Source organism: Buttiauxella sp. S19-1 (assembly GCF_022134725.1).
Lineage (GTDB): Bacteria > Pseudomonadota > Gammaproteobacteria > Enterobacterales > Enterobacteriaceae > Buttiauxella > Buttiauxella ferragutiae.
Genome location: NZ_JAHWLU010000016.1, coordinates 1 through 57,671 on the forward strand (window position 1 = coordinate 1; position 57,671 = coordinate 57,671).

General features: G+C 50.5%; 56 protein-coding genes, 1 other RNA gene and 1 pseudogene (1 of these 58 running past the window's edge). 38 read left to right on the forward strand and 20 right to left on the reverse strand.

Annotation, left to right across the window (positions count from 1 at the left end):
* Nucleotides 1-100 precede the first annotated feature (100 nt).
* Complete coding sequence (ppsA, locus tag MES37_RS05975) at nt 101-2,473, forward strand: phosphoenolpyruvate synthase (RefSeq protein WP_064547492.1); 2,373 nt, start codon at nt 101-103, stop codon at nt 2,471-2,473.
* Nucleotides 2,474-2,624: 151 nt separating this feature from the next.
* Here ppsA and MES37_RS05980 read toward each other — a convergent pair whose 3' ends face one another.
* On the reverse strand, nt 2,625-4,022 hold the full coding sequence (locus MES37_RS05980; RefSeq protein WP_064547491.1) for a glycoside-pentoside-hexuronide (GPH):cation symporter: 1,398 nt from the start codon (nt 4,020-4,022) through the stop codon (nt 2,625-2,627).
* A gap of 312 nt (nt 4,023-4,334) precedes the next feature.
* Here MES37_RS05980 and MES37_RS05985 point away from each other — a divergent pair, with 312 nt between their 5' ends.
* Nucleotides 4,335-6,719 (forward strand): glycoside hydrolase family 3 N-terminal domain-containing protein, encoded by a 2,385-nt coding sequence (locus MES37_RS05985; RefSeq protein WP_064547490.1) that lies wholly within the window; start codon nt 4,335-4,337, stop codon nt 6,717-6,719.
* Between the two features lie 86 nt (nt 6,720-6,805).
* Nucleotides 6,806-8,683 (forward strand): bifunctional glutathionylspermidine amidase/synthase, encoded by a 1,878-nt coding sequence (gene gss / locus MES37_RS05990; protein ID WP_064547489.1) that lies wholly within the window; start codon nt 6,806-6,808, stop codon nt 8,681-8,683.
* Between the two features lie 3 nt (nt 8,684-8,686).
* Here gss and rprA read toward each other — a convergent pair.
* Nucleotides 8,687-8,793: antisense sRNA RprA (gene rprA, locus MES37_RS05995), an RNA gene on the reverse strand.
* Between the two features lie 197 nt (nt 8,794-8,990).
* A complete protein-coding gene (gene ydiK, locus MES37_RS06000; protein ID WP_064547487.1) occupies nt 8,991-10,091 on the reverse strand; it encodes an AI-2E family transporter YdiK in 1,101 nt (366 codons plus the stop codon).
* A gap of 287 nt (nt 10,092-10,378) precedes the next feature.
* On the opposite strand from ydiK, the gene ydiJ reads away from it, so the two are divergent.
* The 19 genes from ydiJ (at nt 10,379) to eutR (ending at nt 28,772) form a co-directional block, all read left to right on the forward strand.
* Entirely contained in the window at nt 10,379-13,435 is a 3,057-nt protein-coding gene (gene ydiJ, locus MES37_RS06005) for a D-2-hydroxyglutarate dehydrogenase YdiJ (protein WP_232886850.1), read from the forward strand.
* Nucleotides 13,432-13,842, forward strand: coding sequence for a 1,4-dihydroxy-2-naphthoyl-CoA hydrolase (menI, locus tag MES37_RS06010; protein ID WP_064547483.1), 411 nt, complete (start codon nt 13,432-13,434; stop codon nt 13,840-13,842). The genes ydiJ and menI overlap by 4 nt, the downstream gene beginning before the upstream one ends.
* A 183-nt stretch (nt 13,843-14,025) precedes the next feature.
* Nucleotides 14,026-14,361 (forward strand): ethanolamine utilization microcompartment protein EutS, encoded by a 336-nt coding sequence (eutS, locus tag MES37_RS06015; protein ID WP_064547481.1) that lies wholly within the window; start codon nt 14,026-14,028, stop codon nt 14,359-14,361.
* Between the two features lie 4 nt (nt 14,362-14,365).
* Nucleotides 14,366-14,827, forward strand: coding sequence for a EutP/PduV family microcompartment system protein (eutP, locus tag MES37_RS06020; RefSeq protein WP_237930575.1), 462 nt, complete (start codon nt 14,366-14,368; stop codon nt 14,825-14,827).
* A complete protein-coding gene (eutQ, locus tag MES37_RS06025) occupies nt 14,824-15,513 on the forward strand; it encodes an ethanolamine utilization acetate kinase EutQ (RefSeq protein WP_064547476.1) in 690 nt (229 codons plus the stop codon). Before eutP ends, eutQ begins: the two co-directional genes overlap by 4 nt.
* Nucleotides 15,514-15,525: 12 nt before the next feature.
* Entirely contained in the window at nt 15,526-16,335 is an 810-nt protein-coding gene (eutT, locus tag MES37_RS06030; protein ID WP_121815515.1) for an ethanolamine utilization cob(I)yrinic acid a,c-diamide adenosyltransferase EutT, read from the forward strand.
* Nucleotides 16,325-17,335: a phosphate acetyltransferase gene (pta, locus tag MES37_RS06035; protein ID WP_232886848.1), complete on the forward strand. Its 1,011-nt coding sequence runs from the start codon at nt 16,325-16,327 to the stop codon at nt 17,333-17,335. Before eutT ends, pta begins: the two co-directional genes overlap by 11 nt.
* 101 nt (nt 17,336-17,436) lie before the next feature.
* On the forward strand, nt 17,437-17,730 hold the full coding sequence (eutM, locus tag MES37_RS06040) for an ethanolamine utilization microcompartment protein EutM (protein ID WP_034455942.1): 294 nt from the start codon (nt 17,437-17,439) through the stop codon (nt 17,728-17,730).
* Between the two features lie 105 nt (nt 17,731-17,835).
* Complete coding sequence (gene eutN / locus MES37_RS06045; RefSeq protein WP_064547470.1) at nt 17,836-18,123, forward strand: ethanolamine utilization microcompartment protein EutN; 288 nt, start codon at nt 17,836-17,838, stop codon at nt 18,121-18,123.
* 15 nt (nt 18,124-18,138) lie between these two features.
* Nucleotides 18,139-19,548, forward strand: a complete 1,410-nt coding sequence (locus tag MES37_RS06050; RefSeq protein WP_064547468.1) for an aldehyde dehydrogenase family protein — start codon at nt 18,139-18,141, stop codon at nt 19,546-19,548.
* Nucleotides 19,549-19,558: 10 nt separating this feature from the next.
* Complete coding sequence (gene eutJ, locus MES37_RS06055) at nt 19,559-20,398, forward strand: ethanolamine utilization protein EutJ (RefSeq protein WP_121815517.1); 840 nt, start codon at nt 19,559-19,561, stop codon at nt 20,396-20,398.
* A complete protein-coding gene (locus MES37_RS06060) occupies nt 20,388-21,575 on the forward strand; it encodes an iron-containing alcohol dehydrogenase (RefSeq protein ID WP_064547464.1) in 1,188 nt (395 codons plus the stop codon). The genes eutJ and MES37_RS06060 overlap by 11 nt, the downstream gene beginning before the upstream one ends.
* A gap of 46 nt (nt 21,576-21,621) precedes the next feature.
* Complete coding sequence (eutH, locus tag MES37_RS06065; RefSeq protein WP_237930577.1) at nt 21,622-22,866, forward strand: ethanolamine utilization protein EutH; 1,245 nt, start codon at nt 21,622-21,624, stop codon at nt 22,864-22,866.
* Complete coding sequence (gene eutA / locus MES37_RS06070) at nt 22,863-24,260, forward strand: ethanolamine ammonia-lyase reactivating factor EutA (protein ID WP_237930579.1); 1,398 nt, start codon at nt 22,863-22,865, stop codon at nt 24,258-24,260. The genes eutH and eutA overlap by 4 nt, the downstream gene beginning before the upstream one ends.
* A gap of 12 nt (nt 24,261-24,272) precedes the next feature.
* Entirely contained in the window at nt 24,273-25,634 is a 1,362-nt protein-coding gene (locus tag MES37_RS06075) for an ethanolamine ammonia-lyase subunit EutB (protein ID WP_064547459.1), read from the forward strand.
* Nucleotides 25,635-25,653: 19 nt separating this feature from the next.
* A complete protein-coding gene (gene eutC, locus MES37_RS06080; RefSeq protein ID WP_237930597.1) occupies nt 25,654-26,547 on the forward strand; it encodes an ethanolamine ammonia-lyase subunit EutC in 894 nt (297 codons plus the stop codon).
* Nucleotides 26,548-26,560: 13 nt separating this feature from the next.
* The gene (gene eutL, locus MES37_RS06085; RefSeq protein WP_064547455.1) at nt 26,561-27,220 is read left to right on the forward strand and encodes an ethanolamine utilization microcompartment protein EutL; all 660 of its coding nucleotides are present in this window, start codon (nt 26,561-26,563) and stop codon (nt 27,218-27,220) included.
* Nucleotides 27,221-27,227: 7 nt separating this feature from the next.
* Nucleotides 27,228-27,701, forward strand: coding sequence for an ethanolamine utilization microcompartment protein EutK (eutK, locus tag MES37_RS06090; protein ID WP_237930630.1), 474 nt, complete (start codon nt 27,228-27,230; stop codon nt 27,699-27,701).
* 18 nt (nt 27,702-27,719) lie between these two features.
* A complete protein-coding gene (gene eutR, locus MES37_RS06095; protein WP_064547451.1) occupies nt 27,720-28,772 on the forward strand; it encodes an HTH-type transcriptional regulator EutR in 1,053 nt (350 codons plus the stop codon).
* A 130-nt stretch (nt 28,773-28,902) separates the two neighbouring features.
* On the opposite strand, the gene MES37_RS06100 is transcribed toward eutR, so the two are convergent.
* The 3 genes from MES37_RS06100 to MES37_RS06110 all read right to left on the reverse strand — a co-directional run bounded on the left by MES37_RS06100 (nt 28,903) and on the right by MES37_RS06110 (nt 30,262).
* Nucleotides 28,903-29,337, reverse strand: coding sequence for a hypothetical protein (locus tag MES37_RS06100; RefSeq protein WP_237930599.1), 435 nt, complete (start codon nt 29,335-29,337; stop codon nt 28,903-28,905).
* 263 nt (nt 29,338-29,600) lie between these two features.
* Entirely contained in the window at nt 29,601-29,897 is a 297-nt protein-coding gene (gene nadS, locus MES37_RS06105; RefSeq protein WP_133523092.1) for a NadS family protein, read from the reverse strand.
* Entirely contained in the window at nt 29,867-30,262 is a 396-nt protein-coding gene (locus MES37_RS06110; RefSeq protein ID WP_133523091.1) for a type II toxin-antitoxin system RelE/ParE family toxin, read from the reverse strand. Before MES37_RS06110 ends, nadS begins: the two co-directional genes overlap by 31 nt.
* Nucleotides 30,263-30,514: 252 nt before the next feature.
* On the opposite strand from MES37_RS06110, the gene nudI reads away from it, so the two are divergent.
* From nudI to MES37_RS06135, 5 genes are all read left to right on the forward strand, one after another.
* Nucleotides 30,515-30,940, forward strand: a complete 426-nt coding sequence (gene nudI, locus MES37_RS06115) for a nucleoside triphosphatase NudI (RefSeq protein ID WP_237930602.1) — start codon at nt 30,515-30,517, stop codon at nt 30,938-30,940.
* Nucleotides 30,941-30,975: 35 nt separating this feature from the next.
* Nucleotides 30,976-32,295, forward strand: coding sequence for a sensor histidine kinase (locus MES37_RS06120; protein ID WP_237930603.1), 1,320 nt, complete (start codon nt 30,976-30,978; stop codon nt 32,293-32,295).
* Nucleotides 32,295-32,909 carry a response regulator transcription factor gene (locus MES37_RS06125; RefSeq protein ID WP_237930605.1) on the forward strand — a complete coding sequence of 205 codons (615 nt, stop codon included), beginning with the start codon at nt 32,295-32,297 and terminating at the stop codon, nt 32,907-32,909. Before MES37_RS06120 ends, MES37_RS06125 begins: the two co-directional genes overlap by 1 nt.
* Nucleotides 32,910-33,010: 101 nt before the next feature.
* On the forward strand, nt 33,011-33,514 hold the full coding sequence (locus MES37_RS06130) for a GlcG/HbpS family heme-binding protein (protein ID WP_133523089.1): 504 nt from the start codon (nt 33,011-33,013) through the stop codon (nt 33,512-33,514).
* Between the two features lie 217 nt (nt 33,515-33,731).
* Nucleotides 33,732-33,893: a hypothetical protein gene (locus MES37_RS06135; protein WP_166642090.1), complete on the forward strand. Its 162-nt coding sequence runs from the start codon at nt 33,732-33,734 to the stop codon at nt 33,891-33,893.
* 71 nt (nt 33,894-33,964) lie between these two features.
* Here MES37_RS06135 and MES37_RS06140 read toward each other — a convergent pair whose 3' ends face one another.
* Both MES37_RS06140 and MES37_RS06145 read right to left on the reverse strand, forming a co-directional pair.
* Nucleotides 33,965-34,279, reverse strand: a complete 315-nt coding sequence (locus MES37_RS06140) for a hypothetical protein (protein ID WP_051873658.1) — start codon at nt 34,277-34,279, stop codon at nt 33,965-33,967.
* A gap of 296 nt (nt 34,280-34,575) precedes the next feature.
* A pseudogene (locus tag MES37_RS06145) lies at nt 34,576-34,775 on the reverse strand (hypothetical protein); the annotation flags it as partial.
* 258 nt (nt 34,776-35,033) lie between these two features.
* Between MES37_RS06145 and MES37_RS06150 the strand changes: the two are divergent.
* From MES37_RS06150 to ldtE, 8 genes are all read left to right on the forward strand, one after another.
* Nucleotides 35,034-35,816 carry an aminoglycoside phosphotransferase family protein gene (locus MES37_RS06150; protein ID WP_237930631.1) on the forward strand — a complete coding sequence of 261 codons (783 nt, stop codon included), beginning with the start codon at nt 35,034-35,036 and terminating at the stop codon, nt 35,814-35,816.
* Between the two features lie 413 nt (nt 35,817-36,229).
* Nucleotides 36,230-36,598: a Fe-S cluster assembly scaffold SufA gene (gene sufA / locus MES37_RS06155; RefSeq protein WP_064547438.1), complete on the forward strand. Its 369-nt coding sequence runs from the start codon at nt 36,230-36,232 to the stop codon at nt 36,596-36,598.
* 8 nt (nt 36,599-36,606) lie between these two features.
* A complete protein-coding gene (gene sufB, locus MES37_RS06160; protein WP_237930606.1) occupies nt 36,607-38,091 on the forward strand; it encodes a Fe-S cluster assembly protein SufB in 1,485 nt (494 codons plus the stop codon).
* A gap of 16 nt (nt 38,092-38,107) precedes the next feature.
* Nucleotides 38,108-38,854: a Fe-S cluster assembly ATPase SufC gene (sufC, locus tag MES37_RS06165; protein WP_237930609.1), complete on the forward strand. Its 747-nt coding sequence runs from the start codon at nt 38,108-38,110 to the stop codon at nt 38,852-38,854.
* Nucleotides 38,829-40,109 carry a Fe-S cluster assembly protein SufD gene (gene sufD / locus MES37_RS06170; protein WP_237930611.1) on the forward strand — a complete coding sequence of 427 codons (1,281 nt, stop codon included), beginning with the start codon at nt 38,829-38,831 and terminating at the stop codon, nt 40,107-40,109. Before sufC ends, sufD begins: the two co-directional genes overlap by 26 nt.
* Nucleotides 40,106-41,326: a cysteine desulfurase SufS gene (gene sufS / locus MES37_RS06175; RefSeq protein WP_237930613.1), complete on the forward strand. Its 1,221-nt coding sequence runs from the start codon at nt 40,106-40,108 to the stop codon at nt 41,324-41,326. Before sufD ends, sufS begins: the two co-directional genes overlap by 4 nt.
* A gap of 13 nt (nt 41,327-41,339) precedes the next feature.
* A complete protein-coding gene (gene sufE, locus MES37_RS06180) occupies nt 41,340-41,756 on the forward strand; it encodes a cysteine desulfuration protein SufE (RefSeq protein ID WP_121815530.1) in 417 nt (138 codons plus the stop codon).
* Nucleotides 41,757-41,857: 101 nt separating this feature from the next.
* Nucleotides 41,858-42,907, forward strand: a complete 1,050-nt coding sequence (gene ldtE / locus MES37_RS06185; RefSeq protein ID WP_133523082.1) for a L,D-transpeptidase LdtE — start codon at nt 41,858-41,860, stop codon at nt 42,905-42,907.
* Nucleotides 42,908-42,979: 72 nt separating this feature from the next.
* Here the strand turns inward: ldtE and MES37_RS06190 are convergent, their stop codons facing one another.
* The 3 genes from MES37_RS06190 to ynhH form a co-directional block, all read right to left on the reverse strand.
* On the reverse strand, nt 42,980-43,216 hold the full coding sequence (locus tag MES37_RS06190; protein ID WP_034455915.1) for a major outer membrane lipoprotein: 237 nt from the start codon (nt 43,214-43,216) through the stop codon (nt 42,980-42,982).
* Between the two features lie 307 nt (nt 43,217-43,523).
* Nucleotides 43,524-44,936 (reverse strand): pyruvate kinase PykF, encoded by a 1,413-nt coding sequence (gene pykF / locus MES37_RS06195; RefSeq protein WP_064547424.1) that lies wholly within the window; start codon nt 44,934-44,936, stop codon nt 43,524-43,526.
* A complete protein-coding gene (ynhH, locus tag MES37_RS24915; protein ID WP_422387222.1) occupies nt 44,933-45,172 on the reverse strand; it encodes a protein YnhH in 240 nt (79 codons plus the stop codon). The genes pykF and ynhH overlap by 4 nt, the downstream gene beginning before the upstream one ends.
* 511 nt (nt 45,173-45,683) lie before the next feature.
* Here ynhH and MES37_RS06200 point away from each other — a divergent pair.
* Nucleotides 45,684-45,998, forward strand: coding sequence for a hypothetical protein (locus tag MES37_RS06200; protein WP_064547422.1), 315 nt, complete (start codon nt 45,684-45,686; stop codon nt 45,996-45,998).
* 88 nt (nt 45,999-46,086) lie between these two features.
* Here MES37_RS06200 and MES37_RS06205 read toward each other — a convergent pair whose 3' ends face one another.
* From MES37_RS06205 to pth, 5 genes are all read right to left on the reverse strand, one after another.
* Entirely contained in the window at nt 46,087-46,977 is an 891-nt protein-coding gene (locus MES37_RS06205) for a transporter substrate-binding domain-containing protein (RefSeq protein WP_237930614.1), read from the reverse strand.
* Nucleotides 46,978-47,032: 55 nt separating this feature from the next.
* Complete coding sequence (locus tag MES37_RS06210; RefSeq protein WP_237930616.1) at nt 47,033-47,950, reverse strand: amino acid ABC transporter substrate-binding protein; 918 nt, start codon at nt 47,948-47,950, stop codon at nt 47,033-47,035.
* Nucleotides 47,951-47,957: 7 nt separating this feature from the next.
* The gene (locus MES37_RS06215) at nt 47,958-49,481 is read right to left on the reverse strand and encodes a diguanylate cyclase domain-containing protein (protein WP_237930624.1); all 1,524 of its coding nucleotides are present in this window, start codon (nt 49,479-49,481) and stop codon (nt 47,958-47,960) included.
* Nucleotides 49,482-49,910: 429 nt separating this feature from the next.
* A complete protein-coding gene (ychF, locus tag MES37_RS06220) occupies nt 49,911-51,002 on the reverse strand; it encodes a redox-regulated ATPase YchF (protein WP_064547413.1) in 1,092 nt (363 codons plus the stop codon).
* A 137-nt stretch (nt 51,003-51,139) separates the two neighbouring features.
* Nucleotides 51,140-51,724, reverse strand: coding sequence for an aminoacyl-tRNA hydrolase (gene pth / locus MES37_RS06225; RefSeq protein WP_064547411.1), 585 nt, complete (start codon nt 51,722-51,724; stop codon nt 51,140-51,142).
* Between the two features lie 274 nt (nt 51,725-51,998).
* On the opposite strand from pth, the gene ychH reads away from it, so the two are divergent.
* The gene (gene ychH, locus MES37_RS06230) at nt 51,999-52,277 is read left to right on the forward strand and encodes a stress-induced protein YchH (protein ID WP_064547408.1); all 279 of its coding nucleotides are present in this window, start codon (nt 51,999-52,001) and stop codon (nt 52,275-52,277) included.
* A 57-nt stretch (nt 52,278-52,334) separates the two neighbouring features.
* Here the strand turns inward: ychH and dauA are convergent, their stop codons facing one another.
* The 4 genes from dauA to lolB form a co-directional block, all read right to left on the reverse strand.
* Entirely contained in the window at nt 52,335-54,041 is a 1,707-nt protein-coding gene (dauA, locus tag MES37_RS06235; RefSeq protein WP_237930626.1) for a C4-dicarboxylic acid transporter DauA, read from the reverse strand.
* Nucleotides 54,042-54,138: 97 nt separating this feature from the next.
* Complete coding sequence (gene prs / locus MES37_RS06240) at nt 54,139-55,086, reverse strand: ribose-phosphate diphosphokinase (RefSeq protein ID WP_008454180.1); 948 nt, start codon at nt 55,084-55,086, stop codon at nt 54,139-54,141.
* A gap of 122 nt (nt 55,087-55,208) precedes the next feature.
* Nucleotides 55,209-56,078 (reverse strand): 4-(cytidine 5'-diphospho)-2-C-methyl-D-erythritol kinase, encoded by an 870-nt coding sequence (gene ispE, locus MES37_RS06245; RefSeq protein ID WP_237930627.1) that lies wholly within the window; start codon nt 56,076-56,078, stop codon nt 55,209-55,211.
* Nucleotides 56,078-56,701 (reverse strand): lipoprotein insertase outer membrane protein LolB, encoded by a 624-nt coding sequence (gene lolB / locus MES37_RS06250; RefSeq protein WP_064547402.1) that lies wholly within the window; start codon nt 56,699-56,701, stop codon nt 56,078-56,080. The genes ispE and lolB overlap by 1 nt, the downstream gene beginning before the upstream one ends.
* Before the next feature lie 204 nt (nt 56,702-56,905).
* Here lolB and hemA point away from each other — a divergent pair, with 204 nt between their 5' ends.
* Nucleotides 56,906-57,671, forward strand: the 5' portion of a protein-coding gene (hemA, locus tag MES37_RS06255) for a glutamyl-tRNA reductase (protein WP_064547617.1). 491 nt of this gene lie beyond the right edge of the window; only the first 766 of its 1,257 coding nucleotides appear in the window; the start codon lies at nt 56,906-56,908; its stop codon lies beyond the right edge, outside the window.

A 57,671-nucleotide genomic window follows, 5' to 3' on the forward strand; every position in this document is an offset into this window, starting at 1 on the left:
TCGATTCACCGGTTTCATTCCTGTGAGTAATTATGCCAATCTAAAAGGGATGTAATGTGTTTCTGGTACCCATTCATATATCACAAAAAGGATTGTTTCGATGTCCAACTCGTCACCGCTGGTGCTTTGGTACAACCAACTTGGCATGAATGATGTAGACAGGGTCGGGGGCAAAAATGCCTCTCTGGGTGAAATGATTACCAACCTTTCAGGTATGGGTGTTTCCGTGCCGAATGGTTTTGCCACCACGGCCGAGGCGTTTAACTTCTTTCTTGACCAAAGTGGCGTGAACCAGCGTATCTATGAACTGCTGGATAAAACGGATATTGACGATGTCACCGAGCTTGCAAAAGCGGGTGCGCAAATCCGCCAATGGATAATCGACACGCCGTTCCAGCCTGAGCTGGAAAAAGCCATCCACGATGCCTACGAACAACTTTCCTCTGACGATGCTGATGCCTCTTTCGCCGTGCGCTCCTCCGCGACCGCAGAAGATATGCCGGATGCGTCGTTTGCCGGACAACAAGAAACTTTCCTCAACGTGCAAGGGTATGACGCGGTGTTGGTTGCCGTAAAACACGTCTTTGCTTCGCTGTTTAATGACCGTGCGATCTCTTATCGCGTTCATCAGGGCTACGACCACCGTGGCGTGGCGCTTTCTGCTGGCGTGCAGCGCATGGTGCGTTCTGACCTCGCGTCCTCGGGCGTGATGTTCTCCATCGATACCGAATCAGGTTTCGACCAGGTGGTATTTATTACCTCCGCTTATGGCCTTGGCGAAATGGTAGTGCAGGGCGCAGTCAACCCGGACGAATTCTACGTTCACAAACCGACTTTGGCTGCGGGGCGTCCTTCGATTGTGCGCCGCAACATGGGCTCGAAAAAAATCCGTATGATTTACGCACCTAGCCAGGAACATGGCAAACAGGTTCGTATTGAAGATGTTCCGCAAGCGTTGTGCGACCAGTTCTCCATCACGGCGGATGAAGTGCAGGAGCTGGCGAAACAAGCGGTACAAATTGAGAAACACTATGGCCGTCCGATGGATATCGAATGGGCTAAAGATGGGCACACCGGCAAGCTGTTTATTGTGCAGGCACGTCCAGAAACGGTGCGTTCTCAGGGCCAGGTCATGGAGCGTTATCAGTTGCACGCTCAGGGCAAAATTGTCGCTGAAGGGCGCGCCATCGGCCATCGCATCGGCGCGGGTCCGGTCAAAGTGATCCACGATATTAGTGAGATGAACCGTATTCAGCCGGGTGATGTGTTAGTCACCGACATGACCGACCCGGACTGGGAACCGATCATGAAAAAGGCGGCGGCGATTGTCACTAACCGTGGCGGACGTACCTGTCACGCGGCAATCATTGCCCGTGAGCTGGGTATTCCGGCGGTAGTGGGTTGTGGCGACGCGACTGAGCGCATGAGCGAGGGGCAGAACGTCACGGTTTCTTGTGCGGAAGGCGATACCGGCTACGTCTATGCCGAACTGCTGGATTTCAGCGTGAAAAGTTCTACCGTCGACACCATGCCGGATCTGCCGTTGAAAATCATGATGAACGTCGGTAACCCGGATCGTGCCTTTGATTTTGCCTGCTTGCCAAACGAAGGCGTAGGGCTGGCACGTCTGGAGTTCATCATCAACCGTATGATTGGCGTGCATCCGCGTGCATTGCTGGAATTCGACCAGCAAGAGCCTGCATTGCAAAGCGAAATCCGCGAGATGATGAAAGGCTACGACGATCCGGTTGAGTTTTACGTCGGTCGTCTAACTGAAGGGATTGCCACATTGGGCGCGGCATTCTGGCCGAAGCGCGTGATTGTGCGTCTGTCTGATTTCAAATCTAACGAATACGCCAACCTGGTAGGCGGCGAGCGTTATGAGCCGGAAGAAGAAAACCCAATGCTCGGTTTCCGTGGCGCGGGTCGTTATGTATCCGATAGTTTCCGTGAATGCTTCGCGCTGGAATGCGCCGCCATGAAACGCGTGCGTAACGAAATGGGCCTGACGAACGTCGAAGTGATGGTGCCGTTTGTGCGTACCGTCGCGCAGGCTAAAGCCGTGGTGGAAGAACTGGAACGTCAGGGGCTGAAACGCGGTGAGAACGGCTTGAAAATCATCATGATGTGTGAGATCCCATCCAACGCCTTGCTGGCCGATGAGTTCTTGCAATATTTCGATGGTTTCTCGATTGGTTCAAACGACATGACCCAGTTGGCATTGGGGCTGGACCGCGACTCTGGCGTGGTTTCCGAACTGTTTGACGAGCGCAACGACGCGGTAAAAGCACTGCTGTCGATGGCTATCAAAGCGGCGAAGAAACAAGGTAAATACGTCGGTATCTGTGGGCAAGGCCCGTCTGACCATGAAGATTTTGCGGTGTGGTTGATGGAACAGGGGATTGATAGTCTTTCTCTGAATCCGGATACCGTGGTGCAAACCTGGTTGAGTCTGGCAGAAGCGAATAAGTAATTCGTTTTCTTTTAAAAAGGCTCCTCATTGTTGAGGAGCCTTTAATATTTGTAGGTCGGATAAGTTGTAGGGTGGCTAAGCGCCAGCGTCATCCACCATTGTCGTCGATTATGTCGGGGGCGCTGCGCTTGCCCGACCTACCAATCGTTTATTACAAGGCTTTTGGCGTCATCACGCCAGTGACTTCACTTTCACTCTGGAACTTGCCGACACGCAGGTCGCTCACAATACTGTTCATTCTCTCTTCAGTTAACTTGTAATAACGAATCGAGATAGCGGTAATTAAGTAGAAAATAGCCGGTAACACAGTAAACAGAATCAGTACGCCACGCACGGCCTCGGCTGATTGTTGTTCCACACCCGCCTGATAACCAAACCACGCAAGACCCCAACCGGTTAACGCACCACCAATCGCTACACCCAATTTAATGATGAAGATATTTGCCGCAACGTTCATACCGGTAATACGGCGTTGGGTTTTCCATTCACCATAGTTATTAGCATCGGTAATCATTGACCATTGCAGTGGAGCATTAATACCTTGCAGGATATTAAGCACGATATGCACCAGGAAAGCCGGTATCCAATATTCGGTTGGTAACACCAGGAATAATAACCCGATCACCGCACTGAGCACGTTTACCCATATTGAGGCGCGGATCTTACACATCCAGCTACCCAATTGTTTAGCAAACAGGCTACCAAATACCGCCGCGATAGTCGTTGCCAGCATAAACATCGAAATAATGCCGCTGCCTTGATGAAGGATATATTGCACGAAATAGACCAGCAGGCTGCCACGTACCACGACACCACACAACATCGCAAGGTTATAAACCGACAGAATACGCCATTGGTCGTTCTTTAATAAGATTTTCACGTCGCGCAGGATATTCAGGTTTTCTTCTTTGACCGGCGTAATACGTTCACGGGTGGTGGCAAAGCACACCAGGAACATCAGGCAGCCAATCACACCGAAGATCCCCATTGCCCACTGCATGCCAACGGCTCTGTCACCCGGCGAAATAAAATCAGCCAGTGGCAGAATCAACGCTGTACCCATCGCACCACCAATTGGCGCAATGGCAAAACGCCAGGATTGCAGGGACAGGTTTTCTTGTGGATCCGACGTAATCGCCGCACCTAAAGAGCAATAAGGAATATTTATTGCGGTATACATTATTGTCATGAATATATAAGCCAGAACGGCGTAAACAATTTTACCGGTCTGCGAGAAATCAGGTGTTGAATAAACCAGCACACAACTGACGGCGAAAGGAACACAAATAATCAATAACCAGGGGCGGAATCTCCCCCAACGGGTTTTGGTCTGGTCGGCAATCGCACCCATGATAGGATCGGTAATAGCATCCAGTACCCGGACGACTAAAAATAATGTCCCCATTACCGCCGGGGGCAAACCATAAATATTGGTATAAAAATAAGCCAGAATGGCGACCGAAGAATCAAACACGATGTGACTTGCCGCATCACCTAGTCCAAAACCCATTTTTTCTTTGTTGGTAATTTTTTCTGTAAGCACCGACATGTATTCACCTTTATTAAGAGCCGGAATATAGACCTCGCGGATAGCACTAGTTATAAATTGTGAATCTGAGCAGGAGTATTGTAATTTTTCATTTGTGTTTTATGTTTCTTATCAAATGTGACGGGGGTATCTCTTATCGCCTCGGCTTCGTCCTGAAAGCCTCATTTTTCTGGCATATTTTTGAATTACGTCACACTTATGGCTAAAAACCAAAAAACGTAATCTTGCGGGTTATTCTGACAATTGTTTGCCTCTTCAGTCATCACTCATATTGATACTTTCGCAAACCGCTGAACTCGAAAGGGGAACACTATGTCTGCCATTTATAAGCAAGCTCATCGCCCGATTCATGAACGTGTCAGCGATCTGCTTTCGCGTATGACTGCCGAAGAAAAATTCGCCCAAATGCACGCGTATTGGCTGATTTTATCCAGCGACGGCCATCACCGTGAACGGACCGATTTAAGCGATGAGTTTGCTGGCGTAACCGAGCAAGCAGCACTTGGCGAGCGTCTGAAACTGGGCGTCGGGCAAATTACCCGCCCGTTAGGCACCCACATTGTCGATGCTAAAGAGGGTGTCCGTGCGGCTAATCGCTTGCAGAAAACCCTGATTGAAGAGACTCGGCTGGGCATTCCGGCCCTGTTTCACGAAGAGTGTTTAGTCGGGTTGCTGTGCAAAGATGCCACGCTGTTCCCGTCATCACTCAACTACGGCTCCACCTGGGATGTTGATCTTATTGAACGTGCGGCGGCAGCGATTGGCGAAGAAGCCCGCTCGACCGGTTGCCATCAGGGACTTGCGCCAGTGCTGGATGTGTCACGCGATGTGCGCTGGGGGCGCACCGAAGAGACATTCGGTGAAGATCCGTGGCTGGTGGGCATGATGGCCACACACTATGTCAAAGGCTTACAGGGCAAAAATCGCGACTTGTTGGCAACGCTAAAACATTACGTCGGCCATTCATTTAGCGAAGGCGCGCGCAACCATGCCCCTGTCCATCTTGGTTTTTGCGAATTAAACGATACCTTCCTGCTGCCGTTCGAAATGGCGGTAAAACTGGCAAATGCGGGCTCGGTGATGCCTGCTTATCACGATATTGATAACCAGCCAGGCCACTCCGATGAATTCTTACTGACCACCGTGTTGCGTGAACAATGGGGCTTTGATGGGTTGATTGTTGCTGATTATGGCGGCGTGAGTTTGCTGCATCAGCATCACGGTATTTCGCACGATGCGGCAGAATCTGCGGCGCTGGCATTTAATGCCGGGCTGGATGTGGAACTACCTAAAGATGACTGCGCACGCCATCTGGCCCAAGCCGTCGAGCGTGGTTTAATCACCATGGAAAAAGTGGATGAGATTGTCGCTCGCGTGTTGAAAGAGAAATTCCGCCTCGGGTTATTTGAACAGCCTTATCGCGATGAAAACGGCGTCGTATTGCAAAGTGAATCGACAAAAAATATCGCTCGGGAAGTCGCCACACGCTCCATCACCATGCTCGAAAACGACGGAACGTTACCGCTGAAAGGGCAGCCGCGCGTGGCGGTTATTGGGCCAACGGCTGACGACCCGCTGGCTTTACTCAGTGGTTATAGCTTCCCGGTGCATTTGATCATCAGCGATATGCTGGAGCAAACTTCACAAGTCGTCACCCCACTGCAAGCACTGCGCGAACAACTGGGTAGCGACAACATCCGTTATGCCAAAGGTTGCCATATTATCGAAAAACGTATGGCTGGCGCGCCTGTTTTCCCCGGTGATAGCGGCGGCAAACCGATGCAGTCTTCTCCGGTTTCAAACGACATTTCATTGATTCCTGATGCGGTGAAAGTCGCCCAACAAAGCGATGTTGTGGTGCTGTGTGTCGGGGATTTATCCGGCTTATTCCAGAGCGGTACAGTGGGCGAAGGTTCAGATACCGACAGCCTGATGTTGCCGGGTGTACAGCAGCAATTGCTGGACCAACTGATTGCCACCGGCAAACCGGTGGTCGTAGTGATGACCGGCGGGCGTCCTTACAATTTAGGCGGCCAGGAAGACAATGTTGCGGCATTACTGATGGCCTGGGCGCCAGGGCAAGAAGGTGGGTACGCCATTGCTGACGTGCTAACAGGGCGCGCAGAACCCGGCGGGCGGCTGGTAGTTTCCATCCCTAAAAGTGCGGGCGCGATGCCGTATTACTACAACCACAAACTCAAAAGCGGCGGCACGCCGTTTGCCTTCCACTTCGGTTCCCGTTATCCGTTTGGTTTTGGTAAAACCTGGACTGAGTTCGACTACAGCCCGCTGCAATTTTCCCGTCACGAGGTGCCGAATGATAATGGTGTGGTGAATGTCAGCGTGACCGTCAGCAACCGTGGGGTGGTGGCAGGCAGCGAAGTGGTGCAGGTTTACGTTCACGACAAAGTGGCGTCGATGGTGCGCCCGGTGCAGGAACTAAAAGCCTTCCAGCGCGTGCATCTTGAGCCTGGCGACAGGGCGAAACTCACCTTTAACATCCCGACTGATATGCTGAATTTCACCCGTCGCAATGGCGAACGCGTGGTGGAACCTGGCGAGTTTGAGATTCGTGTTGGCGCATCAAGTGGCGATATTAAAAGCTCGGGAATTGTGCGGGTCACCGGTGACACCCGGGTCATCAACGGGAAGTGGCGAATGGTAAGTCATTGCGAGGTAGAGCATTTTTGCGCGTAAAGATCCTTTTTTCCGAACGAAGCGCGTAAGATTGATGCTTATCCTTGCTGTCGGGATGGCAGCGATAAATTTCTAAGGCTGTTGTCATGAGTGTAAGCACTTCAGAAAGCCATGCTCCTTTTGGTGCGTTATTAGGCCATGCCCCAGGCGGTGTGGCCATTTACTCCTCAAATTACGATTCGCTTGACCCCAACGCCTGGCCGGATGACACGTGGTTCAGACATTATCTGGACCACGAATACATGGGCTATAAGTGGCAGTGTGTCGAGTTCGTGCGCCGCTTTCTTTATATCAATCACGGGATAGTTTTCACCGATGTCAGCATGGCATATGAAATCTTCTCGTTGCGCTATCTGCGCCAGGTCGTCAATGACAATATTCTTCCCCTTCAGGCGTTTGCCAATGGCTGTGAACGCGCACCAGTCGCCGGTTCATTGCTGGTCTGGCAACAAGGGGGCGAGTTTGAGCACACCGGACATGTGGCGGTGATTACTCAGGTTCTGGCCGATAAAGTCAGGATCGCTGAGCAAAACGTCATCCATCATCCACTGCCAGTCGGCCAGCAATGGACCCGTGAACTGGTTTTGGTCAATCAGGATGGGAAATACTTCATTCAGGACACCTTCGATGATACGGAGATCTTAGGCTGGATGATTCAGACGGCGGAGAGTCAATACAGCCTGCCGCAACCGGAAATTCCGGCCCAGTGCCTGGCGATTCATTGTCAGCAAGTCGATGATAAAGGGCAGTTTGCCAGTCACTGGCTGGATGAGCAGGACCCGGTCGAGTTGGCCTATGTTCAGGCCAAAGAAGGGCACATTGTTAATGCCAATCCGTATCGTTACTTTACGCTATCCCACAGTGCGGAACAGGAACTCATTCGCGCCACCAATGAGCTGCATCTCATGTATCTGCATGCCACCGACAAGGTGCTGAAAGACAATGAACTGTTGGCGTTGTTCGATATTCCGGAAGTGTTATGGCCGCGCCTGAGACTCTCCTGGCAGAATCGTCGCCATCATATGGTGACGGGGCGTCTTGACTTCTGCATGGATGAACGCGGATTAAAAGTGTACGAATACAATGCGGATTCGGCCTCATGCCATACCGAGGCCGGTTTGATTCTGGCGAAATGGGCGCAGCAAGCGGGTGTGACAGAAGGTAGCGATCCTGGCGAGCGTTTGTTTAATGCGCTAACCAATACCTGGAAACATAGCTATGCGCGTCCGTTTGTCCATATCCTGCAAGATAACGACGCGGAAGAGAATTACCATGCGCAGTTTGTTCAACGCTCGCTGGCGAAGGCGGGGTTCGAAAGTAAAATTCTGCATGGTCTGGATCAGTTGCAATGGGATGCCACCGGGCAATTGGTTGACGGCGAGCATCGCCAGATTAACTGCGTGTGGAAGACGTGGGCATGGGAAACCGCACTCGACCAGTTGCGCGCTGAGAGTGAAGCCGCCTACGCCGGGCTGCCGATTCGTACCGGGCATTCTCAAGATAGCGTCAGGTTGATTGATGTCTTGTTGCGTCCGGAAGTGATGGTTTTTGAACCGCTATGGACCATTATTCCCAGCAACAAAGCGATACTGCCGGTGCTTTGGTCTTTATTCCCGAACCACCGCTACCTGCTGAATGCGGATTTCGAAGTCAATAAAGCGCTTGAGCAAAGCGGTTATGCCGTCAAACCGATCGCCGGACGTTGCGGCAATAATATCGGGCTGATTAGTCACCAGGAGCAAGTGCTGGATGAAACCAGCGGCAACTTCTCCGGGCAGAAAAATATCTACCAACAACTCTGGTGCTTGCCTAAAGTGGCTGGTCGTTATGTGCAGTTATGCACGTTTACAACTGGCGGGCATTACGGTGGGGTGTGCGTCCGTTCTGAGAACAGTCTTGTGATAAAAAAAGAGAGCGATATCGATCCGCTGCGCATTCTTGGCGATGAGCACTTTGTTAAATAACACGCAAAAAAAAGCCCATCGTTGAGATGGGCAAAGACTACACACAGCAATTCGTTGTTTCACTCAGGGGATTTCCATGCTTATAAATCAATGCGTTGATTCATAGCCGTGAAGTAATAGTAGGTATATCCCCTGGGAGCGTCACTCGGATTCCTCTCAATAGTTAATGGATAGTTAACGATTAAGATCACATTTCTCGAATCGAAACTCTGTGCGGAAGATAAAAGCGGAGGGATAGATAAGCATTGCTAACCTTTACGCTTGTGTTACTCCCCGATTGAGGGAGCAACACAAGTTTCAATGACGGTTATTCTCGTTCTTCCAGAACTTCAACCACTTCATTGGGGTCGTCTTGCGGGGCTGGTGCTTCATGAATCCACACCGAAATCAGGCGATATGAAACCGCCAGCAGAACCGGCCCGATAAACAAGCCAATCATGCCAAAGGCAATCAAACCGCCAATGACGCCAGAAAGGATCAGGATCATCGGCAAGTCAGCACCCATACGAATCAGCACCGGACGAATAAAGTTATCCATCGTGCCGACCACGCAACTCCACACCAGCAGCACGGTGCCCCAGGTGTTATCACCCGTCCAGTACAGCCAGGCAATGGATGGAATCAGCACCAGCAACGGGCCGATTTGCACCAGGCAACACATCAGCATCACCACGGTTAACAGTGTGGCATTGGGGATACCGGCAATCGCCAGACCCACGCCGCCCAATATTGACTGAACCAGTGCTGTGACCACCACGCCCAACGCCACTGCGCGAATCGCTTGCCCGGCCAGTAACACGGCGGCATCGCCGCGTTTGCCCGCCAGACGGAACGCAAAATGGCGAATCCCATTGCCCAGCGTTTCGCCTTTCGCATACAGCAACACGCTGAACAACAGCATCAGGCCGCAGTGCATCAGGAAGCTGCCAACGTGAATCGCTTGTCCAAGGAACCAGGTCGTGGTGCTGCCAATATAAGGGCGAATTTTTGCCATAATGGCGCTGCCGCCGCTGTCTACCAGCGTATTCCAGCCAGAGTAAAGGCTGTCACCGATCAGCGGAATGCTATGGAGCCAATCAAATTTCGGCAATTCCATATTGCCTTTGGTAGCCCACTCAATAACCGGGCCGCTGTTATCCACCAGGCTATTAACCAGCAGCGCCACCGGAATAACAAACAGCATCAGTAGCAGAAGCGTCATCACCAGTACGGCTAGCGAACGCTTTCCCCACAACAAATGTTGCACTCTGATCATCAACGGCCAGGTTGCAAGAACGATTGTCCCCGCCCAGGCGAAGCCGAGCACAAACGGACGGACAATCCAGATACAGGCGATCATCATCACCGAAATAAACAACACCGACAGCAAGATCTGCAGCAGATCCTTTGGCTGACTGACTTTAACCATAGATAAAATCACCTTAATAACCGATCGCGGGCAAAGTGCCTGCGTTAAAACCGCAAAGCGGTAACGATAATGATGATGTATTTACAGGATTTTTAACAGGAACAAAACAGTCAGGCATGTCCTAAAAAAATGTGTTAAAAAATGGGGACCCCTGATTCTTCAAGCTGTGGATGCGTTAACCGCGTTCATCACTTCGCCTGCAACTCGAATTATTTAGGGTATTAGGATGAATATTAGAATTAATATACGCAAACGATAACTTACAACTCATATGGGTCGACCCAGCAATGATCCCACAAATTTCTCAGGCACCAGGCGTTGTTCAATTGGTGCTCAATTTTTTGCAGGCACTGGAACAACAAGGTTTTACCGGCGATACCGCAACCAGCTACGCTGACCGGCTCACTATGGCAACCGATAACAGTATTTATCAGTTGCTACCGGATGCGGTTTTATTCCCCCGTTCTACGGCTGACGTTGCATTATTGACCCGGCTTGCCTCAGAAGAACGCTTCAAATCCCTGGTCTTTACACCGCGAGGCGGCGGCACTGGCACCAACGGCCAGTCCCTCAATAAAGGCATCGTCGTCGACATGTCGCGCTACATGAATCGCATCATTGAAATCAACCCTGAACAAGGTTGGGTGCGTGTCGAAGCGGGCGTGATAAAAGACCAGTTAAACCAATATCTCAAACCTTACGGGTACTTCTTCGCTCCGGAACTGTCTACCAGCAACCGCGCCACACTTGGCGGGATGATCAATACCGACGCCTCGGGGCAAGGCTCGCTGGTCTACGGGAAAACGTCCGATCACGTGATGGGAGTGCGCGCTGTTTTGCTCAGTGGCGATATTCTTGATACCCACCCGATGTCGACCGCACTTGCGCAAGACCTTGGCCGTGACGACAGCCCGACCGGCAAGATTTATCGCACGGTGCTTGAGCGTTGCCGTGAACAACGCCAGCTGATTATCGACAAATTCCCGAAACTCAACCGTTTCCTGACGGGCTACGATCTACGCCACGTTTTTAACGACGATCTTTCGCAGTTCGACCTGACGCGCATTCTTTGCGGCTCCGAAGGTACGCTGGCGTTTATCACCGAGGCGAAGCTGGACATTACGCCGCTACCAAAAGTGCGTCGTCTGGTGAACATCAAATATGACTCGTTCGATTCCGCGCTGCGCAATGCACCGTTTATGGTGGAAGCACGCGCGCTTTCCGTCGAAACCATCGATTCAAAAGTCCTCAATCTGGCGCGGGAAGATATCGTCTGGCATTCAGTGAATGAATTGATCACCGATGTACCGGGCAAAGAGATGCTCGGCCTGAATATCGTGGAATTTGCTGGCGACGATCTGGAATTAATCGAAGGCCAGGTCGCTGCACTGTGTGAGCGTCTCGATAGCTTAATGGCCGAAGGCGAGGGCGGCGTTATCGGCTGGCAGGTTTGTACTGAACTGGCTGGTATTGAACGCATCTATAACATGCGTAAAAAAGCCGTCGGCCTGCTGGGGAATGCCAAAGGTCAGGCCAAGCCGATTCCCTTTGCGGAAGATACTTGCGTACCGCCGCAGCATTTGGCCGATTACATCACTGAATTCCGCGCATTACTTGATAGCCACCACCTGAGTTACGGTATGTTCGGCCACGTTGATGCTGGCGTTTTGCATGTGCGTCCGGCCCTGGATATGACCGATCCGCATCAGGAAGTGCTGATGAAGCGCATTTCCGACGATGTCGTGGCACTTACCGCCAAATACGGCGGTTTGTTGTGGGGTGAACACGGTAAAGGTTTCCGCGCTGAATACAGCCCGGCGTTCTTTGGCGAAACGTTGTATGAAGAATTACGCCGCATCAAAGCGGTCTTTGACCCGGATAACCGCCTGAATCCGGGTAAAATCTGCCCGCCGTTAGGTGTCGATGACCCGATGATGCAGGTCGATGCGGTAAAACGCGGGACTTTCGACCGGCAAATCCCGATTGCGGTGCGCTCCTCATGGCGTGGCGCGATGGAGTGTAATGGCAACGGTTTGTGCTTTAACTTTGATGTGAATAGCCCAATGTGCCCGTCGATGAAAATCACCAGCAATCGCATTCATTCGCCAAAAGGGCGCGCAACGTTGACGCGCGAATGGCTGCGTTTGTTAGCCGATCGTGGCGTCGACCCGGATGCGTTAGAAAAACAGATGCCGGAAAAACGTGCCAGCCTGCGCACGCTAATCGAGCGCTCGCGTAACTCCTGGCATGCCCGCAAAGGCGAGTACGATTTTTCTCATGAAGTGAAAGAGGCGATGTCCGGTTGCCTGGCGTGTAAAGCGTGTTCTACGCAGTGTCCAATTAAAATCGACGTGCCAGAATTCCGTTCGCGTTTCTTGCAGCTTTATCACACCCGTTACTTGCGCCCAATGCGCGACCATCTGGTGGCGACTGTCGAAAGCTACGCACCACTGATGGCGCGAGCGCCTAAAACCTTCAACTTCTTTATGAGCCAACCGTGGGTGCGCAATCTGTCGGCCAAACACATTGGCATGATTGATTTACCGATGCTCTCCACGCCAACGCTGCAGCAGGAATTGGTCGGGCATGCGTCTGCGAACACCACGCTTGAACAGCTCGAAAGCTACAGCGCACAACAGCGAGCCAAAACGGTGCTGGTGGTTCAGGATCCGTTCACCAGTTATTACGATGCGCAAGTGGTGGCGGATTTTGTGCGTCTGGTGACTAAATTAGGCTACAACCCGGTGGTGCTGCCATTCTCTCCAAATGGTAAAGCGCAGCATATAAAAGGCTTCCTGCAAAAATTTGCCCGCACCGCGCGTAAGACTTCGGAGTTGCTGAACCGCATTGCGAAGTTGGGAATGCCGATGGTTGGCGTCGACCCGGCGCTGGTGCTTTGCTATCGCGACGAATATAAACAAACGCTGGGTGATGAACGTGGTGATTTCCAGGTGCAACTGGTTCACGAATGGCTGCCAGCGGTGCTTGATAACCGCGAAACCACGGCGGTGAGCGGCGAGTCGTGGTATTTGTTCGGCCACTGTACCGAAGTGACGGCACTGCCGACTTCGCCAAACCAGTGGGCGGCTATTTTTGCGCGTCTGGGGGCGAAACTTGAAAATGTCAGCGTCGGTTGTTGTGGCATGGCGGGAACCTACGGGCATGAAGTGAAAAACCATGCCAACTCACTGGGGATTTACGAACTTTCGTGGCATCAGGCAATGCAGCGCCTGCCGCGTCAACGCTGCCTGGCGACCGGCTATTCGTGCCGCAGCCAGGTCAAACGTGTGGAAGGCAATGGTGTTCGCCATCCGCTACAAGCATTACTGGAGATTCTGGGATGATCTGGCGACGTGAAGTGAATCTTGAAGCGCTCAATAAAATGGGTGCCGACAATATGGTGCAGCATGTGGGCATCGTTTTTACCCGCATTGGCGAGAACGAACTGGAGGCCATCATGCCAGTTGACCATCGCACCCGCCAACCGTTTGGTTTGTTACATGGTGGCGCTTCGGTGGTGCTCGCAGAAACGCTCGGCTCGGTGGCAGGATATTTATGCACCGAAGGGGAGCAAAATATTGTTGGGTTAGAAGTTAACGCTAACCATTTGCGCTCAGCGCGTGTTGGCATTGTGCGCGGTGTCTGCAAAGCGGTTCATGTTGGGCGTCGCCATCAGGTTTGGCAAATTGAAATCAGCGATGAGCAAGAACGGCTTTGTTGCACTGCCAGATTAACAACTGCTGTGGTCTGATTAATACCAATAATAATGACGGCGAGATATTATCTCGCCGTTTTTTATTTACATTTTGAAATCAATATCGGTGTTTCCTTATTTATTAGGTGATCAACTTCACCTTTCCTCATTACTTGCCGAAATTTGTTATTCCCTTTTCCAGATTATTGTCAGCATGAAGAAAATTCTTCAGGAGGCGCAATGGAAAAGGAACGCATTATTCAGGAATTTGTTCCTGGAAAACAGGTCACACTGGCGCATCTAATTGCCCACCCCGGTGAAGAACTGGCAAAGAAAATAGGCGTTCCTGGCGCTGAAGCCATTGGCATTATGACCCTTACTCCAGGGGAAACCGCGATGATCGCAGGCGACCTTGCGACGAAAGCTGCAAGCGTACAAATTGGTTTTCTCGACAGATTCAGCGGTGCGCTGGTTGTTTATGGATCAGTAGGTTCGGTAGAAGAAGCGCTACAACAAACCATTGCCGGCCTCAGTAACATCCTCAGTTATACCGTCTGTACGCTGACACGGAGTTAGCCCTATGAAACGCATCGTGTTTGTCGGCGCTGTGGGGGCAGGGAAAACAACGTTGTTTAATGCGTTGCAGGGGAATTATTCGCAGGCGAGGAAAACCCAGGCCGTTGAGTTTAGCGATACCGGAAATATTGATACGCCAGGGGAATTTTTTAGCCACCCCCGTTTGTACGCGGCGTTAATTAATACCCTGACTGACGCCGAATTACTGATATATGTCCACGCCGCAAATGATTCCCAGTGCCGTATTCCTGCGGGATTATTGGATATTTATCCACATCTAAAACGTGTTGCGGTAATAAGCCAAGTTGATCTACCCGATGCAAATATTGCGCAAACCGAGGAGCTGTTAATTAATTCAGGTTTTGCGCCACCGATATTTGCGCTGAACAGCCTTGATGCTTCAAGCGTCAGGCAACTTGAGAATTATCTGACTGAAGCATGTGGCCAGGAGGAACCTGTTCAATGAAAAAGCTCATTACGGCGAATGATATTCGTGACGCTCATCACCAAGGCCTGAAGACGATTGCTTATGTCCTCAAAGAATCCATCGTCACCCCTGAAGCGCGTGTGGTTGCTGAGCAATTAGAGATTGCGTTAGTGGAAGACGCGGTTGCTCCGGCACCAGCAGCGGATAGCCCACCACAGCGCTCAGAACGCCAGCGTATTCGTGAAGAAATCATTGCTCAGCTACCGGAAGGCCAGTTCACCGAAAGCCTGGTGGCGCAGCTGATTGCGAAAGTTGAACAAGAGCAGAAAACCCGTTCTGGCAGCGGTATGCAGCCAGGTTTTCACTCCATCACCGGCAAAGGCGGCATCAAAGTCATTGACGGCAGTTCGGTGAAATTTGGCCGCTTTGATGGCGCGCAGGAACCGTGTGTCGGGTTAACTGACCTGGTCACCGGTGCCGATGGCAGCAGCATGGCGGCAGGGTTCATGCAGTGGGAAAACGGCTTTTTCCCGTGGACGCTGAATTACGACGAAATCGATATGGTGCTGGAAGGGGAGTTACATATTCGCCACGAAGGGGAAACGCTGATTGGCAAGGCCGGGGATGTGATGTTTATCCCGAAAGGCTCCAGTATTGAATTTGGCACCCCCAGCCACGTTCGTTTTCTGTATGTTGCCTGGCCTGCCAACTGGCAGGAATGCTAAGGCGGGGCGCATATGAGCACCTTCATCACCGAAGATTGGCTACGGGCAAACCACACGCTCAGCGAAGGCAGCGAAATCCGTCTGCCGGTTGACAGCCGCATGACGCCCTCGGCCCGCGAACTGATTGACGCTCGCCATCTGCTGGTGAAATTCCAGGATGACGAGGGTCGCCTGTTTGTTGAAGAGCAAGAACAATTGCAGCCGGTACATGGTTTGACGAGTGAACCCGCCGCACAGGTTGCACATTGTGAGTTGTGCAAGCAACACGTGCAGGAAAAGCCTGACACGTTAACCCACCTGAATGCGCAAGTGATGGTGGCGAAAAATGATCCTCGTCTGGCGTTTCGTGCCAGCCTGGACAGCTCGATTGCTACAGCGGTATGGCTGCAAACAGAGTTCGATAAATCCGCCGCACTGTGGCTTGCGGATATCCGTTCCCTACTGGGCAATATCATGCGTGCCGATGCACTGGAAAAAGCGCTACCCGAGCAGCAAATCGTCGGCTTATCGGCGGATGATTTACACCGTTTATCGCACCAACCACTGAAATACCTTGGGCACGATCATCTGGTTCCCGACGCGGCTCATGGGCGCGATGTGGCACTGCTTAATCTGTTACGCACAAGTATTCGTGAAAGCGAAATCTGTGCAGCGCAGGTGTTTATCGGCGTGGATTACCACGTGCAAAAAGCCGATTTATTGCAGGCGCTTAATCGCCTCTCCAGCGCGGTTTATGTGTTGATGATCTTGTGTCTGAAAAAAGAGTGGCCGGATGCGAAAACACTGCAACGACGTTTAGCCGGAGGCACACATGCTGCTTGAACGTTGTCGTCGCCAGGCTCAAAACCAGCCTAAGCGCGTGGTTTTCCCTGATGCACAAGACGCCCGGGTTATCGAAGCGGCGCACTACTTACAGCATTACGGCCTGGCGCAACCTATTTTACTGGCGAATCCGTTTGCCTTGCGCCATTTCGCTCTGACCGCGGGGTTACCGCTTGACGGGCTACAGATTATTGACCCGGCGATGTCACAGGCCTGGCTGACGCAGTTTCAACAGCAGCTTACGCAGCGTCTCGGCGACAAAACGCCAGATGACGCAGCCGTGCGCTTACGTGACCCGCTGTGGTTTGCGGCGGCGATGGTTCAGGCCGGTAAAGCGGATCTGTGTATCGCCGGGAATATTTCATCGACTGCCGCGGTTTTGCGGGCGGGGCTGAAAGTCATCGGCCTGCAGGCGGGTGTGAAAACGCTGTCATCGCTGTTTCTGATGTTGCCGCCGGAAGGTGAGCGGATGCTGGGTTTTGCAGATTGCAGCGTGGTGCCACAACCCACGGCGGCACAGCTTGCTGATATTGCTATCAGCAGCGCGCAAAGCTGGGAAGCCATTACCGGGCAAACTGCTCGAGTCGCTATGTTGTCGTTTTCGACCAATGGTAGCGCCAGACACCCGTGTGTCGCGACGGTACAGCAGGCGACGGACATGGTGCGTGAACGTGCACCTAATTTGTGTGTAGACGGTGAACTGCAATTTGACGCGGCATTTGTTCCCCAGGTCGCGGCACAAAAAGCGCCAGAAAGTGAGCTGGCAGGGCAGGCCAACGTATTGGTTTTCCCGTCGCTTGAGGCGGGCAACATCGGCTACAAGATTGCCCAACGCTTAGGAGGGTTCCGCGCGCTAGGTCCATTGATTCAAGGGCTAAATGCACCCCTGCACGATCTTTCTCGTGGTTGCAGTACGCGGGAAATTGTTGAATTGGTGTTGGTCGCTCAAACCACCCTCACCCCAACCCTCTCCCTGAGGGAGAGGGAGGAAACAGCTTGATCCCCTCTCCTGGGGGAGAGGGTTAGGGTGAGGGCGAACATGAAGGCGAGCAGTGAAACGAAACAAAACAAGACTTTTAACCGAGTGAGAGGAAATAAATCATGGAAGCACTAGGACTGATCGAAACCAGAGGTTTGGTTGCTGTGATTGAAGCATCGGACGCAATGGTCAAAGCAGCTCGCGTCAAACTGGTAGGTGTAAAACAAATCGGCGGTGGGCTGGTAACAGCCATGGTTCGTGGTGATGTGGCGGCCTGTAAAGCCGCGACAGATGCCGGGGCTGCCGCCGCTCAGCGTATTGGTGAACTGGTCTCCGTTCACGTCATTCCACGCCCACATGGTGATTTGGAAGAAGTTTTCCCAATTGGCCTGGGTAGCGACAAAACGATCGACTGATCGTCGGTGACGTCATCCCCGGACGTCACCCTTCTTTAATCTAATTATCTGGCAGCCTCAGGGCGGCACGGGATAGTTGTACCTGAATGTTGTCCGGAGGCGAGCATGAAGCTAGCTATGGTCGTAGGTCAAATCGTTTGCACAGTCCGCCATAGCGAGCTGGCACACGACAAATTACTGATGGTGGAGATGATTAATCGCCAGGGTGAACCGAGCGGCGAATGTGCAATAGCCACTGACAGCATTGGTGCCGGAAACGGTGATTGGGTGTTATTGGTGGGCGGCAGCTCCGCCCGCCGGGCACACCACAGTGAAGCCTCTCCCGTCGACATGTGCGTGATAGGCATTGTCGATGAAGTGGTCATGGATAGAGAAATCATCTTCCATAAATAGTGAGGGTTGAACGACATGGACAGGCAGCAAATTGAACAGGTGGTAAAGGCGGTACTCGCAGGCATGGCGGTGAACACCACAGCAGAATCCACTGCGAAACCCTGCGGTGCGGGTGTTTTTGTCTCACTTGACGACGCGGTTCAGGCGGCTAATGTCGCCCAAAAATCTTTGACCAGCGTAGCGATGCGTCAAAAAGCCGTTGCGGCCATCCGCCTTGCGGGTGAACAACATGCACAACCGCTTGCGGAAATGGCGGTAGCGGAAACCGGAATGGGGCGTGTCGCCGATAAATGCGCCAAGAATATTGCTCAGGCGCGCGGCACACCTGGTGTTGAATGCCTGACTCCGCAAGTGCTGACGGGTGATAACGGCCTGACGCTTATCGAAAATGCGCCGTGGGGGGTTGTCGCCTCGGTGACTCCGTCAACCAACCCTGCCGCCACCATTATTAATAATGCGATCAGCATGATTTCAGCCGGCAATAGCGTGGTGTTTGCTCCACATCCGGCGGCCAAAAAAGTCTCGCAGCAAACCATTACCTGGCTTAACGAAGCGATTGTCGCGGCAGGTGGCCCGGCGAATTTACTGGTGACCGTGGTTAATCCTGATATTGAAACCGCGCAACGCTTATTCAAATTCCCTGGCATCGGTTTGCTGGTGGTTACGGGCGGCGAAGCGGTGGTAGAAGCCGCGCGCAAACACACCAATAAACGCCTGATTGCTGCCGGTGCTGGCAACCCGCCAGTGGTGGTGGACGAAACTGCCGACATTTCTCGTGCGGCAAAATCCATCGTGCAGGGCGCATCGTTTGATAACAACATCATCTGCGCAGATGAAAAAGTGCTGATTGTGGTGGCAAGCGTGGCAGATGCGCTGCTCGAAGAAATGCAGCGCCATCACGCCGTGTTACTCAGCAATGCGCAGGCAGAACAACTTCAGCCAGTGTTGCTTAAAAATGTCGATGAGCACGGAAAAGGGCAAGTCAGCCGCGATTGGGTCGGGCGTGATGCGGCGAAAATTGCCGCGGCCATCGGCCTTAACGTGGCACCTGAAACACGCTTGCTGCTGGTCGAAACCACGGCGCGCCATCCGTTTGCCGTCACCGAAATGATGATGCCAGTGCTGCCGATGATTCGCGTGGCAAACGTCAGCGAAGCCATTGCTTTGGCGGTGAAACTGGAAGGCGGTTGCCACCACACCGCCGCGATGCACTCACGCAATATCGAAAATATGAACGCGATGGCCAATGCCATCGACACCAGTATTTTCGTTAAAAATGGCCCTTGTATTGCCGGGCTGGGGCTGGGCGGTGAAGGCTGGACCTCAATGACCATCACCACGCCAACCGGCGAAGGCGTGACGTCGGCCAGAACCTTTGTGCGCCTGCGTCGCTGTGTACTGGTCGATGCTTTCCGCATCGTATAAGGAGCTTGTCATGTCACGTACCGAACAGACCTGGCTCAACGACCGTTTAAGTCATGCTGCTTTGCTGTGCAACGGGCAGCCCGATGCTGCGCAACAACCGCTGTGGTTGGGTATCGATCTGGGCACTTGCGATGTGGTGTCACTGGTTGTGGATAGTGACTGCCAGCCAGTTGCGGTCTGCCTGGACTGGGCCGATGTGGTGCGTGACGGCATCGTGTGGGATTTCTTTGGTGCGGTGCAAATCGTGCGCCGTCACCTCGACACGCTGGAACAACAGTTGGGATTTCGTTTTACCCATGCTGCGACCTCATTTCCACCAGGCACCGATCCGCGCATTTCCGTCAATGTGCTGGAATCCGCCGGGCTGGAAGTCAGCCGTGTGCTGGATGAACCGACAGCCGTCGCCGATATGCTGCAACTCGACAAAGCCGCCGTGGTGGATATTGGCGGTGGCACCACGGGCATTGCGGTGGTGGCGCAAGGGCAAGTGATTTACTCCGGCGACGAAGCGACCGGTGGGCACCACATTTCCTTGACGCTGGCCGGTAATCGGCGCATCGCGCTGGAAGAAGCGGAACAGATGAAGCGCGGCAGCGATGCGACTCTCTGGCCGGTGGTTCGCCCGGTATACGAAAAAATGGCCGATATCGTGGCGCGCCACATTGAAGGTTACGACATTGAACACCTCTGGCTGGCGGGCGGTTCCTGTATGCAGCCCGGTGTGGAAGGGTTGTTCCAACAGTCTTTTCCTGGTGTCACGGTGCGGCTACCGCCACATTCAATATTCATGACCCCACTCGCCATCGCGGTTTGTGGCATGACAGAAGTGGAGGGTGCTCATGCGCAGTGAAGAAATGCAGTCCGCGCTGTATCAGGCGCTGGACATGATGAATGCCCGCAACGTGCGCGAGTTTTCTGTTCCCCCCGCCACGTTTATGGGGCCGGGTGCGGTGGCTCGTTGTGGCGAAGCATTACGCGAGCGTGGCATTAACCGCCCTTTGTTGATGGTCGATGGCATGTTGCATGGTGCCGGAATGACCGAAGTGCTGGAGCGCAATCTCAGGCACAGCGGCATTGATTACGAAGTCTGGCCTTGCCCGCCGGGTGAACCTGTCGACCGCGACATTGGTGCCGCCGTTGAGCAAATCGCCCGTTGCCAGTGCGATGGCATTATCGCCCTCGGTGGCGGCTCCGTTCTGGATGCCGCCAAAGTGGTCGCGGTGATTGCCACCAATCCTGACTTAGCCCTCGACAATCTTGTGGCAGGCACGCGTCTGAATCGCCGCTTGCCGTTTATTGCTATCCCGACGACGTCGGGTACCGGTTCGGAAGCCACTAATGTCGCGGTGATTATTGCAGCACAAACGCACCGTAAACAGGTGCTGGTTCACGCCATGCTGATACCCGACCTGGCGATTATTGATGCCTGCCTGACGTTAGGTGTCCCGGCTCATATCACCGCCGCCACCGGAATCGACGCTTTAACTCATGCCATTGAAGCCTACGTGGCAAGCAATGGCACACCGCTCACTCGAGGACTTGCTTATCGCGCCATTAGTAGCATCGGCCAGGCTTTACCGCTGGCGGTTGGGCAAGGGCATGATTTAGCCGCACGTGAAGCGATGATGCTGGCCTCTTACATGGCGGGCATGGCGTTTTCCAACGCGGGACTAGGTTTATGCCACGCCAGTGCGCATCAGATTGGCGCGGCGTATGGCATCCCCCATGGCAAAGCTAACGCCATCATGTTGCCCGCCGTGATGAAATTTAACCAACTGGTATGCAAAAGCACCTACGGAGAAATTGGCCACGCGCTGACAGGGAAATCTTGCGCGGCCAGCGAGACTATCGCCTGCGTTGAACACCTCATTAACGAACTAGGACTTGGATGCGGATTACGTGCAGCAGGAGGCTGCGAAACTGACTTTGCCAACTTCGCTCGTGCGGCATTGAGCGACATCTGTATTACCACCAATCCACGCACTGTGACGGAAGCCCAGATTATTGAGCTGTATCAGGACGCCTGAACGGACATGACACCCGCCTGCCAGCAGGCGATGAAGGAGAAGGGATATGGGAATTAACGACATTATCATGTACATCATGATGATTTTTATGCTAATTGCCGCCGTTGACCGGGTATTCACCCAGTTTGGCGGTTCAGAAAAAATCCTCGGTTTTATTGGGCTAGGCAAACTCGGGAAAAGTATTTCCGGTTCCGGTGGCCAGTTCGAAGAAGGTTTTATGGCAATGGGTGCGCTGGGGCTGGCAATGGTCGGGATGACCGCGCTGGCACCGGTTCTGGCTTACTTGCTTGGCCCGGTGATTATCCCGGTCTATGAAATGCTCGGTGCCAACCCATCGATGTTTGCCGGAACCTTGCTGGCTTGCGATATGGGTGGTTTCTTCCTTGCTAAAGAACTTGCTGGTGGGGATGTCGCCGCCTGGATGTATTCGGGGCTTATTCTAGGCTCAATGATGGGGCCAACCATTGTGTTCTCGATTCCGGTGGCGTTGGGCATTATCGAGCCTTCCGACCGGCGTTATCTCGCATTGGGCGTACTGGCAGGGATTGTCACTATTCCTATCGGTTGTATTGCCGGTGGGCTGGTGGCGATGTATTCCGGTGTTGAAGTGAACGGGCAACCGATTGAATTCACCATGAGCTTGATTCTACTCAATATGATCCCGGTGATAATCGTCGCAGTGCTGGTGGCGTTGGGGCTGAAGTTCATCCCGGAAAAAATGATCAACGGTTTCCAGATTTTCGCCAAAATTCTGGTCGCCATTATCACCATTGGCCTGGCGGCCGCAGTGGTGAAATTCCTTGTCGGCTGGACCATCATTCCAGGGCTTGATCCTATCTTCATGAGCGAGGGCGACAAACCAGGCGAAGTGATGCGCGCCATCGAAGTGATTGGCTCGATCTCTTGCGTGTTGCTGGGCGCTTACCCGATGGTTTTGCTGCTGACTCGTTGGTTTGAAAAACCGCTGATGAGTGTCGGCAATCTGCTGAAAATCAACAATATTGCGGCGGGTGGCATGGTGGCGACACTGGCCAACAACATCCCTATGTACGGCATGATGAAGAACATGGATGCGCGCGGCAAAGTCATCAACTGCGCGTTTGCGGTGTCGGCGGCTTTCGCACTCGGTGACCATCTGGGCTTCGCGGCAGCCAACATGGCACCGATGATCTTCCCAATGATCGTCGGCAAATTGGTGGGTGGCGTGACGGCGATTGGCGTTGCCATGATGCTGGTACCGAAAGAAGAAAATACTCCGGCTGCGGTGGAATCAGCGGAGGCGCAATCGTGAAAATCCGCGAACTCCTGAGCGTTGGCATTGATGTTGGTACCACCACTACGCAGGTGATTTTCTCCTGCCTGGCGTTGGTCAACCGGGCTGCGATTTCGCAGGTGCCACGCTATGAGTTCGTGAAACGTGAAATCACCTGGCAAAGCCCGGTGTTTTTCACCCCGGTTGATGTCGATGGGCATCTGCGCGAAGCCGAGCTGTTAACGCTTATCCTCGCGCAGTATCAGGCCGCAGGTATTGCACCTGAAGCGATTGATTCCGGCGCCATTATTATTACCGGCGAAACCGCCAAAACCCGTAATGCACGGCCTGCCGTGCTTGCGCTCGCACAACAGCTTGGCGATTTTGTCGTCGCTACCGCAGGCCCGCATCTTGAGTCGGTGATTGCCGGTTACGGTTCTGGTGCGCAGGCACTCTCACAACGCCAGCTAAACCGGGTGATGAATATCGACATCGGTGGTGGCACCGCCAACTACGTGTTGTTCGAAGGTGGCAAGGTGGTGGCGTCAGCCTGCCTGAATGTCGGCGGGCGGCTGTTTGAAACCGATACCCACGGCAACGTCACTTTTATCCATCAGCCAGGCAAGTGGATTGCAGCCGAGCTATTCGGCGAAGGCCAACACTCGCTGACAACCGCACAGCTTGAAGCCGTTGCCGACCGCATGGCGCAACTGCTTTTTGAAGTGATAACCGGCGATATTTCACCGCTGGCGCAGCGTTTATTAATGACCGATACGCTGTCTGGCGGGAAAGCTGCGGACGTGATTACGCTGTCTGGCGGAGTGGGGGAATGCTATCGCCAGCCGCCAGCCAACCCCTTTGAATTCGGTGATATTGGGCCGCTGCTGGCACAGGCGATTCATCGCCACAGCGGGTTTTCCACACTCCCGGTGCAAGTTCCTGAGCAAACCGTGCGTGCCACCGTCATTGGTGCCGGTGCGCATACGCTTTCGCTTTCCGGAAGCACCATCTGGCTTGATGAGCTGACCCTACCGCTGCGCAACATTCCGGTTGTTCATCCCATCGGCCACGACGACCTGGCTTTGAGCTGGCAACAGGCTTTGGCGCTGATGGATCTCAACGCGACACAAGACTGTTACGCACTGGCGGTGCCGTCTGAATTACCAACCTGTTATGCAACCGTACAGCAAGTGATTGATGCACTGAATATTTTCAACCAGCGCTTTCCCTGTTCACAGCCGCTGATTGTGGTAGCGGAGCAGGATCTGGGCAAAGCGTTGGGAATGCTGCTTTATCCGCAAATGAAGCAGCGCAAAGTTGCGGTGATCGACGAAGTGGTCACCCGTACTGGCGATTATATCGATATTGGTTTGCCACTGTTTGACGGGGCTGTCGTTCCGGTAACCATTAAATCGCTCGCCTTTCCTTCCTGAGGGATCGACACAATGAAATTAAAAACCACGTTGTTTGGGCAAGTTTATCAGTTCAAGGATGTTAAAGAAGTGCTGGCGAAAGCCAACGAACTGCGTTCCGGTGATGTGCTGGCAGGCGTTGCCGCACAGAGTTCGCAGGAACGTGTGGCGGCAAAACAGGTGTTGTCTGAGATGACGGTGGCGGATATCCGCATGAACCCGGTTATCGCTTACGAAGACGACTGCGTGACGCGCATTATTCAGGATGACATCAACGAAACTTCCTATGCCCGGATTAAAAACTGGAGCATTAGCGAGCTGCGTGAATACATCCTTAGCGATGAAACCAGCGTTGATGACATTGCGTTCTTGCGCAAAGGCATCAGTTCTGAAGTGGTGGCAGCGGTGGCAAAAATCTGCTCAAACGCAGATTTAGTCTATGGCGGCAAAAAAATGCCGGTCATCAAAAAAGCCAACACTACCATTGGCTTACCCGGTACGTTCAGCGCACGCCTGCAACCGAACGATACCCGCGATGATGTGCGCAGCATTGAGGCACAAATTTACGAAGGGCTGTGTTTCGGTGTGGGCGATGCTGTCATTGGGGTTAACCCGGTGACGGATGATGTTGGCAACTTAACCCGCGTGCTCGACACCATTTACAGCGTTATCGACAAGTACTCCATTCCGACGCAAGGCTGCGTACTGGCGCACGTCACCACACAAATTGAGGCGATTAAACGCGGCGCACCTGGCGGGCTTATCTTCCAGAGTATTTGTGGCAGCGAGAAGGGGCTGAAGGAATTCGGCGTAGAGCTTGCCATGCTGGACGAAGCGCGCGCGGTAGGTGCGGAGTTCAACCGTATTGCCGGAGAAAACTGCCTGTACTTCGAAACCGGGCAGGGGTCGGCACTGTCTGCCGGAGCCAACTTTGGTGCAGACCAGGTGACGATGGAAGCGCGAAATTACGGTCTGGCGCGCCATTACGATCCGTTTATCGTCAACACCGTTGTTGGCTTTATTGGGCCGGAATATCTCTATAACGACCGCCAGATTATCCGCGCCGGTCTGGAAGACCACTTTATGGGCAAGCTCAGCGGCATTTCAATGGGCTGTGACTGCTGCTACACCAACCACGCGGATGCGGACCAAAACCTCAATGAAAACCTGATGATCTTGCTGGCGACCGCCGGGTGTAACTACATCATGGGCATGCCGCTTGGCGATGACATCATGCTGAATTATCAAACTACGGCCTTCCACGATACCGCCACTGTGCGTCAGTTGTTGAACCTGCGGCCTTCGCCGGAGTTTGAGGCATGGCTGGAAACCATGGGGTTGATGGCAAATGGCCGTTTAACTTCACGGGCGGGCGACCCGTCGTTGTTCTTCTGAAATCATCAGGGAAATCATCATGGATCAAAAACAGATTGAAGAAATTGTACGCAGCATTCTGGCAAATATGGATACACCGGAAAATGCAGTACCGCCTGTGCAGGCCGCTTCCCCAATCACGCCTGCCGCAACGACTACGGCTGAAGAAAGCTGTAGCGTCGATTTAGGTTCTGTTGAGGCGAAAATGTGGATTGGTGTGCAGAACCCGCATCGCGCAGATGTGCTGGAAGAATTGCGCCATAGCACGGTTGCCCGTGTGTGTACGGGGCGTGCTGGCCCGCGTCCGCGTACTCAGGCGTTGCTACGTTTCCTGGCCGACCATTCCCGTTCCAAGGATACCGTTCTCAAAGAAGTGCCAGCCGAATGGGTGCAGCAACAGGGTTTGCTGGAGCTGCAATCAGAAATCAGCGACAAAAACCTATACCTGACCCGCCCGGATTTAGGTCGCCGTCTGAGTGCTAATGCTATCGAATTGCTGCGCACCAGCTGTAAGCAAAACCCGGATGTTCAGGTGGTTATCTCCGACGGGCTTTCAACCGATGCGATAACCGCCAACTACGGCGAGATTTTACCGCCACTGCTACAGGGGCTGGAACAGTCTGGTCTGCATGTCGGCACGCCTTTCTTCGTGCGTTACGGGCGCGTGAAGATAGAAGACCAAATCGGCGAGCTGTTAGGTGCGAAAGTGGTGATTTTACTAGTCGGCGAACGACCAGGGCTTGGGCAATCTGAAAGCTTGTCTTGCTACGCCGTGTATTCACCAAAAACAGCCACCACGGTTGAAGCCGACCGTACCTGCATTTCCAACATTCACCGGGGTGGCACACCGCCAGTAGAAGCGGCTGCCGTCATTGTCGAACTTGCAAAACGTATGCTGGCGCAGAAAGCGTCGGGCATCAACCTGACTCGTTAAAGGGAGCGATATCATGCCAGCTTTAGATTTGATTAAACCGAATGTGAAAGCGATGCGGGTTATCGCCAACGTGAGCGAAGGATTTGCCCGCCAGTTGAAATTGCCTTCCCATATTCGTAGCCTGGGTTTGATTACTGCCGATTCCGATGATGTAACCTATATCGCAGCCGACGAAGCGACTAAACAGGCACAGGTTGAAGTGGTATTTGGCCGTTCATTGTACGCAGGTGCCGCACATGGTCCATCGCCAACAGCCGGGGAAGTGCTGATTATGCTGGGTGGGCCGAATCCGGCGGAAGTGCGCGCCGGGCTGGATTCCATGCTTGCCACTATCGAGCAAGGGCCAGCATTCCAGTGGGCCAACGATGCAGAAGATACCGCGTTTTTGGCACATTTAATTTCCCGTACAGGGTCGTATCTTTCGACTACCGCCGGAATTTTGCTGGGTGACCCAATGGCTTATCTGGTTGCGCCGCCGCTTGAAGCCACCTTTGGCATTGATGCTGCGCTGAAATCTGCTGATGTGAGCATTGTTACCTACGTGCCGCCGCCATCGGAAACCAACTACTCCGCGGCGTTTATGACTGGTAGCCAGGCTGCATGTAAAGCCGCCTGTAATGCCTTTAGCGAAGCGGTGCTTGAGATAGCACGTAACCCAATCCAGCGCGCGTAGGGGGCCAATAATGAACTCTCTCGGCTTACTGGAAGTTTACGGTTTGGTGGCGGGTATCGACGCTGCAGATGCGATGCTAAAAGCGGCAAACGTGCGTTTACTCAGCCACGAAGTGCTCAACCCTGGCATGGTGACGCTGGTTGTCGAAGGTGACCTCGCGGCCTGTCGCGCTGCGCTGGATGCGGGGTCTGCTGCTGCCAACCGCACCGGGCGAGTCATTAGCCGTAAGGAACTGGGCCGCCCGGATGAAGACATCGAGCGGCTGGTTTGTGGGTTTGGGCGTAAACCTGCGGTTAAAAAACCGCAGTATACCCAGCCACTGCTTGATGCCCTGGAAACTCAGGCGCATGGCATGACCGTCGGTGAAGTTGCGGCACATTTTAACTGGCCGCTTGAAGAAGCTAAAGCACAGCTCGATGCGCTATTCCGTGACGGGAAATTGCGCAAACGTAGCAGCCGCTATCGTCTGAAGCCGGATTAGCGACGCAAGGAATCGCGTATGAGTAGCAAAATAAATGCTGACTTACACCATTTGCGTAAAACTGAGTACGCGCTGGACGAAAAAGTGATGCCTCTGATTGAAGAAGAGAGCGTACAACAGCGCGTCACTAAAGATGTGTATGAACATGCCTGCACCATAACGGCATGGCAGCAGCTCTATGATCAGCTCCAGCCTGGGCATTTTCAGGGGGAGCTGACGGAGATGCTGCTGGATGATATTCAGATGTTTCGTGAATACACCAGTCTGGCGCTTCGTCAGTCGTGCATGGTATGGCCAAATGCTTTTTGGTTTGGCATACCTGCTACTCATGGTGAAAAGGGGTTTATCGGTTCCCAACTGCTGGGGAAGGAAGAGATCGCGGTCCGCCCTGGCGGGGCTGAATTTGAGCTGAGCACGCCAGACGAATACACCATTCTTGGGGTCGTCATCGCCAACGATGTGTTATTTCGTAACGCCGGGCTGTTTCATGAACCGGAAACACTGTTTAAGCTTTTGCTGAATAACTCTGCGCTGGATGTCTGCCAGCAGAAGAAAGAGACACTGTGGTGTTTTATCCATCATGCCCTGGCTCACGGCAGTATCGACCCGCAATCTATGCGTAATGAGAATGTGCGTAAAGTGCTCACCCATAATCTGTTATCCGGGGTGAGTGAACTGCTGGAAAGTGCTCAGCCTGTCTCTTCTGAGGTTATCTCACGCAAAATCAGTTACCAAAAGTTGGTGTCGCAAGCGCGTGACTGCGTGCTAAGCCGCACGTCGGAACCATTAACGGTGCTCGACCTTTGTAATGAACTGCACGTTAGCCGCCGTACTTTGCAAAATGGCTTCCAGGCGGTGCTGGGTATCGGCCCGAATGCGTGGTTAAAAACCCTGCGCCTGAATGCCGTCCGCCGCGAATTAATAAGCCCATGGTCGACCTGGAGCACAGTGAAAGATGCCGCTATGCAATGGGGTTTCTGGCATCTGGGGCAGTTTGCGACGGACTATCAACGGCTGTTTCTTGAGAAACCTTCTGAGACGCTGCATTTACGGCAACGGGATTTACAGTAAAGGGGGATTATCAGCGCTGCTACTTTAAAACGAAAAAGAGCACAAAGAAAATGTCGGGTGAGGCTGCGCTTACCCGACCTGGGAAATGCCGTTGTAGGGTGGATAAGCGCTAGCGTCATCCACCAGTTTTTCAGGCTACATTTACAGTACGCAAAAAGCGCGGCGTTTTTAAATCATCCACCAGTGCATTAACCAGCCTCATCAATAAACCATTCAGTTGTTGCATTGTCTTCAACGGTAGCGAGCGGCATAACAACGCTCGCGCAACAGCCTGGCAGTAATCACAAAGATCGTCGCTATCCGCAAGCCATTTCGCTTCGGGGAATTCAGACGGATCGTCAACCGATAATTGTTCAATACGTGCAGCGGATAATGGTTTATCCAGATTCTCTTTTATCGCTTCAATATGTGCATATACGTAATTGCACAGCGCTACGCATTCGGCTGGGTTTTCGCTATCGATTAATATATCGGTGAGTAATTCGCAGCGTTCGGCAAGATCGATAATGTCGAGGTTTTTGGTGTTAATTGAAATAGGTGTTAAGTAGTGAAGATAAGCAACCATTTCGGCGTCCTTTCTAACGAATGAATGATTAAAAGTGATTTTCCGTCAGTGTGCAGGACGCCAGGCCTGGCACCTGATTTCGCAGGTGCGTGGGTATATTATTGCTTTAAAAACGCATCCGAAAGCGTGTGATTCAGATACTGGAAAGCCACTCGCAAACAATTTTTTTGATTTGCATAGAGTGAAAAATTACGCTTTTAAATAAATGGATGTATTTCTCATCATAAATATGATGAATAACTCAAGCCATTAAAAGATTGTAGCTACAGTGCCAGCAGCACATTAATCAGCGCCGGATTGTGTTCGAGCATCAACAATATTTTTAGCGATGACCCTGATGGGATGCGGCGTTTTTGCTCCCAGCTCTGTACCAGCGAAGGGCTAACGCCTACAGCACGGGCAAATTCTTCTTGTTTTAATCCGGCAGTTTCACGGATTTCTTTTACCGCTGGCATCGGGTGGCGGTGAATCCTCTCAGGAGGCGGTTGCACTTCTCCATTATGAATGGCAACCATCTCTTCCATGCTTTTTACCAAATCGTCAAAAAGTTCTTTATCCATATCAAGGCCTTTACCGTTGAGCTGAGGGGTATTTGTTTTTGAATAATCAGTTTTTCAGTTAATTTTTTAAATGTATTTTTTTCTGCGTCAGTCAGATCGTCTTTTGCATTTTTAGCGTAAACCGTTAGCAAAAAAATTCTGTTATCAGGTTCGACGACATAATAAATAACCCTGACCCCGCCTTGTTTTCCCATACCAGGGCGATTCCATCTTATCTTTTGGCAGCCACCGGTTTTGCGTATCGTATCGCCATCTGAATGATATTTGATCAGGAATACCTGAAGTTCCATGAAGCTGTCATCATCTAGCAACATAGCTCTCTGCCTGCTGAAGATTACTGTCTCGATGAATTCAAAATAATCCATATCGTACTCATTTCCTTGTGATGATCCTATGCGTACACAGTACGATTGACAAGTCCTTTCTCGTACTTTGTACGATTCTGTTGGAGTCGTAATATATTTTCTCAGTCACGAGAGAATGCGACTGTATTACCAGAAAACGGGGAGCGACAGCCATTGCCAAAAATTGTGGAAAGTGCCTCGCAAAATATTTTTCTAAGCAAATTGAGTAATCTGTTAAGGTCATACGGCGGCCATAAAACATAAGGAAATCCAATGCGTCAGAGAGTTATCGTTTGCCCGATTATTGAAAATAATGGCGAAGTGCTGCTGTGTAAGATGGCGGACGATCGCGGTGTTTTTCCCGGCCAATGGGCGCTATCTGGCGGAGGAATGGAACCTGGGGAGAAAATGGAAGAGGCGTTATTGCGCGAAATCCAGGAAGAGCTGGGGGCTGAGTTACAGATAACCCGCATCAAACCCTGGACCTTTGCGGATGATGTGCGAGTGAAGACCTATGCTGATGGTAGCAAAGAAGAAATCTACATGATTTATCTGTTGTTCGATTGCATCAGCGCCAATCGCCAGGTCACTTTTAATGAAGAGTTTCAGGAAATCGCCTGGGTCAAACCGTCAGACCTGAACAACTATGATTTAAACGAAGCGACCAGAATCACCTTTACCAGGAAAGGATGGCTTTGACCGCTGTTTAACACTTCGCCGAATTAAGGAACGCGATGCGTAAACTACTCATCTGGCTGATTCTCACGGTGCTTTCTGGCGGCGGCGTGGTTATCTATGCGTTACATCAGCAGTATGAGGAACAAAGCGCCGAGTTTCGTATTTTGTACCGCGATATCACGGTTAAACTTGCGCAAAATGATGTGATCCTCGCGCTGCTCTCGAACAGCAGCGACCCGAAAGTCGTGCAGCAAAAATTCCCCTATATTCTGCGCTGGCAAACACAGCCTCATAATCCTCCGCGACCAGATATAAACCCAGCACGCGCCGGGACTTACTGGATAAATTCTCCGCAAGGCTCTCTGTTAATTGATTTACCCGGTTTACTGGCTGATTTTGTCCGTTCACAGAAGTTTCACCACTTTAGCCTGAGCTGGCAGGGAGCACCGCTTCTTATGCAAGGCGCAGAGGGAACTGACGACTGGTGGCGTTGGGAAAAACAGATTACCAGCCCATCTCAGCCATTAAGTCTGACAGTCACCAATAACCCTGACTGGCGAAATTTACCCTGGCTTTTAATGGTGCTGGCGGGCCTTTTCTGGGCGGTTGTTATCTACTTTTATAATCAGTACCAGAAGACAAAACGCCAACGCAATATTGCCGATTTACGTGCGCATTTCTCTGAGTTGTCACGGCTTAATGCGATGGGGGAAATAGCCGCAGGCATGGTGCATGAGCTGAATCAGCCGCTCACCGCCATTCTTAGTTATTCGCAAACCGCACAGCGCCTTATTGCACAACAACAGGCTGAAAAGGCGCTTCCACTGCTGGATGCCTCCGTTACCCAGACAAAACGCATTAGCGCGTTGCTGCGAACCTTCCGCGAGAAATTACACAGTGATGAACAGGCGTTGCAGCCTGTGGATTTGCGCCGGGTTTGTGAGCATGTGGTAACGCTGCTGGGCAATGAAATCCAGCGCGGCAAAGTCACCGTGATAAACAACATTCCTGATTCACTGCCACCGTTAATGGCATCTCCACTTGGGATTGAACAGATATTCCATAATTTGCTCAACAATGCGATTCAGGCACAGCAGCAAATACCTGCGGGTAAAGCCTGGGTAAGAATCAATGCAAGTCAAAGTGAAAACAGTATTGTTTTAACCGTTACCGATGGCGGCCCAGGGCTTACGGAGCAGGCACTGGAGCAAGTATTTATGCCTTTCTTCACGACTCGAAAAGAAGGGCTGGGGTTAGGAATGGCGTTGACCGAAACGCTGGTACAACGGCTTAACGGCAGCATTCAGGCGCAAAATAGCGCCACTGGCGGAGCGTGTTTTACCCTGATATTTCCCTTTGCTCAACAGGAGGCATGATGGCGCAATGTATCTACCTAATTGATGACGATGAAGCGATACGCTTTTCGCTAAGCGCACTTCTGGCGACCATGGGATGGGAAACGAAGGCTTTTGAAAGCGTGCAGTGTTTTATGGAAGCAGAGCCTGATGTGCAAAACCTGAACGGTTGTTTACTGCTGGATATTCGCATGCCAGGAAAGTCAGGCATTACGTTGCTTGAGAACTGGCAGCAAATGGGGAGCACTTTGCCAATCATTATGATGACGGGTCACGGCAGTATCGATCTTTGCCGTCGTGCATTTAAAAATGGCGCGTTTGAGTTTCTTACCAAGCCAGTTGATGCAGATTTGCTGATTGAAACAGTGGGGGCGGCACTCGAACAACAGAAACTCAGCCAGCAACAGCGTGAAAATCAGGCCGATTTACAGGCGAAACTGGCGACTCTTTCTGCCCGCGAGCATGAAGTGATGGCGCTTATCATGCAGGGGAAATCGAACAAAGAGATGGCTCGCGATCTTTCGCTGTCTCCACGAACCGTGGAAGCGCACCGCGCGAGTTTGTTTGCCCGGCTAGAAATAAACTCACTGGCGAAGCTGATTAAAATCTACGGTGGTTTAAAAGGAACTACGTAAAATTACCTGGTTTACCAGGTATTCGCCCGAATGGTTTCGCATCGCACGGTTGGTTACCTTAACTCCTGTAAATTAATCACTCCGAGTTGAGGGAAGAAACCATGAAAAAATCAATCTTGTTAGCGGCTGTTCTGTTCAGTGGTGCCGCAGCAATGCCTGCATTCGCCAGCAACGTGCTGAGCGAAAAGAACCTCTCACTCGAGTTTGCCGATAAGCTCGCACAGAGCGCAATCCAGGCCTGTAGCGCTAAAAACTACAACGTGGCGGTAACGGTTGTTGACCGCGCGGGTGTGGTGAAAATTGTTAAACGCATGGATAACGCAGGTCCGCATACTGTAGAAGCCAGCCGTATGAAAGCATACACCGCGCTGACTACCAAAAATGCCACCGGTGATGTTATGAAGAGTGCACAGGATAACGCCGGTGCGCAGAATATGCGTGATATCCCTGGCTTCTTATTATTGGGCGGTGGAGTTCCTGTCAAAGTCGATAACCAGACTATTGGCGCTATTGGTATTGGCGGCGCACCTGGCGGGCATTTGGATCAGCAATGTGCGGTTGACGCGCTCGAAGCAAATAAATCACTGCTCAATACTTCCGCTTAATAATCCATCCATTTTGTTTAAGTTGCAGGTCTATTATATAGCCTGCAACTTAAATTATTTCAGCTATAAGTTGTATCTCACGCGCTATATAAAACAGCCTTGAATCCAGCGCACCTTGCCCATGAACTCTTCTTTTGTCAAAATAACGGCGTAAGCGTCAAATACTTTAAGTATTACACGGACGTTATTTATACAGATATGAGTTTATGGAGCTATAATGAAGTATGTACTTGCACTTATGTTGGGCGTGGTATTATCCGGTTGTACAGCTAATGACTGGGTAGATGCTGCTGGTGGCATAATGCAGGCTAAAGATAGCCATGAAAAAGACAGCAGGAATAAGCGTATAAAAGCGGCTAATAAGGCTGCAGGTTACTAATATTTAGAGAAATTCACACATCCCTCTTCTGACTGTATAGAGTGAGAAGAGGAATGATCTTTTATGATGACTTACTGGCTAAATACTCCTTTGGCTCTCGCCTGTTGGCAGGAGATATAGCCATAATGTTTGCGGTTTCCATTCTCATCGAATGCCACATAAAAAGGCATTGTCTCAGCATCTTTTTTTAGCGTGTAATTGATGCAAGTCCCATTGATTTCTGGAACATTCATCTCACTGTCTGGTTTCCCACCCGCTGCAATAACGGAGCTTTTTGTCGCATTAGTCGCGTACGTCGCTTGTACTAACGGATCATTATCAAACTTCATAAAACTGAAACTACAGGCACTTAATAAAGGCACAATTATAAAAGGTGTATAGCGCATTGGATATCCTTCCGTAGAATATAATTACCAACAAAATTAAAATTAACGAACGGATTTTTCTTGCTCGTCAAAGCCACTTTCTCATATATATTAAGCGTATGAAGGACTCAGTACAATTACCGGGCTAATGGTCACGGTATTTAACAAAATGAAGAACAGGGGATATTGTCGCTGGGCATAAAAAAGCCCCGCAGATGCGAGGCTCACGGACAGGGGAATATGTTAATCGAACACACCGTTAATGACGGAGGTCACAATGGCCGTGCTTAAAGCAATAAGCACCAAATCATTACCCACCGCTTGCCATGATCCTCATTCGACTTTCCGTTACCCTGGCCCCGCTTTTAGCGCTATTGCCATGGTTACCGCTATTACCACTGTTACCGTGATTACCGCCACCATTGCCGTTGCCAGGGTTTGCATAAACGGGGGCGGCAAGGACAGTCAGAGAAATAACCGCCGCAAATGCAGTTTTGAGGGTGCGACGCTTAATCATGATGCTTATTCCTTGAGGGGAAATACACACTTTGAAAATATGACGAGGTTATAACCTTAACAATCTTATGTTTTCTTATTTTTAAATACAGTTGCATGAATGACCTAACCATCAGATTTAAGTTGAGAAAGATTTACTCAAGCTATGAGTTAGAATTGTTCACATGCCTGTCGCATTCAGTGACTTTCACGATAAGGAAGTAAGGAAAATATTATGGACATTAGCGGGTTCACACTCTGGTTAGATCGCTAGAATCTCATTCCAGATGGTACACCGTTCACAACCCATACCTCCAAACTCTTGCCTGTTGAGACAATAACAGGAGGTATGAAAGCCATGCTTAAAATCACAGATGATGCGGATGAGCAATCCGGTAATGCTCTAATGTCATGGTGGGAAGGAAATGGCGCAGCACAGGTTATTGCATATGAAAATGAAACCATTCTTCTCGCACGCGCAATGGGGGAGGCATCACTCTCCTCTATGTCCCGGGAAGGTCAGGATGCTGAGGCGTGTCGGATTTTATGCTTTACAGCAAACAGACTTCACACCACCCCAAAACGGCCTTTACCACAACTTCCGACTCTGGCTGAGTGGTTTTGTCCTCTTCAATCAGCAGCCCAGCTGTATGGAGGCATCCTGTCGCGTAGCGCTGAAATAGCAGAAGAGTTGTTATCGACTCCACAAGAGTTGGTCGTATTACATGGCGACTTACATCATGAGAACGTTCTTGATTTCGGTGCCTCAGGCTGGCTGGCCATTGATCCAAAAGGAATCATCGGTGAACGAGGTTTCGACTTTGCCAATATTTTTACCAATCCGGATCTTGGCAATCCCATACCCCGGGTTGCTACTGTCCCAGGAATATTTAAACAACGACTGAATCTGGTTAGCGAAATGGCGGGCCTTGATAGAGAGCGTCTACTCAAATGGATCATTGCGTGGTGCGGACTCTCAACAACATGGTCACTCGAGAGCAACGAGACAGCATCCATAGCATTAGAAGTTGCAGCGCTGGCAGTGTCCGAACTGAATCAGTGAACATGCAGTCTCGAGTTAAATGCCCATAGGCCACCTGTCTGGATCTTGCAACAGGAAGTGTTGAGGCTATTTTCACGTCACCAGATTAAGCAGAAATAGTTAAATTGTTGATGTTGCAGTAAATCGTTGTTTTCAGACATTTTAGGTTACCTATCGCATAAATCGGTATTCTCTATACATCTTTTACTTTCTATCACCTAATCATTCGCCCGGCATTTAAATCCTTCTCAATTCAGTGGCTTAAATAGCTCTTTTCACCACCTGCAAGACTTTCAGTAGGGTCTATCCTTAGTTAAGACGTCTAAAAATGCAGCATTTTTCGAATACCCCTGTTATCAGGATGTTGTATTGATAATAGTTATCATTAACATGGGGTGTAGGCCTTTAGGCGCCAAAACATTAAGAGGTGAACTATGGATGTGCAAACCGGTAGCTTCGATCCCAGTGAATTTGCCTGGAAGGGACTGACGTTGACCCCTGATGCGTGCTCACATATTCGCAAACTGGCAAGCCAGCAACCTGGATTTTTGGGTGTGCGTTTGGGGATTAAACAGACAGGCTGTGCAGGGTTTGGCTATGTACTGGACACCGTAAAAGAACCAAAACCCGGCGATCTCCTTTTTGAAACAGACGGCGCAAAGCTGTGGGTGCCACTTTCAGCCATGCCGTTTATCGACGGGACGGAAGTCGATTATGTGCGCGAAGGATTAAACGAAATATTCAAATTCAACAACCCGAAAGCCCAGCACGAATGTGGCTGTGGTGAAAGCTTTGGGGTGTAGGCGGGATTATGTCACGTAACACTGAAACGTCTGAAGAAGTGCAAATCTGGGCGGGCAGCCATTCTTATAAAGAAGGTTTTTTCACCCAGTTAAAAACCGACGAAATGGCGCACGGCATCAACGAAGATGTGGTGCGGGCAATTTCTGCGCGGCGTAATGAGCCTGAATGGATGCTGGAATTTCGCCTGAGCGCATATCGTGCCTGGCTTGAAATGGAAGAGCCGCACTGGCTGAAGGCCAATTACGAAAAACTTAACTATCAGGATTACAGCTATTACTCCGCGCCATCGTGCGGCAGTTGCGACGATAACTGTGAGTCTCAACCGGGTGCGGTTCAGAAACCCGGCAGCAACGCCTATCTGACCGGTGAAGTAGAAGAGGCATTTAAACAGCTAGGTGTTCCGGTGCATGAAGGCTCGAATATCGCCATGGATGCGATTTTTGACTCCGTTTCTGTTGCCACCACTTACCGTGAAAAACTCTCTGAACAGGGGATTATTTTCTGCTCCTTTGGCGAGGCGATTCACGAATTCCCTGAGCTGGTGCAAAAGTATCTCGGCACCGTGGTTCCGAGTAACGACAACTTCTTTGCCGCACTTAACGCGGCGGTTGCCTCCGACGGCACGTTTATTTATGTGCCGAAAGGCGTACGTTGCCCGATGGAGCTTTCTACCTATTTCCGTATTAACGCCGAGAAAACTGGGCAGTTCGAACGTACCATTTTAGTCGCTGATGAAGGCAGCTACGTCAGTTATATCGAAGGGTGTTCAGCACCTGTGCGCGACAGCTATCAGCTTCACGCAGCGGTGGTGGAAGTCATCATCCATAAAGATGCTGAAGTGAAATATTCCACGGTACAAAACTGGTTCCCAGGCGATGGCAACACGGGTGGCATTCTGAATTTTGTGACCAAACGTGCGCTGTGCGAAGGGGCGAATAGCAAAATGTCCTGGACGCAATCCGAAACCGGTTCTGCTATTACCTGGAAATATCCAAGTGTCATTCTTCGTGGCGATAACTCTATTGGCGAGTTTTTCTCCGTAGCGCTGACCGCCGGGAATCAGCAGGCCGACACTGGCACCAAGATGATTCACATCGGCAAAAACACCCGCTCGACGATTATCTCGAAAGGGATCTCGGCCGGACACAGCCAGAACAGTTATCGCGGTTTAGTGAAAATCATGCCGACGGCGACCAACGCCCGTAACTTCACACAGTGCGATTCGATGCTTATCGGCCCGGACAGCGGCGCGCACACTTTCCCGTATGTTGAGTGCCGCAATAATACCGCCCAGCTTGAGCACGAAGCCACCACCTCGCGCATCGGGGAAGATCAGTTGTTCTATTGCCTGCAACGCGGGATAGCCCAGGACGACGCGATATCGATGATCGTCAACGGGTTCTGTAAAGACGTGTTCTCAGAATTGCCGCTCGAATTCGCGGTGGAAGCACAAAAACTATTAGCGATCAGTCTGGAACATAGCGTCGGTTAAGGATTAAGGGAAAATTATGCTGAGCATTAAAGATTTACAGGTAAGCGTTGAGGACAAAGAGATCCTGCGCGGTTTGAGCCTTGAAGTGAAACCGGGCGAAGTACACGCCATCATGGGGCCGAACGGCTCCGGGAAAAGCACGCTTTCCGCAACGCTTGCCGGGCGTGAAGATTACGAAGTCACTGGCGGACAGGTGCATTTCAAAGGCAAGGATCTGCTGGAATTATCGCCGGAAGACCGTGCCGGAGAAGGCATTTTTATGGCGTTCCAGTATCCGGTAGAAATTCCGGGAGTCAGCAACCAGTTCTTCCTGCAAACCGCGCTGAATGCGGTGCGAGAGTATCGCGGCCTTGAAGAACTCGACCGTTTTGATTTTCAGGATTTGATGGAAGAGAAGATCAAACTGCTGAAAATGCCGGAAGATTTGCTGAGCCGTTCAGTGAACGTGGGTTTTTCTGGCGGTGAGAAAAAACGTAACGATATTCTGCAAATGGCGGTGCTTGAACCGGAACTGTGCATTCTTGATGAGTCAGATTCCGGGCTGGATATTGATGCGCTGAAAATTGTCGCTGAAGGTGTTAACTCCCTGCGTGATGGCAACCGTTCATTCATCATCGTTACGCACTACCAGCGTATTCTTGATTACATCAAGCCTGATTTTGTTCATGTGTTGTATCAGGGCAGGATTGTGAAATCGGGAGATTTCAGTCTGGTGAAACAACTGGAGGAGCAGGGTTATGGCTGGCTTACCGAACAGCAGTAACAGCAACGCTCTGCAACAGTGGCACCACCTGTTTGAAAGTCAGGGCGATAAACGCAGCAAAGAAGCGCAGGAACATATGCAGCAAATGCTGCGTCTGGGTCTGCCAACGCGCAAACATGAAAACTGGAAATATACGCCACTTGAAGGGCTACTGAATAATCAGTTTATCTTGCCCGCACCTGAAGTTTTTACAGCTGTGCAACGCGACGAGCTGGTGCTGCCAATAGATGCGTGGCGACTGGTGTTTGTCGATGGGCGCTTTAACGCTGAGCTAAGTGACGATCTCACCAATAGCGGTTTTGACGTTATCGTTGATGAAAAGCGTGATTCTTTGCCAGCAGCCGTGCAGGGTGAAGTGTTTCTGCATCTCACTGAAAGCCTCGCCGAAAGCGTGACGCATATCCGTGTTGCGCGAAATCATAGCCCCGCTAAGGCGTTGTTATTGATGCACATCAGCCGTGGCAGTGAATTGGGTGAAATGAATACTGCGCACTATCGCCACCATTTATCTCTTGGTGAGGGTGCTAAAGCGACGGTTATCGAGCATTACGCCAGTTTTGACGAGCACGCGCATTTTACCGGCGCACGCTTGACTGTCGATGCAGCGGCAAACAGCCAGTTGCACCACTACAAGCTGGCGTTTGAGAACGCGCAAAGCTACCACTTTGCCCATAACGATTTAGTGATAGGCCAGGATGCTACCGTTGACAGCAACAGCTTCTTGTTGGGTGCCGCGGTGTTGCGCCATAACACCAGTTCGCAGCTCAATGGCGAAAATACGCAGTTGCGCATGAACAGTCTGGCGTTGCCGATTAACAACGAAGTGTGCGACACGCGAACCTGGCTTGAACACAACAAAGGCTACTGCAACAGCCGTCAGCTGCATAAAACCATCGTGCGCGATAAAGGCCGTGCGGTGTTTAACGGCATGATCAAAGTGGCGCAGCATGCGATTAAAACTGACGGACAGATGACCAACAACAACCTGTTGCTTGGGCGTCTGGCGGAAGTGGACACCAAGCCGCAACTGGAAATTTACGCCGACGATGTGAAATGCAGCCACGGTGCCACCATCGGCCGTATCGACGATGAACAGATGTTCTACCTGCGTTCGCGTGGCATTAAAGAGCAGGCTGCACTTCAGATGATTATCTATGCCTTCGCCGCAGAGCTTACGGAAAGCATTCGTGACGAAGCATTAAAACAGCAAGTGTTGGCGCGGATCGGCCAACGGTTTGCAGGGGGCGAGGCATGAGTTTTTCCATAGAACGGGTGCGTGCTGATTTTCCAATTTTAAGCCGGGAGGTTAACGGGCAGCCGCTGGTCTATTTAGACAGTGCCGCTAGCGCGCAAAAACCGCAGGCGGTCATTGATGCTGAACTGGATTTTTACAGCCACGGTTACGCTGCGGTACATCGCGGGATCCATACGCTGAGCGCGGAAGCGACACAGTTAATGGAAAACGTACGCAACCAGGTTTCGCGTTTTATTAATGCGCAATCGCCGGAAGAAATCGTTTTTGTTCGAGGCACCACCGAAGGGATTAACCTGGTCGCCAACAGCTGGGGGCGTGCCAATATCCAGGCCGGAGATAACATCATTATTTCCACCATGGAGCACCACGCGAATATCGTGCCGTGGCAAATCCTCTGCGAGCATACCGGTGCAACACTGCGTGTGATTCCGCTGAATCAGGACGGCACGTTGCAACTGGATGTGTTCCCTACGCTGATTGATGAGCGTACAAAATTGCTGGCGATTACCCAGGTTTCTAACGTACTGGGCACTGAAAACCCGGTGCGAGAAATGATCGCCACAGCGCATCAGGCTGGTGTGAAAGTGCTGGTGGATGGGGCTCAGGCCATCATGCACCACACTATCGATGTGCAAGATTTGGATTGCGATTTCTATCTTTTCTCGGGGCATAAAATTTACGGCCCAACGGGTATTGGCGTGTTGTATGCCCGTGAAGAAATCCTGCAAAACATGCCACCGTGGGAAGGGGGCGGATCGATGATCGCCAGTGTGAGTCTGACCGCAGGCACGACCTACGCCGCGGCACCGTGGCGCTTCGAAGCGGGGACGCCAAATACCGCAGGCATCATCGGACTGGGCGCCGCGTTACGTTATGTCGATAGCCTAAACTTAACTGAGGTGAGCGAGTACGAGCAATCGCTGATGCGTTATGCGCAGCAGGCGCTAAAAGCGGTTCCAGACCTGACGATTTACGGCCCGGATCAACGTCTTGGGGTGATCGCGTTTAATTTGGGTAAACATCATGCCTACGACGTGGGGAGTTTTCTCGATAACTATGGCATTGCGGTGCGTACCGGGCACCATTGCGCCATGCCGTTAATGGCGTTCTACCAGGTTCCGGCGATGTGTCGCGCTTCGTTCGCCATGTATAACACTGAAGAAGAGGTGGATCGCCTGGTGACGGGGTTACAGCGTATCCATCGTCTATTGGGCTAACAGGGAGAAAGCCATGGCCACCATGCCCGACAAAGAAAAGTTATTGAAGAATTTCAGCCGCTGTAGCAACTGGGAAGAGAAGTATCTCTACATCATTGAACTTGGCGGGCGTCTGCCCGAGTTTCCTGAAAGTGAGCGCAAAGCGGAAAACACCATTCAGGGTTGCCAGAGCCAGGTGTGGATTGTGATGCAGCAACAGCCTGATGGTGTGATGAAGCTTGAGGGCGACAGCGACGCCGCGATTGTCAAAGGGCTGATTGCTATTGTGTTTATTCTCTACCAGCAGATGACTGCGCAGGATATTGTTGCGTTTGATGTTCGCCCATGGTTTGAGAAACTTGAGTTGGCTCAGCACCTTACACCTTCTCGTTCCCAGGGGCTTGAAGCAATGATCCGCGCAATCCGTACCAAAGCTTCTAATCTTAGCTAAACTCAAAGAACAGCTTTCATCCTGTAAACGCGAGGTAATTTTATTACCTCGTACGGTTTTCAGCATTCCGGCATTCCAGCCGGTGAATACAGGAATCCAGTATGAAGCGCGCGTTCTCTCAAATTACATTAATTCTTATCAGTGCTCTGGCGGCAAGCCAGTCGGCCTGGGCCGTTGACTATTTATTGCCCCCTCCGGGCAGCCGAATAATCGGCGAGAATCAAACCTATATTGTTCCTGGTGATGGTAAAAACCTTGAGGCAGTTGCTGCGAAATATAATACCGGAGTGTTACTGTTAATCGAGGCAAACAATACTGTTGACCCTTTCTTACCGAAACCGGGAAGTGAATTAACCATACCGTCGCAAATGATTCTGCCAGATGCCCCGCGTGAGGGGATTGTTATCAATTTGGCCGAGTTGCGGTTGTATTACTATCCGCCAGGGCAGAACCGGGTTGAGGTTTATCCGCTCGGTATTGGTCAGCTTGGGCGTGAAACACCCGTGATGGTGACTCGCGTCAGTCAAAAAATCCCTAATCCGACCTGGACGCCAACCGCGAATATTCGTGCACGTTCAGCCGCACAAGGTATTACGCTGCCCGCAGTGGTGCCAGCAGGGCCTAATAACCCACTTGGGCGTTATGCACTGCGCCTGGAGCAGGGCGGCGGCGAGTTTTTGATTCACGGTACTAATGCCCGTAACAGTATTGGCTTACGCGTGAGTTCGGGTTGTATGCGTATGCGTGCGCCGGATATTAAAGCGTTGTTTAGCCAGGTGGCGTGGGGGACACGGGTTCAAATCATCAACGAGCCGGTGAAATTCAGCATCGAACCTGATGGCAGGCGTTATGTGGAAGTGCATCAGCCGTTGTCGCGTAATGACTGGGAGAATCCACAAACCGTGCCGATTGCTATTTCAGCCTCGTTTGGTTCGTTTATCGACAACCCGATGAGTGACAAAGCGCAGGTGGATAGTGCCATCGCAAGGCGAGCGGGTTATCCGGTGTTAGTGAATGCTGCGCAAGGTGTTCCATCACAACCCGTCAACATTACCCCGATACAGAGCGTCAGAACGACCACAGGCAGCGCGCCTGCGACAAACAGTACTGGGAGCATGGTTAGCGGGCAGAGTAGCGTGGTGATGAATTAGAGGCGTTTTGAGTGCAGGATATTCAGGCAAAAAAAATGGCGCACAATGTGCGCCATTTTAATACAAGTACTCTTACTTACGGTAAGAGTGAGCTTGGTTGTCCAGACGCTGGTTAGCGCGTGCTGCGTCGTCTTTAGCAGCTTGAACGTCAGAACGCATTGCGTTCACGTCGTTGCTCAGCTGATCAACTTTAGCGTTCAGAGTCTGAACGTCAGAAGACAGTTGATCGATTTTAGCGTTAGAAGAACAACCTGCCAGCATAGTAGAAGCCAGGATTACCGCGCCCAGTACCAGTTTAGTACGATTCATTATTAATACCCTCTAGATTGAGTTAATCTCCATGTAGCGTTACAAGTATTACACAAAGTTTTTTATCTTGAGAATAAATTTTTGATGGGAATGCACTTAAATTTGATCGTTCGCTCAAAGAAACACCGAACCGAGGCTAAAACCTAAAAAAAATAGAAAAAACAGAGGATTTTAATCGGATTCATCTTAGTAAAACACGACTTAAATAGAGCAGGCCGATTTGCTTTTTAATCAGAAATGGCTTCTAAGCCGAATAAAAAAAGCGCCCGAAGGCGCTTTTTAAGCAAATTATTCGTTCACAGTAAATTTACAGTACGTGAACAGACGCAGTATTGGTTGTGCCACTTGGTACCAGAGCACCAGAAACCATCACTACGATGTCGCCTTTGCGAGCCAGGCCGCTTTCCAGCGCAACTTCTTTACCCAGACGGTAGAAATCATCAGTAGAAGCGATTTCTTTAACCAACTGAGGAATCACACCTTTGCTCAGAACTAACTGACGAGCAGTCACTTCATTGGTGGTCAGCGCCAGAATAGTTGCGTTCGGGAAGTATTTACGCACAGCTTTCGCTGATTTACCGCCCTGGGTTGCGACCACAATGACTGGCGCTTCCAGGTTTTCTGCAGTTTCAACCGCACCACGGCAAACTGCTTCAGTAATGCGCAGTTTACGGCTGTCATGGTTGTTATCCAGACGGCTGGTCATCACGCGGTCAGTACGCTCACAGATAGTAGCCATGATGGTCACGGCTTCCAGTGGGTATTTACCTTTAGCAGACTCACCAGACAGCATTACTGCGTCGGTACCGTCGATGATGGCGTTAGCAACGTCACCAGCTTCTGCACGGGTAGGGCGTGGGTTTTTGATCATGGAGTCGAGCATCTGAGTTGCAGTGATAACAACTTTACGAGCGCGAACACATTTCTCGATCATCATCTTCTGCGCGAAGATAACTTCTTCAACCGGGATTTCAACGCCCAGGTCACCACGAGCAACCATGATACCGTCTGAAGCTTCGAGGATTTCATCGAAGTTGTTCAGGCCTTCCTGGTTTTCGATTTTAGAGATGATCTGGATGTTTTCGCCGCCATGAGCTTTTAAATGCTCGCGGATTTCAACGACGTCAGAACGTTTACGGATGAAGGACGCAGCAACGAAATCAACGCCTTGTTCGCAACCGAAGATCAGATCTTGTTTGTCTTTTTCAGCCAGAGCGGGCAGAGCGATGGAAACACCTGGCAGGTTAACGCCTTTGTTTTCGCCCAGGTCGCCGTTGTTCAGTACTTTACAAACAACGTTTTTACCTTCAATTGCAGTGACTTCCATACCGATCAGACCATCGTCTACCAGTACAGTATTGCCCACGCTCAGGTCGCTGGTGAAACCTTCGTAAGTCACAGCAACGATGTCGCTGTTACCTACAACAGTTTTGTCAGTGGTGAACGTGAAAGTCTGGCCCGCTTTCAGAGAAACGTCTTTGCCGCCTTCCAGTTTGATGGTGCGGATTTCAGGACCTTTGGTGTCCAGCAGAATTGCTGCTTTCTTACCTGATGTCGCCATCACGTTGCGCAGGTTCTTGATACGCTGACCGTGTTCTTCGTAGTCACCGTGGGAGAAGTTCAGACGCATTACGTTCATGCCAGCATCAAGCATGTTGCTCAGCATTTCTTCGGATTCGGTTTTTGGACCGATGGTGCAAACAATTTTAGTCTTTTTCATGACAGTCTTATCTGTAAGTTGAGAAGGATTGTGAAAATTCGGTTCCGGTCGATACGGGCGCCGGAGCGCAAACTAAAGCTGGTATTGTTCAAGTGCCACCTGGTAAGGATAGGTGACAGAAATAAAGCGTGCAGAGGAAAGTGTGCTTGCGGTTCAGCCTGCCGGTGATGTGGATTGCTTTCTAATGTAATAAGACAGTTCAATGTGCTGAAACCATTCAAGTCAGGACCTCGCATATTATAGAGGTAACTTGCAGCGAAAGGAATTAAAAACACTGTTTCAAAATCGGAATGCGCAGAAATACAGCGAAGTGTTATCAATGCGTTAATAAAATATTGCCGAGACTGGTAAGGAAAAAAGAGTGGTGTCCTGTTTTTGGCAATGGGTTTACATCCGGAAAAACGCTTCAGCTTTCTCTATATGATGAATGGATCTTAAAAATTATTTGCAGAATGTAATATTTTGTTGAAAACAGATTGTGGGCATTAAAAGCCCCTTACTGGACAACGAACTTCCCACGCTGGCAAATCTCGTTACTATTCAGAAATAGCCCTTTACACGGTAAGCTTTCAATTGTTATTCACGGATGAGCAATTTAGCGCCAATTCACTTGAAATATTTTCAACTTAAGTTTTATTAATCTTTATGTGCTTGATTAGGTTATTTCTTAGCTACATTATTATTGAACAATGGATAGGAGGTAAATGATTTACCTCTGAGTGTTATTATTAATCACGGATTTTGATTATGTTGTCACTGGAAATGGAAGAAGATGTTGTCCTGCGGGTAAAAGGCATGGAGAAAATGCTTGAAGGAATTGTCCGCGAACTCAAAGCTAACAAGGGTGTTGTCGATGAGTTTATTCGGGATGATATTGCTAGATTCCGACATTGTTCAAAAGATGTAATATCACACCATGTTCAGGTTTCGCGCAGCGTACGTAAAAGACTGGAAGACGTCACCATCCATTCTCAAAAACGCGTACGCAAAACAGCACAGAATAACTTGTTATATGGTGTATTATGCGGTATGTCTTTCTGCATGATTCTGCAATTGATGTAATTAACATCAATTCATGGTAACTGTATTGAGGGAGAAAGTAAGCTTTCTCCCTTTTTTATCTCTGATATTCAGAAATATGATTGAATAATCATGACTCTTTTTGAGTTAAATATTTATACATGGACGATGTCAATGGGATATGAAGATTAATATTTTTGCCTGGTAAGGTATGATTAAACCATTGTTCATAGAACTGTTTGAAATCTGGGCGTTCAAATCGAGTTAAAAGCGTCTTATCAATAATTTTTTTAAACTCAGTATCGTCATGACGTAGCATAATACCGAGGTTCTGGGCAGGACCGAAAACCCCATCTGAAACAGCATATTGTGATGAATCCCCGCTATTTTCAATAAGTTCTCTTAATGACACTTCATTCATGGCAGCAGCAAAACATTTATGATTGCTCATCATATCAAATGACTCTTTCATCGTTGGTTGAGAAAGGATCAAAATATTAAGCTTTTGCAGACGGTTAAGCTGATTAAGATTCACTAAGTCAGATGAGCCTCTTGCCACACTGATTGTTTTCCCCGCTAAATCGTTATAGGTGTGAACAGAATTCCCTGCCTGCATCCCCGCACGTGTACTCACAGATAAATAATGGCGAGAGAAAAGAACGAGGCTTGCACGTTTCACAGTATCAGTGTTCACCGAACAGTCCATATCAATAATATTATGGTTTAGCATTGTGGTGCGCATCGTAAGGGGCACCGGAACATAATTAACCGCCAGATTGCTAATATGCAGTTCCTTTTTCAAAGATTCGGTAACATCTCTGCATAAGTCAATGACATATCCAATAACATGCCCATCGCTGGTTTTATAAGAGTAGGGGGCTGCATCACGATAGCCAATATTAATCATTTTACGTGCAGAAATATTCTGCAAAGTGGAGAGGTTTGAGTCGGCATGAACCAGTCCTGTATAGCAGACGAATAAAAAACTTAGGCTATATGTAAGAAAACTCATTTTTTTCATTTTTTTAACTTTTTATTGTTGGCTAAATTCCCCGGGGTGCCCCGGTGAAAACCTTTTAATAAGAATAAAATTGTTTCGAAAGCGTTGATTGCTGCAACTCAGGTGAAAATGGCAAGTTGAGCGTAATACCTTCAGGCATGATTGGCTGCATAAACCATTTGTTATAAATAGTAATGAATTCAGTGCTCAACATCAGGCGCTTCATCGCGTGATTAATCAACTCCGCAAATTGGGGGTTACCTTTCTGCATCGGCATTCCGATGGGCAGGCGCGGGCTTAGCAAGTCATCTGATAGGGTAAACGCCTCGGGATTGGCTGAAAGCGCTATTTGCCCAAGTAATAAAACCTCACTGGAGATAATTGCTGGCGTTCTGCCGCTTTCAAGTTCAGAGAAGGCTTTAACATTGTCGGTATCAAGGTCAATGTTAAGGGATAGCTGATACAAAGCATTAGCATCCTGGATGTGCCTGACGAACACGGTGCCACTTTTTACCATCACCGTATGCCCATTAAGTTCGGTAATGCCCGAAATATCATCTTCCTTACGCGAGACAAAACGAGTTGCCGAAAAGAAATAGGGCTCGGAAAACGTCACGGTTTGTTGGCGCTCGGCGGTGTAGATCGTGGGAATACATCCCATATCGATCGTTTTATTTTTGATGGTTAAAAATTGAGTAGCAGTGGTGACTGGAACCCAATTAATCTTCAACAATGGCAGATGAAGTTCCTGCCTGATCATGTCGACCAGTTTATAGCAGATATCAATGGAGTATCCGTGTGGTTTGTTATCTGCAACATAGGAGAAGGGGAAAACATCTGTCTCATAGCTCAGCGTAATCGCGCTGGTTTTCTCGATACTTGAAACCAGCTCATCTGCTCTGCTGGCAGAAGATGCCAGCAGGCTGAAGCTGAGCGTCAGTATCAGAGCCAGTGAGGATAATGAATAATTTAAATGAGAGACTCGATTCTTCATGGCTTTTCTATTTTCTCTTGCCCGGCTCTGTCGTCACTCGGGCATTGCCTGGCGCCTGGTCAAAATAGTTTCCCGATACAGTCATTGCTTCGTGGTTCATGGTCATGCCGTTAGCGTAGAAATGAAAGCAGTTGCGGCCGAAGTTTTTGGAGGTGTAAAGCGCGAGATCGGCGTGCGCAAATAAATCCTCGCGGGTTTGGCCGTGCTGCGGTGCGCAAGAAATCCCGATACTGCTACTGATGGCAAAAGTATGCCCACTGCAGTTAAAGGGAGCGTTAAGTGCATGTAACACTTTATTGGCTAACGCCTCGGCTTCTGAGATCTGGTTGCAATTAACCTGCTGAAGAATGGCAAATTCGTCCCCACCTAAGCGGATAGCCGTATCTCCACTGCTGACCAGGGTGGACAATCTTGTCGCTGATTCGACGAGCAACTCGTCTCCCACGACATGGCCGTAGGTGTCATTAACAGGTTTAAAATTATCCAAATCGATTAACAGGAGATTAAAAAGGGTGCCTTCGGTTTTCACTTTGACCAGTCGTCCGTCGATGGAATTTCGATAGGCAACTCTATTAGGTAGTAAGGTCAGAGAATCATGGTGCGCCATGTATTCCATTTTTAGTGCCATCTCCTGCATGCGTTGCAAATAGCCGCGCTCAACCATAGCGACCCGCAACTTTTCAATCGCCCTGGCGAGCTCACCTATTTCATCCTCCTGAGACTGGAACGGTGTAACCTGATCGGTTTTTTCATCGGCTATCGATGATACTGCCTGGATAAGACGGGGAACGGGGCGAAAAAGATTACGCACCAGCCAATTAACCACAACAACTGTCGCGCCGAGGATTAGAACCAGTATCAGTAAAGTGTGATTCAATAATTGATTATGGATCTCCAACAGTGCGTCACGTTCACCGATACTGGTGACCACAGCACCGAGTAACTTGCCTGACAAATTAACAATTGGAATCGAGCCGACGAAATACTCTTTGCAGCCGACAGTGGCAAATCCACGGTAATATTCCTTGAGTGCAAAGCCTGGGCCTTTATTATCATCAGTTATCGTGACTTGTTGTTGCGTTTGGGTATCAATAAAGCCGTGTTTATCATCGTAATACAATAACCACGTTGGATTATGAGTTTGCGTTGAAACCAGAGTCAGCATATCGGCTGGATTGAAACCTGTCTGGATTACGCTTTCGTCATCCCATAGCGGTCTTTCTGATTCAATGCTGACAACCTGTCCTTCGCTATTGGATTTAACAGCAACGGAAGTGTAGATATTACGAATAATATAGCTGGTAATTTGCGAATTAGTCGCAGCCTGCTTAAACCACTGTGTTTGAGAAATGCGCTTCACTTCAAAAAATCCAGCACCAGAACCAACGCTATAGGCAATCAAGACCCCAAGCATCAGGTAAATGGCTACCTTCCCGGTAATCGAATGATACCAGTGGTACTCCCCATGGTTGTTGGACTCCTTCCTTGCCGACGGCACAACTTCATGACGAATGAGCTCTTTATCAACCATTGTTCTGTACGTGCTCTTATTAAGTGATTAAAGAAGACTCTGGAGGAAAGTTATAAGTTGATAATTTTAATGTTCTTTATAGATCTGACTCTAAAATTACGGCTCTGGTAATGTTAGAAAAAAGTACTTACTCGTTACACTTATGAAATAAATGGTTTGGATAACAGGTAATGTTTACATGAGAGGGGCGGGATTATAAATCTGGCTATTTACTGCGTCAACGATAAATATTATTGTGGTCGATGTCCAAAAATATACACTTTATTCCTCATCTAAATAATTACTGTATAAAAATGGACAGTGGATAAGTTTCATTATTAGCGATAATGGATATATTCAGACGATAAAAAAAGCCCACGCAATAGCGTGGACTTTTAATTGTTTCATCTTCCAGCCCTGAGCATAAAAATGCTGTGGGCTGAAAGGGAATTAGACGTTGAACAGGAAGTTCATTACATCGCCATCTTTAACGATGTAGTCTTTACCTTCAGCACGCATTTTGCCTGCTTCTTTCGCGCCTTGCTCACCTTTGTAGGTGATGAAGTCTTCGAAGGCAATAGTCTGAGCACGGATGAAGCCTTTTTCGAAGTCAGTGTGGATTTTACCCGCAGCTTGTGGAGCTGTAGCGCCAACTGGGATAGTCCATGCACGTACTTCTTTCACGCCAGCGGTGAAGTAAGTTTGCAGGTTTAATAACTCATAGCCCGCGCGGATAACGCGGTTCAGGCCTGGTTCTTCCAGGCCCATTTCTGCCATGAACTCGTCACGGTCAGCATCGTCAAGTTCAGCAATATCAGACTCAACGGCGGCACAAACAGCAACAACCACAGAACCTTCAGCAGCGGCGATTTCGCGCACTTTGTCGAGGTATGGGTTGTTTTCGTAACCGTCTTCATTGACGTTCGCGATATACATCGTTGGTTTCAGCGTCAGGAAACTCAGGTATTTGATAGCCGCTTTGTCTTCTTCGGTCAGAGGAAGCGCACGCAACATACCCGCGTTCTCAAGCTGTGGCAGACATTTTTCCAGCGCAGCCAGTTCAGCTTTTGCGTCTTTATCGCCGCCTTTTGCTTTCTTCTGCACGCGGTGGATGGCACGTTCGCAAGTATCCAGATCTGAAAGCGCCAGCTCAGTGTTAATGACTTCGATGTCATCGGCTGGATCAACTTTGTTATTCACGTGAATGATGTTGTCGTTTTCAAAACAACGCACTACGTGGCCGATGGCTTCGGTTTCGCGAATGTTGGTCAGGAACTGGTTACCCAGGCCTTCACCTTTGGATGCGCCTTTCACCAGACCGGCGATATCAACGAACTCCATGGTAGTTGGCAGAATGCGCTGTGGTTTTACGATTTCGGCCAGTTTATCCAGACGTGGGTCCGGCATTGGTACCACACCAGTGTTCGGCTCAATGGTACAGAACGGGAAGTTTGCAGCTTCGATTCCCGCTTTGGTGAGCGCGTTGAACAGGGTTGATTTACCAACGTTCGGCAAGCCGACGATACCGCATTTGAATCCCATGGTTTAATTCACCTTAATTACTTGATATTCAATGAGTTGATGTTGTCTCATTGATAAAATGATCATAACTTTCCCCATTATACACCCAAACGGTATATAACGGGCGCAGAAATCCTTGCTGAAAGCCGCGAGAACGTTTATTGCGCTTTAAAGGCGTGCAGGCGATTGGTGGCTTTGGTTAAACCTTCTTTCAGCCATACCTCAGTGCAACGTGCCGCTTCGTCTACTGCGTCATCAATCAGCTTCTGTTCGCTGAGCGGCGGTTTACCCAATACAAAGCCGACAACTTTGTTTTTATCACCTGGATGGCCGATTCCGACGCGTAAGCGGTGAAAGTTAGGGTTATTGCCCAGTTTGCTGATGATGTCTTTCAGGCCATTGTGGCCACCGTGGCCGCCGCCGAGTTTGAATTTTGCTACACCTGGCGGTAGATCTAACTCATCGTGCGCAACAAGAATTTCATCTGGCGCGATGCGGAAAAATGTCGCCATCGCCCCAACAGCTTTACCACTGAGGTTCATAAACGTGGTTGGCACCAACAGGCGAACATCTTCACCGGCAAGGTTTATGCGCGCTGTGTAACCGAAGAATTTGCTTTCTTCTTTGAGCGACTGATTATGGCGCTGTGCAAGCAGATCCACATACCAGGCTCCTGCGTTATGGCGGGTTGCAGCATATTCCGCACCTGGATTTGCCAGGCCAACAATTAATTTAATGCTCACGTTTAATATCCTGAAAACAGACAAGAGCCGCGTAGTTTACTGTGCCCAGGACTCGATGACAAAGAAGCAATGCAATCCCTATTCAAGTGTTGAATAGTTCATCATCTAAACAATTAGAATTTCATGCTATTCAGCGAGTTATTTGTAAATATATGTAGGCTTTCATTCGTAATTGTGATCGCCCACGCACATAATTCGAAGCGGTGTTGTCTATACTTTACACACAAGGAATGGGGATTTCCCCCGCCGACCCAGGTACACCCGGAGGTGACATATGAAACGCAAAAACGCTTCATTACTCGGCAACATTTTCATGGGCTTGGGGCTTGTCGTCATGGTGGGTGGTGTTGGTTACTCAATTTTAAACCAACTCCCTCAATTCAATTTCCCGCAATATTTCGCCCACGGTGCTGTGTTAAGCATTTTTGTTGGTGCGGTGCTTTGGCTGGCTGGTGCGCGTGTCGGTGGGCACGAACAAGTAGGTGACCGTTACTGGTGGGTGCGCCACTTTGATAAACGTTGCCGCCGCGATGACAGCCATAAACATAGTTAACTAAATTTAGAAAATGAAAACGGTTCTGTCGCAGAACCGTTTTTTTTGGCAAAAACTTTACTCAGCCAATGCAGCCTGAATATCCGGGAAGAAAGCAAGGCGACCCGCAATGGGCTTAACACCCGCACGAGCCAGCGTTTTAAGCGGCTGAAACTCCAGGTTAGTTACCCGCAATTCGCAACCTTCCGGCAGTTTTTCCACAAAACGTTGAAACGCATCCAGTCCACCGGCATCCAGTACCGGAACGGCATCCCATTGCAAAATAATCAGATGGTTTTGCTCAACGCGCTGGGCGAGATCATTAAATAATCCCTCGGCGGCGGCGAAGAATAGCGGCCCGGTGACGCGTAATGCCAGCACACCTTCTGGTGTAGGAATGTTTACCGGTGCCAGACGGGTCATGCGGGCAATGCGACGCATAAACAGTAAAGAGGCCAGCACAATCCCCACGCTAATCGCGATAACCATATCGAACAGCACCGTTAACGACATGCAGATAAGCATGACGATGATGTCGTCTTTCGGCGCACGGCGCAGCAGGCTGACCACTTTATGCGCTTCACTCATATTCCACGCCACCATTAGCAGCAGGGCGGCCATTGCGGAAAGCGGCAACCAGGAAAGCAGAGGGGCCAGCACCAATAACGCCATAATCACCAGCAATGCGTGAATCACGGCAGCCATCGGTGATGTTGCGCCAGCGCGCACGTTGGCGGCTGACCGGGCAATGGCGGCGGTGGCAGTAATCCCACCAAAGAATGGCGCAATGATATTGCCCATCCCCTGGCCGATAAGTTCGCTGTTGGCGTTATGTTTGGTGCCCGTCATACCATCTAACACCACGGCGCACAGCAGCGATTCAATTGCGCCGAGCATCGCCATCGAAAAGGCTGCCGGGAGCAGGGCGCTTAAAGAATCCCAGCTCAGCGTGAAGTTTGAGTTGGGAATATTCCACGGCAGCATCAGTTGTGGCAACAATTGTGGAATGCCATTGCCCTGGGTGCCGTCAGCCAATACATAGTGGAAGCGTGAACCGATAGTCGCCACATCGAAGCCTGCTGCATGTACCGCTGCCATGGTGGCACAGCCTGCCAGCAGTGCCGGTAAGTGGCCGGGTAAACGAATGCCAAAACGCGGCCAGAGAATCAACACGCCGAGTGTCACGATACCAATTGCCGCATCGCCGAGATTAATTGTTGGCATCGCCATCGCCAGCGCCGCCACTTTATTCAGGTAGTGTTCCGGCACGTGTTCCAGCGTCAGGCCAAAGAAATCTTTCACCTGCATAGTGGCGATGGTAATCCCAATCCCGGAGGTAAAACCGAGTGTTACGGAAAGCGGGATGTATTCAATCAGGCGGCCAAACCGCGCCAAACCAAACAAAATAAGAAACACGCCGGACATCAATGTGGCGATGAGTAAACCCGCAAGGCCGAACTGTTGCGCCACCGGATAGAGGATCACCACAAACGCGGCTGTTGGGCCGGAAACACTGAAACGTGAACCGCCGCTTAAGGCAATCACAATCCCGGCAATCGCTGAAGTATACAGGCCATATTGCGGGGCGACACCGCTGCCAATCGCTAACGCCATCGCCAGGGGAATAGCAATAATCCCTACGGTAATACCAGCGATAACATCGCGGCTAAAACGAGAAACCGTGTATTTCTCTCGCCAACAAGCGTCTACCAGAGCGCGGAAAGGTAATATAGAAGAAGATACGTTTTTCACTTTGATTCCATCCGTGAGCGCATCATCTGTCATTTATGAGGGATATGGCAGGTGAAGGAGGCATTGGTTTAATAAATACATACTACAAAAGAAAAAACCCGCCGCAGCGGGTTTTTTTAAACGAGTTCGATTAGTGCTCGAACATCGCAGAGATTGATTCTTCATTGCTGATACGGCGAATAGCTTCAGCCAACATGCCAGACAGAGTCAGGGTGCGGACGTTAGGCAGTGCTTTGATTTCATCAGACAGTGGGATGGTGTCACATACGATAACTTCGTCGATCACGGAGTTACGCAGGTTGTGAACCGCATTGCCGGAGAAAATCGGGTGAGTTGCGTAAGCAAACACACGTTTAGCACCACGCTCTTTCAGTGCTTCAGCTGCTTTGCACAGAGTGCCGCCGGTATCGATCATATCGTCAACCAGTACACAATCACGGCCAGATACATCACCGATGATATGCATAACCTGGGAAACGTTAGCGCGAGGACGACGTTTGTCGATGATAGCCATGTCGGTATCGTTAAGCAGTTTTGCGATAGCACGAGCACGCACAACGCCACCGATATCTGGAGAAACCACGATTGGGTTTTCCAGGCCGATTTGCAGCATATCTTCTAGCAGGATTGGGCTACCGAAAACGTTATCTACAGGAACATCGAAGAAGCCCTGAATCTGTTCTGCGTGCAAGTCCACGGTGAGAACACGGTCAACCCCAACACTTGAGAGGAAGTCAGCAACCACTTTCGCGGTGATTGGCACACGGGCGGAACGCACACGGCGATCCTGACGAGCATAACCAAAGTAAGGGATAACAGCGGTGATACGACCTGCAGAAGCACGGCGCAGGGCGTCGACCATAACAACCAATTCCATAAGGTTGTCATTAGTTGGTGCACAGGTGGACTGGATGATGAAAATATCACCACCGCGTACATTTTCGTTGATTTGTACGCTTACTTCTCCGTCGCTAAAACGACCGACGGCGGCGTCACCAAGGGAGGTGTACAGGCGGTTGGCAATACGTTGTGCTAGTTCCGGGGTGGCGTTACCAGCAAAAAGCTTCATATCAGGCACGAGAAAAACCTCAGGCATGCGTCCAGTGGCGGATGGTACTACCGCAGCTTATGCGGGCGGGGTAGCGCCATCCAGGCGGTGTATAAAGAGCTTGATGCAACGTCTGAAACAAGGTGACGTTGTCACCAATACTCAGCTTGCCCGGATATGGCCTGATGCAGCGGGGAGACATTAACGCCTCGCGCAACAAACCCATGCAGCCATTCCGGGGCTTGCTTAAGCACCTGGCGGGCAGCGTTCTCGGTGTCAAATTCAGCAAACACACAAGCGCCGGTGCCGGTCAGGCGCGACGGCGCGTATTCTAACAGCCAGGAAAGCAGCTCATCAACCTTACGAAAACGTTTTCTTGCGATAACCTCACAATCATTACCAAATTCACAGTTTAATAACGTGTCAATTGATCTGATCGGGGTATTTCGTGGTAGCTCTGGATCTTTGAAAATGACAGGCGTGGGAATGCTGACGCCAGGATGTGCAACCAGGTACCACTTTTCCGGTGGAGAGACGGGGGTGAGCTTCTCACCAACACCTTCGGCAAAAGCGGCAAATCCACGCACGAATACGGGGACGTCGGCGCCGAGAGTGATACCCAACGCCGCCAGTTGATCTTCAGTCAGGCCGGTGTTCCACACATGGTTTAGCGCCACCAACACTGTTGCTGCATTTGATGACCCGCCACCTAAACCGCCGCCCATTGGCAATCGTTTTTCAACGCTGATTTCTGCCCCAGCACCCTGCGGCAACGTGCCCATCAGCAGGGCGGTGTCTTGCAATAATCGAGCCGCGCGGACAATTAAATTCTCTTCATCCGGCACCCCTTCAATCGGAGTAGCTAAGCGAATTTGACCATCATTTGTCGGCTCAATGCTGAGGGTGTCGCCATAATCAAGGAACTGAAATAAAGTTTGTAAATTATGGTATCCGTCTGCACGACGACCGGTGATATACAAAAATAAATTCAGTTTTGCTGGGGATGGCCAACGTTTTCTCATTATTTGACTGTCCAGTTATCCATTTTGAGTTTGATACGCTGTGAGCCTTCGCGCAGTTCCATATTTGACGGCAGAGCAGGCTGCACACTGTCGTCATAATCGCTATACACCACTTTCCAGGTTTTGCCGTCCTGGGTGTAGTTGATTTCACTCAGGCGATATTGAGCATCAATTTTATAGTCAGTGGCCTCACCCGGCAGGCCGAGGATCCATTGACGCAGGCTATTGAGCGGAATAGGCATTCCCGTCAATTTACCCACCATCTCTTCTGCATTATCGGCGACGTACTTTTTGCCATTGCGGTCAGTCAGTTGCACGACACCAGGCTGCGCATTGAGCTCAAGCTCGGTGCTGCCTAACGGGTTAGTCAATAATAAGCGATAGCGATCCGGCGAGGTTTGTTGCCAGTTATAGCGTGCATAAACTTTTTGACTATCGGAGAGATAAGCAAAAGCACCACGTGTTTGATATTGGGTGATTTTTTGTACTTGTTGCTGGTGTTGTAACCACTGCGGAGAGTCAGGACTTTTGCCTGGACCGCTTGGTTTTGGCGTGACACAAGCAGTCAAAATAAGGCTTGCCAGTGGCGCAAGGCGCAGCAGACGGGCTTTCGTCATAGACATAGAGGCAACGGTTCCTTCTCATTAATTTTAGTTGTTAACTGTTTATGCTAGCGGCGCATAGTCAGGTCGTCTATGGTCATGTTGTCTTAAATCATTAATTGTAGTGATACCCCACAAGGAGTGGCTCCCTTTTATTGACTGCACGCATCCTGTATGATGCGCCGAGTTAATCCTTATCAACATCGGTATTACTCAGACCGCTCAATGACCCTTTTAGCGCTTGGCATCAACCATAAAACAGCTCCAGTCTCGTTGCGAGAACGTGTTACGTTTTCGCCGGACACGCTCGACCAGGCATTGAACAGCCTGCTCGAACAGCCGATGGTGCAAGGTGGGGTGGTGTTGTCGACGTGTAACCGGACTGAGCTGTATCTGAGCGTCGAAGAACAGGAAGACCTGCACGAGCAGCTCGTGCGCTGGCTATGTAATTACCACAACCTCAACGAAGAGGAAGTGCGTAAAAGCCTGTACTGGCATCACGACAACGACGCAGTCACCCATTTAATGCGTGTCGCAAGTGGTCTTGATTCGCTGGTGCTCGGCGAGCCACAAATCCTCGGGCAGGTTAAAAAGGCCTTTGCCGACTCACAAAAAGGGCATTCGCTTTCCAGCGAACTGGAGCGCATGTTCCAGAAGTCCTTCTCCGTTGCCAAGCGTGTTCGCACCGAAACCGAAATCGGCGCGAGTGCCGTATCCGTAGCGTTCGCGGCCTGCACCCTGGCACGACAAATTTTCGAATCCTTATCGACTGTCACCGTGTTGCTGGTTGGTGCGGGTGAAACCATTGAACTGGCGGCGCGTCATTTACGTGAACACAACGTTCAGAAGATGATTATTGCCAACCGCACGCGTGAACGCGCTCAGGTGCTGGCTGATGAAGTCGGTGCCGAGGTAATAAGCCTGAGTGACATTGATTCTCGCTTGCAGGAAGCTGACATTATTATTAGTTCCACCGCCAGCCCACTGCCAA

Bases quoted from the DNA above. Each gene is read 5' to 3' on its own strand.
- eutL (WP_064547455.1), top strand. From the start codon at position 26,561: ATGCCAGCTTTAGATTTGATTAAACCGAATGTGAAAGCGATGCGGGTT.
- MES37_RS06215 (WP_237930624.1), bottom strand. From the start codon at position 49,481: ATGGTTGATAAAGAGCTCATTCGTCATGAAGTTGTGCCGTCGGCAAGG.
- sufE (WP_121815530.1), top strand. From the start codon at position 41,340: ATGGCCACCATGCCCGACAAAGAAAAGTTATTGAAGAATTTCAGCCGC.
- MES37_RS06210 (WP_237930616.1), bottom strand. From the start codon at position 47,950: ATGAAGAATCGAGTCTCTCATTTAAATTATTCATTATCCTCACTGGCT.
- MES37_RS06200 (WP_064547422.1), top strand. From the start codon at position 45,684: ATGTTGTCACTGGAAATGGAAGAAGATGTTGTCCTGCGGGTAAAAGGC.
- sufA (WP_064547438.1), top strand. From the start codon at position 36,230: ATGGATGTGCAAACCGGTAGCTTCGATCCCAGTGAATTTGCCTGGAAG.
- menI (WP_064547483.1), top strand. From the start codon at position 13,432: ATGATCTGGCGACGTGAAGTGAATCTTGAAGCGCTCAATAAAATGGGT.
- eutR (WP_064547451.1), top strand. From the start codon at position 27,720: ATGAGTAGCAAAATAAATGCTGACTTACACCATTTGCGTAAAACTGAG.
- MES37_RS06060 (WP_064547464.1), top strand. From the start codon at position 20,388: ATGCGCAGTGAAGAAATGCAGTCCGCGCTGTATCAGGCGCTGGACATG.
- eutJ (WP_121815517.1), top strand. From the start codon at position 19,559: ATGTCACGTACCGAACAGACCTGGCTCAACGACCGTTTAAGTCATGCT.
- sufD (WP_237930611.1), top strand. From the start codon at position 38,829: ATGGCTGGCTTACCGAACAGCAGTAACAGCAACGCTCTGCAACAGTGG.
- MES37_RS06135 (WP_166642090.1), top strand. From the start codon at position 33,732: ATGAAGTATGTACTTGCACTTATGTTGGGCGTGGTATTATCCGGTTGT.
- eutQ (WP_064547476.1), top strand. From the start codon at position 14,824: ATGAAAAAGCTCATTACGGCGAATGATATTCGTGACGCTCATCACCAA.
- MES37_RS06110 (WP_133523091.1), bottom strand. From the start codon at position 30,262: ATGGATTATTTTGAATTCATCGAGACAGTAATCTTCAGCAGGCAGAGA.
- MES37_RS06100 (WP_237930599.1), bottom strand. From the start codon at position 29,337: ATGGTTGCTTATCTTCACTACTTAACACCTATTTCAATTAACACCAAA.
- eutM (WP_034455942.1), top strand. From the start codon at position 17,437: ATGGAAGCACTAGGACTGATCGAAACCAGAGGTTTGGTTGCTGTGATT.
- nadS (WP_133523092.1), bottom strand. From the start codon at position 29,897: ATGGATAAAGAACTTTTTGACGATTTGGTAAAAAGCATGGAAGAGATG.
- MES37_RS06050 (WP_064547468.1), top strand. From the start codon at position 18,139: ATGGACAGGCAGCAAATTGAACAGGTGGTAAAGGCGGTACTCGCAGGC.
- MES37_RS06125 (WP_237930605.1), top strand. From the start codon at position 32,295: ATGGCGCAATGTATCTACCTAATTGATGACGATGAAGCGATACGCTTT.
- MES37_RS06130 (WP_133523089.1), top strand. From the start codon at position 33,011: ATGAAAAAATCAATCTTGTTAGCGGCTGTTCTGTTCAGTGGTGCCGCA.
- eutS (WP_064547481.1), top strand. From the start codon at position 14,026: ATGGAAAAGGAACGCATTATTCAGGAATTTGTTCCTGGAAAACAGGTC.
- sufB (WP_237930606.1), top strand. From the start codon at position 36,607: ATGTCACGTAACACTGAAACGTCTGAAGAAGTGCAAATCTGGGCGGGC.
- ynhH (WP_422387222.1), bottom strand. From the start codon at position 45,172: ATGCGAGGTCCTGACTTGAATGGTTTCAGCACATTGAACTGTCTTATT.
- MES37_RS06190 (WP_034455915.1), bottom strand. From the start codon at position 43,216: ATGAATCGTACTAAACTGGTACTGGGCGCGGTAATCCTGGCTTCTACT.
- eutC (WP_237930597.1), top strand. From the start codon at position 25,654: ATGGATCAAAAACAGATTGAAGAAATTGTACGCAGCATTCTGGCAAAT.
- dauA (WP_237930626.1), bottom strand. From the start codon at position 54,041: ATGACAGATGATGCGCTCACGGATGGAATCAAAGTGAAAAACGTATCT.
- MES37_RS05980 (WP_064547491.1), bottom strand. From the start codon at position 4,022: ATGTCGGTGCTTACAGAAAAAATTACCAACAAAGAAAAAATGGGTTTT.
- lolB (WP_064547402.1), bottom strand. From the start codon at position 56,701: ATGTCTATGACGAAAGCCCGTCTGCTGCGCCTTGCGCCACTGGCAAGC.
- MES37_RS06075 (WP_064547459.1), top strand. From the start codon at position 24,273: ATGAAATTAAAAACCACGTTGTTTGGGCAAGTTTATCAGTTCAAGGAT.
- ppsA (WP_064547492.1), top strand. From the start codon at position 101: ATGTCCAACTCGTCACCGCTGGTGCTTTGGTACAACCAACTTGGCATG.
- ychF (WP_064547413.1), bottom strand. From the start codon at position 51,002: ATGGGATTCAAATGCGGTATCGTCGGCTTGCCGAACGTTGGTAAATCA.
- pta (WP_232886848.1), top strand. From the start codon at position 16,325: ATGCTGCTTGAACGTTGTCGTCGCCAGGCTCAAAACCAGCCTAAGCGC.
- ldtE (WP_133523082.1), top strand. From the start codon at position 41,858: ATGAAGCGCGCGTTCTCTCAAATTACATTAATTCTTATCAGTGCTCTG.
- nudI (WP_237930602.1), top strand. From the start codon at position 30,515: ATGCGTCAGAGAGTTATCGTTTGCCCGATTATTGAAAATAATGGCGAA.
- eutH (WP_237930577.1), top strand. From the start codon at position 21,622: ATGGGAATTAACGACATTATCATGTACATCATGATGATTTTTATGCTA.
- MES37_RS06205 (WP_237930614.1), bottom strand. From the start codon at position 46,977: ATGAAAAAAATGAGTTTTCTTACATATAGCCTAAGTTTTTTATTCGTC.
- eutP (WP_237930575.1), top strand. From the start codon at position 14,366: ATGAAACGCATCGTGTTTGTCGGCGCTGTGGGGGCAGGGAAAACAACG.
- ychH (WP_064547408.1), top strand. From the start codon at position 51,999: ATGAAACGCAAAAACGCTTCATTACTCGGCAACATTTTCATGGGCTTG.
- eutN (WP_064547470.1), top strand. From the start codon at position 17,836: ATGAAGCTAGCTATGGTCGTAGGTCAAATCGTTTGCACAGTCCGCCAT.
- gss (WP_064547489.1), top strand. From the start codon at position 6,806: ATGAGTGTAAGCACTTCAGAAAGCCATGCTCCTTTTGGTGCGTTATTA.
- sufS (WP_237930613.1), top strand. From the start codon at position 40,106: ATGAGTTTTTCCATAGAACGGGTGCGTGCTGATTTTCCAATTTTAAGC.
- ydiK (WP_064547487.1), bottom strand. From the start codon at position 10,091: ATGGTTAAAGTCAGTCAGCCAAAGGATCTGCTGCAGATCTTGCTGTCG.
- ispE (WP_237930627.1), bottom strand. From the start codon at position 56,078: ATGAGAAAACGTTGGCCATCCCCAGCAAAACTGAATTTATTTTTGTAT.
- MES37_RS06140 (WP_051873658.1), bottom strand. From the start codon at position 34,279: ATGCGCTATACACCTTTTATAATTGTGCCTTTATTAAGTGCCTGTAGT.
- ydiJ (WP_232886850.1), top strand. From the start codon at position 10,379: ATGATCCCACAAATTTCTCAGGCACCAGGCGTTGTTCAATTGGTGCTC.
- sufC (WP_237930609.1), top strand. From the start codon at position 38,108: ATGCTGAGCATTAAAGATTTACAGGTAAGCGTTGAGGACAAAGAGATC.
- MES37_RS05985 (WP_064547490.1), top strand. From the start codon at position 4,335: ATGTCTGCCATTTATAAGCAAGCTCATCGCCCGATTCATGAACGTGTC.
- pykF (WP_064547424.1), bottom strand. From the start codon at position 44,936: ATGAAAAAGACTAAAATTGTTTGCACCATCGGTCCAAAAACCGAATCC.
- eutT (WP_121815515.1), top strand. From the start codon at position 15,526: ATGAGCACCTTCATCACCGAAGATTGGCTACGGGCAAACCACACGCTC.
- MES37_RS06120 (WP_237930603.1), top strand. From the start codon at position 30,976: ATGCGTAAACTACTCATCTGGCTGATTCTCACGGTGCTTTCTGGCGGC.